The organism is Salimicrobium jeotgali (assembly GCF_001685435.2).
GTDB lineage: Bacteria > Bacillota > Bacilli > Bacillales > Halobacillaceae > Salimicrobium > Salimicrobium album.
Genome location: NZ_CP011361.2, coordinates 919,016 through 976,686 on the forward strand (window position 1 = coordinate 919,016; position 57,671 = coordinate 976,686).

Sequence of the window (57,671 nt, forward strand, 5' to 3'; positions counted from 1 at the left end):
ACAAAGTGAAACGGCTCAACTTGTCGGGAGAGACAGAAGAGCGTTTTGAATCATGGCGGGAGATATGGGAAAGTATACTGACCCGGACGCTTCCCGAAATCGAGGATGACCTCTTTAAGATGGAAGAAGCCGTGGACAAATTCCACTTTCAGAAACTGAAAAAACAGAAAACCGCGACGGAAGATAAACTGGATAAAGTAGAAAACGAAATAAAAGAAATGATGGAAGAACTGAACAGCCTTCTTACTTCCGAAGAGAGCGCCAGGCAGGAAGCGGAGGAACTGCAGCCGGAACTCGATGCTTTGAAAAAGAGACTGATCAAGGACCGTTACGGTTACGGAGAGGCAGTGCACGTTTTCGAAGGCCGCATCGATAATACTCAGGAAAAGATACATCAGTTTGAGAAACTTTCCGAGGAAGGCAATTATCTGGAAGCCGAAGAACTGATAAGATCTGTCCGGACAGATGTAGACCAGCTGAAAGAGGAGACAGCCTCCTTCCCTGATGCGCTGAGGAAGTGCAAGAAAGAACTTCCGAAGCAATGTGAAGAACTACAGCAGGGAATACTTGAAATGAAGGATCAGGGGTACAGAATAGACCACTTGGGATTTGAGGAAGAATTACATAGATTCCAGGAAGACCTCCGATACTATGAAGAGAAAATGGAAGCCGGAGAGAGCATTGACTACAGTGACGTTTATACGATGGAAGCACGTATCACTGAAATGTATAACCAGCTGGAGGAAGAGGCGCTGGCTGTCCAGACGTTCGCGGAAAGATATGAAGCCTTCTCCGAGAGGTTAAGACAGATGACGTTCGGCATGCGTGAAGTTGAGGAAGAAGCGGAAATAGTGAAGCAGGCTTACCAATTCAGTGAAGAAGATATGGAAGCTCTCCAACAGGCCAAAAGTACGTTCTACACTATCGTTCAGGCGGATGACGAGATGAGAATCCAGATGGACGACGGGGAGACCCCTTTCACGAGACTGCTTTCTCAATTGAACCAGGAAGAGGATAGACTGAATCTTCTTGATAAGGAAAAGGCTCACGTAGAAACAAGGCTGGAAGATCTGAGAGAGGAAGAATGGAAAGCTAATGAAAGAATTGTCCTGATTGAACAGGATCTGAAAGAAATCAACAGAAAGCTCAGACGGAGCAATCTGCCCGGACTTCCCCGGGAAGTCGTCGACATTATCGAGAAGGCCCGTCTTGCCGTAGATGAGGCGTTCGGTACTCTCGAAGAGGTGCCGCTTGAGATGGACAGGGTTCACGAAAAGATAGATGAAGCCGAAGACGCGCTGCAGGTAGCTCATGAGAGATCCCGCGAAATTATGGAGCTCTCGCGACTGACAGAACGCCTGATTCAATACGGCAACAAATATCGTACTTCCCGTCCACTTGTAGCTGCGGAGCTAACGGAAGCAGAAAAAGAGTTCCGCATGACAGAGTACTCCCGGGCTTTTGAACGGACTTCCAAAGTCCTTGAAAAGATAGAACCCGGAGTAGTGGATCGCTTCCGTGAACAGGAAGAGGTAACGGTATAACAGAAAGCGTATAGAACGATCGATTTGAAAAAGAGCCTGTCGGTAATTTGCCGGCAGGCTCTTTCAATGAGTAATAGCAAAGGAAAGCACGTGTCGTTTGAAGTGGAATTACTGAACGAGTTGTGTTAATATAACTCATTGCATTTATAGAGCGAAAGAAGGGAAACTACCGTGATTTATTTAGATAATAGTGCCACTACGCGTCCTTACGAAGGGGTTCTTGATACTTTCACCAGAACGGCTGAGCGATTTTATGCAAATTCTTCTTCCATTCATGCTTTAGGGGGAGAGGCTGAAAGACTGCTTGAGTCCTCGAGAGAACGGGTCCTTTCCTGGTTGGGAGTAAAGGAAGGGTCGGTCATTTTTACATCCGGGGGCACGGAGAGTAATAACCTCGCCGTCAAAGGCACCGCCCTCATGCATATGTCCCGCGGGAAGCACCTGGTGACGACAAGGGTGGAACATCCTTCCATCCTTGAAACGTTCCAATCTCTTGAATCTTTCGGTTTTGACGTCACTTATCTTGAAGTGGATGCCTATGGACGGGTGGATCCGGAAGATGTTCAGAAAGCAGTCAGGCAAGACACGATTCTTGTTAGTGTGATGTCCGTAAATAATGAAATGGGAACCGTGCAGCCTATAGAAGAAATAGCGGCATTCTTGAGCAGCTGGCCTAAAGTGTATTTTCATGTGGACCATGTGCAGGGCTTCGGAAAAGTCGATCTTCCTTTCCATGAAGCGGCAGTAGATATGTGTTCGCTCTCCGGTCACAAAATCCATGGCATGAAAGGAACCGGAGCGCTTTATAAAAAAGATCATGTACGTCTGTTTCCTCTTCAGCATGGCGGGGGTCAGGAAGACGGGGGACGGGCCGGTACGGAAAACCTGCCCGGAATCGTCGCTTTTACGAAAGCGATGCGTCTCATAAAAGAAGAACAGCAGGAAAAAGCACAGGAGCTGCAGAGACTTCGTAACTATGCGTATGAGGAATTGGAGAAAATGGCCGGGGCTGTAGTCAACTCACCGAAACGTGGGGCTCCGCACATTCTCAATTTCTCACTTCCCGGTTATAAACCTGAAACGGTTATCCACTCTCTCGGCGAGCGGGGCATATATATTTCGACGAAGTCGGCCTGTTCTTCGAAGGAACCGGATAAGAGTTCAGTTCTTGACGCTTGCGGGGTGAGCGAGGAAGCAGCATCTTCCGCCCTGCGGATCAGTTTGTCCTACAGTACGACGGAAACAGAAGTCAGGCAATTCATTACTGCGTTGAGCGAAGTGAAAGCCTCATTAATAAAAACGATGGAGGTATAAAAATGGAATTTGATCATATATTGATCCGTTTCGGTGAAATGGCTCTGAAAGGGAAAAATCGGAAACATTTTGAGCGCCAGCTGCTCGAAAACGTTCAGTTCCGTCTGGGGGAATTCCGGCGGGCGAAGGTAAAGAAAACGAGAGGGCGTATGTACGTACTGCTGAACGGAGAAGATGCAGAAGAAGTCATGAAAGCCTGCCAGCAGGTATTCGGTATTTACAGTCTCAGTTTCGCCATTCATACGGAAAACGAGCTGGAAAAATTGAAAGAAGCTGTACTTTCCGCAGTACAGGCGGAAAACGGGGCCCGGACGTTCAAAATTTCTGCCAAGCGGGCGGATAAATCCTTCCCTCTTACTTCGGAAGATCTCAACCCGGCACTTGGGGGGCATATCCTTAAAAATACGGAAGGATTGAGTGTGGATGTCCACCATCCGGACGTCGAATTGAAAGTGGAGATCCGCCACGAAGGGGCTTATGTAACTTCGAAGGATTACCCGGGTGCAGGCGGTTTTCCGGTCGGTACTACAGGAAAAGCGATGATCATGCTTTCGGGAGGCATTGATTCCCCGGTAGCCGGCTATCTTACGATGAAACGGGGAGTGGAAATAGAGGCCGTCCACTTTTATTCCCCTCCTTACACGAACGAGCGTGCCAAGCAGAAGGTTCTGGATATCGCTCAGGAGCTTTCCCGGTACGGAAAACGTATTAAAGTGCACATCGTGCCGTTTACAGCCATCCAGCAGAAAATTCATAAAGATATCCCCGACAGCTACGGGATGACTATTACGCGCAGAATGATGCTGAAGATTACGGAAAAGGTAGCCAGACAGCAGGGGGCGCTGGCGATTACCACAGGCGAAAGCCTCGGCCAGGTAGCAAGCCAGACGATGGAAAGCATGAACACGATAAACGAAGTGACTGATTATCCGGTGATCAGACCTCTCGTGACGATGGACAAGCTTGAAATCATAAATATTGCGGAGAAGATCGATACGTATGATATCTCGATCCGTCCTTATGAAGACTGCTGTACTATTTTCGTTCCGAAAGAGCCGAAAACGAAACCGAATAGGGAAAAGACAGTAGCTATCGAACAGTCGGTAGATTTTTCCGGTTATATAGAAGAAGCAGTAGGGAATATAGAGACCATTCATATTAATGGAAAATCAGAGGGTCGGAAACAGGAAAGTTTTGCCGACTTATTTTAACGAGTGTCTGCCTGTCGGTTTTTCTGTTGTGAGGTACAGCGGGTGAAAAAGCCGGCAGGTGTTTTTTGGGGGAAAAAGAAAACGGTTGCAGGAGGGGAAAGTGGTGGAACTTTGGTTCGGGGGAAAAATTTATACAATGATAAACGAAGGAGACTGGGTGGAAGCTGTAGTTGTGAGTGAAGGGCGGGTGATGGACACCGGGAGCACCAGTGAACTGTATGATAAGTATGGGGGAATGTTGAATGAACAGCATAATCTGAATGGCGGCATTATGTATCCCGGTTTTACGGACAGCCATTTACATATGATGATGCACGGGGAACGGCTTCTCAGGCTGGACCTGTCATTTATGAAATCAAAGGAAGAGGTTCTCCGTGCTCTGAAACAGTATGCGGATAATACGTCTCCGGGAGAGTGGATCGTAGGAGAAGGATTCAATGAAAATCAGTGGGAGGAAAACGGACTCATCCATAAGTCTGAACTGGATGAAGTGACCGGAGAACATCCGGCCATCATTACGAGAGTCTGCCGCCATGCGCTGGTTGCGAATTCCGAAGCTGTCAGACTCGCAGGAGTAACGAAAGAGTCTCCTGACCCGCAGGGAGGGAGAATCGGGAAGGACGAGCGCGGAGTAACTGGTGTTTTTCATGACGAGGCTCAGGAACTCATTAAGCGACAGATGCCGGGCGTATCATCGGACTATCTCGAAAAGGCGCTTACGGCAGCGATAGAAGATATGTATGCCCGCGGTCTTACAGGCGGACATACAGAGGATCTATATTATTATGGAGGTTTTCTTAAAACATACCGCGTTTTCCGCAAGGTCATACATGAAAGAGGAAAGAAGTTCCGCACTAATCTTCTCGTCCACCATAAAGCAGCAGACGAAATGGAAGAAGCGGGGCTTGCTTTCGGGGACGGGGCGCCCTTTACAGAACTTGGAGCTATGAAAATATTTTCTGACGGGGCTTTAGGGGGCCGTACCGCTCTTCTGAATGCTCCATATGAAGATGACCCGTCGAACCGGGGCGTGGCTATCCACAGCGATGAAGATCTCGATGATCTTTTCAAAAAAGCAAGAGCAAAGGCGATGCCCGTGGCTGTTCATGCTATCGGAGACGGGGCGGTAAAAGCCGTACTTGAAAGAATGGAACGGTTTCCACTGAAAAACGGGCACAGAGACCGGATTATCCATGCGCAGATTCTGGACGGGGAGCTGATTGCCCGTCTGCAGAAATTACCTGTAGTGCTCGACATACAGCCTTCTTTTGTTGCTTCCGATTTTCCGTGGGTGATAGAGAGAATCGGCGAAAAAAGGATGGAGTATGCCTATGCCTGGAAAACTCTTTACGATAAAAGCGTCCTCCTTGCAGGAGGGTCCGATGCTCCCATCGAGGAAGTGAATCCGCTGCTTGGTATCCGGGCGGCTGTAGACAGGAGGGCGACCCTCGATTTTCAGGTGTACGGGGAAGAAGAAAAACTGTCGATGTACGAAGCGATATCTCTGTATACGAAGGGAAGTGCCCATGCAGTCAGCAGAGAAGAGGAGCAGGGAATGATCCGTGCGGGGTATGTGGCTGATTTTACCGTGCTGGACCGTGATCTCTTCTCATCAGCCGGCCACGAGGTCGCCGATGCGGTCGTTATGATGACGGTAGTCGACGGAGAGATTATGTACGAAAAATAATGAAAAGAGATCGAGCAAAACAAAGAGCCGGTCAACACTGACCGGCTCTTTGTATTATATCTTCGTTCCGGGCGTTTTCAGTAATGTTACAGAAAAGTGCGCTGCACCCGGTGCCAGAAGGAGTTGCTTTTCAATTTGACAGTTTTCACCAGTTTATCACTCAAAGAAATATCGATATACCGGATGTTTCTGATAGAGTAGGCTTCGTTGTCCATCCCGATAATAGGGAAGTCATTCCCGTCCTGACGTACGTCAAGACGCAGCTTACGCTCTTTACCGAGAATGAAGGAAGAATCCAGAGTACGAAAGCGGTTGTTGTTAAGCGAGGCCAGCTCACTCACCTGCATAGAAGGGAGGAGAGGATCCACGACAGCCCCTTTGGTTGATTTGTTGTAGCCTGTACTGCCAGTCGGGGTAGAGACGATCAGTCCGTCCCCGCGGAAGTGTTCAAAGTGAAGGTCATCAATGTGTACGTCGATGTCGATCGTTTTTATTAACGAGGAACGAACGCTGCATTCGTTCAGACAGAGAAAGGTCGATTCATTATTCACTTTAGCTTCGATCAGAGGGAATCTCCTTACTTCAATTTCATCGTTCATCATGTAGGTGACCATCTGTTCGTAATTATCCAGGCTGAAGTCACAATAGAGACCGGCTTCGTCACTCTCTTTAACTCCGAGGTAAAGACAGTCCTGTCGGAACCCGGTTTTCCGGACGGATTGAAGGAAAGCCCCGTCTCCTCCTACAGAAATAATGATATTCGCATCGTTGTAATCTTCCACAATAGTGAAATTATTATCAACAGCCAGCTGTTTCAAAGGTTGTACTTTCTCATCCTTTTCTTTGCTCGGCGTATAATAGAAATATAGATTTCTTCTTTGATTTGACATAAAACCACCTCTTTTGAATTTATCCATCCCCATTTTACCACAGTTATTTCAGTTTATACTTCTTTGAAAGGTCCGCATTTGAAAAGATAGTGCACTTTCGATATTGTATATGAAGGTAGCTAATGAAGCCTCAATTGTTTAGGAGGAACGACATATGGATCAGCAAAACGTAGAGAAACTGTTTACTCAGATAGATGAAATGGCCACTGCTATTTCGGAGGGTCTGAACATTACGTACCTGGAAGGCGTTACCGAGGCGCTCGATATTTTATACCAGGGTCAGGTCTTCGAAGATTATCCTGAGAAGCTCCAGGTAGACATTCGGAACAAGTGGCTCGGTTTCAATAAGAACCATTATGAAAACGAAGAGATCAGAAAAGCCATACAGCTGGCTACTCTCAAAGGGATGAAAGGCGTCACGCAGCAGCAGCACCTTCTTACCCCGGACGCAGTAGCCACTTTCATCGGTTTTTTGACAGGGAAACTTACGGAGTTTCATGAGGGAAGTATCAGACTTTTTGATCCGGTCTGTGGCAGTGGCAACTTGCTGACCGCCATTTTGAACGGTACGGATAAAGATATCGTCCCATACGGCAGTGAAGTGGATGATTCTCTCATTCAGCTCGCCGTCGTCCAGGCGAATCTTCAAAAGCATAATATCGAATTTTTTCATCAGGACAGTCTTCAGCCCTTCCTGCTCGAACCTGTCGATGTCGTAACGGCAGACCTTCCGGTAGGATATTACCCGGACGACGCCCAGGCGGAAAAATACGAACTGAAAGCCGGGGAAGGGCACTCGTACGCTCATCACCTGCTGATTGAACAGAGCCTCACGTATTTGAAAGAGGGAGGATACGGCATCTTCGTCGTACCGAACTTCCTGTTTGAAAGTGATCAGGCACAGCAGCTGCAAATGTATTTGCGCGATCACGCACATATCATCGGAATGCTGCAGCTGCCGGAAGATCTGTTCAAGAAAGAAAAATTCGCCAGGAGTGTGTTTATCGTCCAGAAGAAACAAGAAGGCACAAAACCGCCGAAGCAGGCTCTTCTCGTTAAACTCCCATCTTTTTCGAGCCCGGAGAAAACATCGAATGTCATCTCCCAGGTAAACGACTGGTTCAGTGATTATCACAGCGGGAAATTGTAAGAAAATATAGAATATAACACGAAAACGTTCCCATTGATTGTTATACTTGAAAACAGGAATGACGGGTGGTTAAATGTATTTGTTATAAGTATAGAACCTATATTTAAGGGGATGAACAACGTTGAATAAAGTTTTAGCTATAAACGCCGGGAGTTCTTCATTGAAGTTCCAGCTTATTGAAATGCCGGAGGAGAAAGTCAATGCAAAAGGTGTCATGGAACGGATCGGATTAAATGACTCCATCTTTAATATCGAGACTGTGGACGGAGAAGATAAAAAGGTGGAGGAAATCCCCGATCACCAGCAGGCAGTGGATCTGCTTTTAAGTACATTGACCTCAAAAGGCATCATAGATTCTCTGGATGATATCGATGGAGTCGGTCACCGGGTAGTGCACGGAGGGGAGAAATTCAGCGATTCGGCTCTCGTAACGGAGGAAGTAATAGAGGCCATCGAAGAAGTGTCTGAACTTGCACCTCTTCATAACCCGGCCAACCTGACCGGAATACGGGCTTTCCGTAAAGTGATGCCGAACGTGCCTCACGTGGCAGTGTTCGACACAGCTTTCCACCAGTCGATGCCGGAAGAGTCCTACCTGTACAGCCTGCCTTATGAGTATTATGAGAATTACGGGATAAGGAAATACGGTTTCCACGGGACTTCCCATAAATATGTATCCCAGCATGCGGCGCAGATGCTCGGCCGTCCTGTTGAGCAGCTTCGACTCATCTCCTGCCACCTCGGGAACGGAGCGAGTATTGCGGCAATCGAAGGCGGGAAATCGATTGATACTTCCATGGGTTTCACTCCGCTTGCCGGTGTCACTATGGGGACGAGGTCCGGAAACATCGACCCGGCTCTCATACCTTTCATTATGGAAAAAACAGGGAAAACAGCTGATGAAGTAATGAGCGTCCTCAACAAGGAAAGCGGGATGCTGGCCCTTTCAGGTTTTTCCAGTGACCTCAGGGATATTGAACAGAAAGCGGGAGAAGGAGACGAACGGGCCCAGCTGGCTCTTCAGGTTTTCGCTGACCGTATTCACAAATATATAGGTTCCTACGCATCCCGGATGCACGGTGTGGACGGTATTATTTTTACTGCCGGTGTCGGGGAAAACAGTATTTCAATACGGGAACGTATATTGAAAGGCCTTGAATTTATGGGGGTATACTGGGATCCTTCCCTTAATAACGTCCGCGGGAAAGATGCTTTCGTAAACTATCCTCATTCTCCCGTAAAAGTTATGGTCGTTCCTACGAACGAAGAAGTCATGATAGCGAGAGATACGGTCGAAAAAGGGTTGAAAGACTGAATCACCCTTCTTTCCGTCTCCTTTCCAAAAAAATATAATTCAAAAAAGAGTGATGTCCTTCAATTTATAAAAGGACATCACTCTTTTTTTCAACGGGGAATTAACTTCATGAATCGGCCTGGGCACTGTCGCGTACTACAAGAACATCGCATTTCGCAGTTCTCGTAATGTGCTCGGACACGCTTCCGATAAAGAAACGTTCCATGGCGTTTAAGCCGGTAGCACCGCAGATGATCAGGTCGGCATTATATTTAGGAGCGATTTCTTTGGTGAGTTTCACTTTTGGAGAGCCGTATTCAATCTCGATTTCGATGCTGTCGAGTCCTGCATCCTGGGCCTGCTTTTTGTAGTCTTCCAGAATCTCATAAGCATGTTTCTCCGCTCTCATAGCCAGCGAACGGTCGTACGCTTCCACCGTGGCAAAAGCTCTGGTATCCACGATGTGAGACAGAATGATAGTGGCATTATTCCTGTTGGCGATGTCCACCGCTTTATGAAACGCTTTTTCTGCTGTCTCCGAACCATCTACCGCTACTACAATGTTTTTGTATTCAAAAGTCATACTATCCACTCCTTTCTCCTTCTATTATACATATACCACGCGGATCTGTATATTAGACGTGAAACCGTTTCAATTATGTGAAAAAGCGGTGAACTTTTGTGTTGCGCGTAAAAAGGGTATACTTGAAGAAGAAAAATATTATTTTTTGAAACCTTTGCCGGGGCAATTCGTAAATAAAGGGTACAAGGTCATGAAAAAGGAGAGAGCTGTGTGGGTTTTTTAAAACGATTATTTTCGAAAACGAAAAAAACACCTGAAGCGGTAGAGGAGCGTAATACTTTGAACCTCGAGGTAGGGGACATCGTTACGTATGACCTTGCGGATTACGAAGTGGTCGGTAAACTGACATACCGTGACGGCAGTTATGAATGGTACAGTTATCAACTTCTCGAAGGCAGAAATACAAAGTGGTTATCCTCCGAGATGGACGAGGAACTCGAACTGGGAATGTTTGAGAAAGTTCATTTGCCCGTGGATACCCCCTACCCTGCTAAACTGGAATATGATGGTCTTACCTATCATAAGAAGGAAGAAGGGGTGGCGAAAGTCATCGGAGAGGGAAGAAGCAGCAACCTTCAGGGAGAATCCGTCCGTTACGGGGATTATCTTGCCGATGACGAAGAGCATATGCTCAGTCTGGAAGCGTGGGGTACGGAAGTTGAAGTAAGTGTTGGAACACCCCTGCAGGAGTATGAATTGAATATTATAGCAGGATCAAAATAAGGAGGAGATTTATATGTTTAAATTTTTTAATCGCGTAAAGACGGTAGTAGGTTCCGAACTGAACTCCATGCTTGATAAAGCGGAAGACCCGGTGAAAATGCTCGATCAGTTTATGCGGGATATGGATAATGATATCCGGGATGCTGAAAGTGCAGTAGCTAAACAGATTGCCAACGAAAAAATGCTTAAGCGCAAGTATGACGATGCTCAGGCTATGGTAGACAAGCGTATGCAGCAGGCCGAAAAGGCGCTGGAAGCTGACAATGAAGACCTGGCCCGTCGTGCCATCGAAGACAAGAACAGTCATCAGGAACAGGCGGATCAGCTGAAACAATCATATGACCGCGCGAAGAAGGATTCCGAACAGCTTCGTACGAAACTGGATGAAATGAAGAAAGAGTATCAGGAAATGAAACTCAAAAAAGACTCTCTTCAGGCAAGAGCGGAGTCTGCGAAAACCCGTACGAAGATGAACCGCACTATGTCTGATATCGGTAATGATGAATCCAAACAGGGATTCGAACGGATGGAAGAGAAAGTTATGCAGCATGAAGCGGAAGCGGAAACGAGCGAAGACCTCCGTTCCGAAAGCCGTTCTCTTGATGATGAATTCGAGGATCTCGGAAAAGACGATAAAGTCGACGACGAGCTGGCTGCCATGAAGAAAAAAATGAACAAAGAATAATAAAGGTTTCTTACAAGCCTGGCGCTGCCGGGCTTGTAGTTTTACTTTCCAGGGGAAGGAGGAACATCCGTGAGAGACATAGGGAGCGTCGTGTTATTTTCGATTTTTGCAGCTTTTATCGCCTTTTTTATTTTTGACAGTGGAGACAGTGCCGACAACGGCATGTCCGGTACATATAACGAACAGTCCTATGAGTCATTACCCGAAGAACCGACGCGTGGAGAAATTGAAGACCGTCTGGATGAAGAGTCCTATACCTCCGTCGAAACGATGATCGAAGAAACGTTTCCTCAGCTTGATACGGTCCAGACAGACCGGGGGCGTTCAGAAATTTACATGACGAGTGAGTATAATCTCCAGGAAGTGGAAGAATTGATCGTCGGAGAAGTGAAGCCTCGGGAGACCGGAGAAAGACAGGGAGATAAACAGGCGTTGATTTATCCCGATAATTTTGTCATATTGAAAGAGAGTGAAGAGGAAGCGGGACTGGTTCTGATTGAACTGGCCGAGAAAGAGTTTGTACGGAATAATTATTCCCCTTCCTTTTTCGAGGGGATGCTTGCGTACGCTTTGCTGAACCAGGCTTTTGGTACGAATGACTGGAGGAGTACGCAGAGGAACAGGTGCGACAATGGTGGCTGCTACGGCGGTTATTCCATGTATGGCGGTAACAGCGGATCTTTCAGAGGATCTTCCACGAGAGGTGGAGGACCGAGCGTAGGAAAATAAAAGGAGGGAAAGTATGGAACCATTTCTTGCAACATTAGGGTATTTCCTTATTGCGGTTGCAGTTGTACTTGCAGGCCTCGCAATATTCGAAGTATTAACGAAAAAATATAAAGACTGGGACGAAGTAAGTTCCGGAAACCAGGCGGTGGCGATGTCCATCTCAGGTAAAATCATCGGTATCTGTATCGTGCTTTCGTTTGCCATTTACCACAGTTTCACAGTCGTGGACACATTAATATGGGGAGGAGTGGGCGTACTTCTGCAGATGGTAGCCTATCTTCTGTTTGAACTGCTCACCCGTAAGTTTTCTGTGGAGGACAAACTGAAGGAGAATAACACAGCCGTCGGTATTATTTCGATGGGTGTATCGATAGGTCTCGCTTTCGTCATCGGAGCTTCGATTACATAAGGTGGAAAGCACTCTCCGTGGGGAGGGTGCTTTTTTCTGACAGGGAGTAGTATGAATGAATGAAAAAGGATTGAAACAAAGCAAACTTATTTATTGGGCGTCCGGTATCGTTTCTATTTGCGGCCTTATTTTCGAAGTGTTATTCGGAGCCCTCGGTTCCTATATTCTCGGGGACGGGGTGAAACAGTACACGCTTACGATCAGCCTGTTCCTGACAGGAATGGGAGTGGGAGCAAGCATCAGCGAACGAGTGACGAAGGATCTTGTCGTCGCTTTTATCTGGACGGAGTTTCTCGTGGCGGTCGTTGGAGGTTTTTCCAGCTTTCTTATGTTCGGTATGACCGCTTTTGCTCCGGCGGGGTCCGACGCGCTTTTTCTTTACACTGTAACATTTACGATCGGGGCTCTTACGGGTGTGGAGCTGCCGGTTCTTATACGTAAAGCGAATGATATCGGGGTCGAACTTAATAAAAGTACCGCCCGCGTACTCTTTTCCGACTATGCCGGAGGGCTGGTCGGAGGATTGCTGTTCGCTTTCTATCTGCGCCCGGAAATGGGCATGGTAAAGACTGCGTTTTTCGTCGGGGTCATTAACCTGTCGGTCGCCGTTCTCGTATTATTTTATTTCAGGGAAGAAATTAAAAAGTTCTCTTTTCATCTGGGCAGTGCAATCTTTATCGGTATTCTTCTCATCAGCGGTCTGTTCTTCGGGGAGGAGCTCGCTTTCTCTTTTGAGCAGAAACTTTACAAAGATCCGATTCTTCATATGGAAAACACCTCTTATCAGAAGATGGTCCTTACAAAAGACGACGAAGACACCCGACTTTTTCTGGACGGAGCCCTGCAGTTCAGTTCCACTGATGAATACCGGTATCATGAGACGCTCGTACATCTTCCCATGGCCTACAAAGAGAACGTCCGGGACGTACTCGTGCTGGGAGGGGGAGACGGCATTGCCGTGAATGAACTGCTGAAGTACGAAGGGCTGGAATCGATCACTCTTGTGGACCTCGACCCTGCTGTCGTCGATTTCGCTAAAGAAAACCCGCACCTCCGTGAGCTGAATGATGGTGCGCTTGACGATCCACTGGTCGATATTCAGCATAAAGACGCCTTCAAGTATCTGAAAGCGACAGACAAACGTTTTGATACGGTGCTGATCGACCTGCCGGACCCCAACAATGAAAGTCTTAATAAGCTGTATACGAAAGAGTTCTATTCACTCGTAAGGAATCATCTGAGAGCCGACGGCGTGATGATGGCCCAGGCCACAAGCCCCGTCTTCGCTCCGGAGGTGTACTGGACCATCAACGAAACGGTGGAAGCGACGGATATGAATACGTACAACTTCCACGTCGACATACCGAGTTTCGGAAACTGGGGTTTCGTAATGGCTTCAAGAAAAGATGTGGATATCGAAAATATTTCAATAGATGTACCGACGGAATTCCTGAATGAGGAAATTGTTCCTGCGCTTACCGTGTTTGGAAAAGACGAAGACCGGGAAATCCTAGATAGTGACGGTCAGGTTAAGAACCTGGAACCTAATACATTAATCCACCCGAATCTTATTCAGAAATATGAGCAAGCGTGGAAAGATTACTAAAGGAGGATGCTGAACATGAAAGTATTTTATCATGGACACGCAGTAGTGAAAGTCGAAACGGAGAAACATACCATTTTGATTGATCCTTACATTTCCGAAAACGGCAATACCGATCTGAAAGCGGATGAAGCAAAAGCGGACGTTATTCTTCTGACTCACGGCCACAATGACCACGTCGGTGACACGTTTGAGATTGCTAAAAGAAATGACGCCCAGATAGTTGCTCCTTTTGAATTGGCCACGTATCTCGGCAATAAAGGTCTGGACGCCCATCCTATGTACATTGGTGGGGCTCACGAGTTTGATTTCGGTACAGTGAAACTTACTCAGGCTTTTCACGGTTCTTCCTATACAGAGGATGACGGCACTATCGTATATACTGGTATGCCTACCGGTATTCTGCTGACGATTGACGGAAAAACTGTATATCACATGGGAGATACAGGTCTTTTCTCCGACATGAAGATGATCGGGGAAAGAAACGATATTGACCTGGCATTCGTTCCGATCGGCGATAATTTCACCATGGGACCTGAGGATGCACTTACGGCAGCTGAATGGATCGGAGCTAAACAGGTAGTGCCGGTTCACTACAATACTTTTGATCTGATTAATCAGGACGGAGAAGCTTTTGCTTCTAAAGTCAAACCCGGAAAAGGTAAGGCTCTCAAACCTGGAGAATATATCGAACTGTAATATCACCACAACCCGGTCGCTTCTGAAGAAAGCGGCCGGGTTTTTTTAAACTCGGTGCAGCTGTGATTTACTGAAAATACATAATAATTCTTTTGATAAGGGGAGCGGGCGGGACCTGTTCGAAATTGAACTATAACTGTATCACTAGTATAATAACAATTATACTTGTAAATACTAGTACAGTTAGGGAGAAGGTGAGCGTTTGACTACGAAACATGAGCAGATTTTAAATCACATAGATTCTTTGAGCATAGGGAGTAAAATTTCCGTACGCCGTATTGCCAAGGAAATGCAGGTGAGTGAAGGTACGGCTTATCGTGCAATCAAGGAAGCGGAAAATCAGAAACTTGTCAGTACGATTGAACGGGTCGGTACGATCAGAATAGAACAGAAGAAAAAAGAGAACATCGAACGCCTGACTTTTGCAGAGATTGTGAATATCGTAGACGGCCAGGTAATGGGCGGAAGAAAAGGCCTGTATAAAACGCTCAATAAGTTCGTCATAGGTGCTATGAAACTCGATGCTATGATGAGGTACACGGAAGCGGGCTCTCTGCTTATCGTAGGGAATCGTACGAACGCTCATGAATTAGCAGTTCAGGAAGGTGCGGCCGTTCTTGTGACGGGAGGGTTTGACACCTCGGATGAAGTGAAGCAGCTGGCGGATGAGAAAGAATTACCGGTCATTTCCACCAGTTATGACACATTTACGGTAGCCGCCATGATCAACAGAGCGATTTACGACCAGATGATCAAGAAAGAAATTGTTCTGGTAGAGGATATATATACTCCACTGGAGGATTCGAAATTTTTATCATCGAACGACAGCACTTCCAAGTGGCATTCCCTGAACAGGGAAACGGGACACAGCCGGTATCCGGTAGTCGATATGCAGAACAGAGTAGTCGGTATCGTGACATCTAAAGATATTGTGGGAGAAGATGAAAATACTCTCGTGGAAAAGGTGATGACGAGGAACCCGATGACAGTCACTGTGAACACTTCTCTCGCGAATGCCGCCCACATGATGGTGTGGGAAGGAATCGAATTGATGCCCGTCGTCGATTCGCTGAGGGAAATTCAGGGCATCATCTCCAGACAGGACGTACTTAAAGCGCTTCAAAATATCCAGAGACAGCCTCAGGTGGGTGAAACGATCGATGACCTGATTACCAGTCAGCTGACACATATTACCGACGAAGAGGGCACGTACACGCTGAAAACGAAAGTTACCCCGCAGATGACGAACCAGCTCGGTACGATGTCGTATGGTGTATTCACCGCTTTGATAACGGAGGCTTCCAGCCATCTTCTGACACGGCAGAAGAAAGGGGATCTGGTTGTCGAAAACATTTCCGTCTACTTCATAAAGCCGGTGCAGCTCGAGAGTGAAGTGGAGATTCATCCCCGGGTGCTTGAAGCCGGGAGGAAACTCGCCAAGCTGGATGTAGAAGTCTATCATGAAGGCAGCCTTGTCGGAAAAGCGCTGCTGATGGCCCAGCTGATCGATAAATAAACACAAAAAAAGCCGCTTTGAAAGCGGCTTTAAGTTTCTTCGACCCGTTTATATTCATTTTTGTAGTGACGTGCTGCCCTCCAGCCGTGCATGAGCTGCAAAACGCCGAGGACGATAAATAATATACCGATGAACAGCGACAGCCTCGTCTCATAATACAGGTACTGGGCCGCTCCGAAACTTACGACGAAGATGCCGAGAAAGAATTTTGCGATACTGTTATAATACTGCTGGGTGACCGGATGTTCCGTGCGTGTAATCATTACTTTGTTATAAATGTATAGTACAATGGAGGTAATGACGAAAGCGATAAGAAGAAACATGAACATGAACATCATCCTTAAATAATTTTTTTCTATCGCCTATTTTAGCTTGTTTCTTTTTAAAATGCCAACATCTTTATCAGAAGGAGCCTTTTTATGCATAAACAGATTAAAGATAAAATAGAATCATATCCGAAGATTATCATACACCGTCACGTCCGCCCCGATCCCGATGCTCTCGGTTCACAGCTCGGCCTCAAAAAAATACTGCAGGATACATACCCGGAGAAAACGGTGCTGGCTGCCGGCGATGATGACGAAGCATTCCGTTTTCTGGGAACTATGGATGACGTGGACGACGATGATTACAGAGGCGCCCTGGTAATCATTAACGACACGGCAAACCTTGAAAGAGTCGACGACGAAAGATATGAAAAAGGCGGGGCTCTCATTAAAATCGATCATCACCCGGTCGTGGACGAGTATGGAGATATTCAGTGGGTGGAGACCCATTCCAGTTCCACGAGCGAAATGATTTACGTGCTTGCTGCTCAAAACGCCGGATGGAAACTCTCAGAAGAAGCCGCCCGGCTGCTGTATGCGGGCATAATCGGAGATACCGGGAGATTTCTTTTCCCGAGTACGACAGAACGGACGTTTGAAGCGGCTTCCGCACTGATTAAATATGACTTCGACCGTTCTGCTATGTACGATGAACTTTATAAGACTTCTTTGAAGCTTGCAAGACTGAAAGGGTATATTCTGCAGAATGTCACTGTGTCGGACGAAGGACATGCAGCCATTCCGCTTTCAAAAGAAGTGCTGGAGCGTTTTGAAGTGGACCCTTCAGAAACCAGCCAGTTCGTGGGGATGCTCGGAGATATTGAGGGAATCCTTTCCTGGGTGTTCTTTCTAGAGGAAGAATCCGAAATAAGAGTCAGGTTCCGATCCAAAGGTCCTGTCATCAATAAACTCGCCGGGGAGTACCGGGGAGGAGGACATCCGATGGCTGCCGGTGCCAGAGCGGAGAGCTGGGAAGAGACGAAAAGGATAGAAGAGCAGTTGCAATCAATCTGCCGGGAATACCGGAAAGAAAATGGGTGAACACACCCATTTTCTTTTTCGATACATAAAACCTTACAGCTGTCTCTTTTAAATAGTCCCGGGCCCTTTGTCGCCTTCCGGTAATATCCGGTCATTCTGCATACGGAGTGTATATGACGACAGTGATCGAAATCGTTAGTATAATTCAGTTAGAAGGAGGTGGGAGTAATGGGGTTTACTCACATAGGTATAAAAAGCGGGTACAGTCTTATGAACAGTACCATTGATATACATGAACTCATAGACGAAGCTTACGGCCGGGGGATAAAAGCGCTCGGTCTGGTCGATGAAAAAAATATCAGTGCCTGGCTGTCGTTTTATAATGCCTGTATAGAAAAAAACATAACTCCTATCCTCGGCGTCGAACTCCCGGTGATACATAAAGGAGAGGAGTATCCGACTTTTCTGCTTGCCACCTCGGAACAGGGGGCAGGAAACGTAATCGAAATCACAAGCAGGTACCATCTGGACGGTCGAGTGGAACTGAACGGTATCGAAGAACTTGGGAACGATGTAATCGCGATATGGAAAACGGGAGACACCCCTGTAGCGCAACAGGTTACGGAAAACAGAAAAGAAGAAGTCATCCCCGTATATCGGGAGTTCGAATCCGTCTTTTCTTTAATGTTCGCAGGCGTCCGTGCTGCAGAACTGCGACAGGAACAGATGCTTCATGACCCTCTGAAGGCGTGGGCGCAGGCAGGACTGATCAGCTGTACAGCCATCAGTGACGTACATTTTCTGAAAGAAGAGGATAGAACAGCCTATGAAGTTATGCAGGCGATGGAGGCAGGCGAAGCTTTTAAAGCAGGGACTTCTTCCCCTGGAGTAACTTGTCTCGAAGATCCTTCCCGGACAGAGTCATATTTCAGTGAATGGCCCGAGGTCATCAGGAATAACGAAACAATAGTAGACAAAAGTTCTGTTTCTCTAACCCGCTCCCGTTCTCTTCTCCCTTCCTACCCCCTGGAGGATGGGGACAGTAATGAATATTTAAGGGAATTGTGTGAGCAGGCGTTGCCGGAGAAGTACGGCGCTGATACCGGGGAAGCAAAGAAACGGCTGGAACATGAGCTTGAAGTGATTACCTCCCGTAAATTCAGCGACTACTTCCTTATTGTGTGGGACTTCGTCAAATATGCGAAGGACAAGGGGATTAAAGTCGGTCCCGGCCGTGGTTCCGCTGCCGGGTCGATCGTAGCATATCTGTTGAATATAACGACTGTGGACCCTTTGAAATACGGTCTCCTTTTTGAAAGGTTTCTCAATCCGGAACGTCAGACCATGCCCGATATCGACATTGACTTTTCCGATCACCGGCGTGATGAAGTGATTACATATGTACGGGAAAAATACGGAAAAGAAAGAGTGGCCCAAATTTGTACTTTCGGTACATTCGCAGCGAGGAGTACGATACGGGAGGTAGGAAAAGCGCTGAAAGTGGAAGAAGAGGATATTGCGTATATACTGAAGCAGTTTCCCGGAAACCGTTCGCTCAACCTGGAACAGATTGTAAAACAGTCGGAACCTCTTAAGGAGTTTATAAGAAGTTCCGGTCAACTTCAGTCTCTGTTCAGAATCGGCACCAGAATCGAAGGACTGCCAAGACACGTCTCCACTCACGCGGCTGGTGTAGTTATCAGCGACTATCCTCTCGGTAGATATACCGGGATGATGGATCACGATGGTCCGGCACTGCTTACTCAGATGGCTATGGAGGACGTGGAGGCTTCCGGTCTTCTCAAAATGGATTTTCTCGGACTCAGGAATCTGTCTTTTCTTGAAAACATGGAAAAGAACATCAGAAAATACGCCGATTCCGCATTTTCAATCCAGAGCATTCCAGAGGATGATGAAACTACCTACAGACAATTGTCGGAAGGAAAGACGAACGGGATTTTCCAGCTGGAGTCCAGAGGAATGAGGAAAGTACTGCAACAGTTGAAGCCTGAACGTTTTGAAGATATCGTCGCCGTCAATGCCCTTTATCGTCCCGGACCGATGGATTTCATTCCGGATTATGTGGAGCGAAAACACGGCAGGACCCCTGTCACTTATTTACACGCGGACATTGAACCGATTCTCGAGGAGACATACGGGGTGCTTTTGTACCAGGAACAAATAATGAAGGTCGCTCAGATTGTTGCCGGGTATTCTCTCGGGGAAGCGGATCTTTTCAGAAGGGCAGTGAGCAAAAAACAGGAAAGTATTCTCAAAAATGAGGAGAGCCGATTTCTGAAAGGCGCTGAACAGGCTGGTTATAAGGAAGAAGTGGCGCGGGAGCTGTTCAGATGGATTGTGAAATTCTCCAATTATGGATTCAACAAAAGCCACGCAGTAGCCTACAGCATCATTTCGTATAAACTTGCTTATATTAAAACGCATTTTCCGGAATACTTCCTTTCCGAACTGATCAACAGCGCCGTAGGAGATAAAGAGAAAATAGCGAATTACGTACGTGAAGCAAAGCAGGAAGGTATACCCGTACATCCCCCGTTCGTAAATGAGGCTTTTCCTCATACATCTGTCCGAAAAGGAAATATCATCCTCGGCTTCATGATGATAAAAGGTATCGGTTTCAAGATGGGCCGTTCCATTACGGAAGAGAGGCAGCGGGGACGCTTTACGAATTTTTTCGAGTTCACGATGAGGGGGTCTTCCTACCTGGATCGGAACTCGATGGAAAACCTCATTAAGGCCGGCTGTTTTGACCGTCTTCACTCCAACCGCGCAAGTTTACTTGCGAGTATCGATCAGGCGCTGGAACAAAGTGAACTGTTCAGGGAATTTCAGGAAGATATAGGGTTCATTACGGAATGGAGCGGAGGTCTCGTCCACAAAGACCCGCTTCCAGCCCTCACACGGCTGAATTTGGAAAAAGAGGTGCTCGGAGCTGTCCTTTCTTCCCATCCTCTGGAAGGGGCGGGCAAAAGTCTGAAAAGAAACAATATAGAATTACTCAGCGCGGCCCTGATGAAAGAAAAAGGGTTCATTACCGTAGCCGCCGTCGTAGATAACGTCAGAGAGATACGGACGAAACGGGGAGAGAAAATGGCTTTTCTTTCATTGAGTGACGATAAAGAAGAGATGGACGCAGTGGTGTTTCCCGAAACGTACCGTACCTGCAGCTCCTGGCTGGACGAGGACATGATTGTAGTAATCGGCGGGAAAATACAGGAACGGCGGGGAGAGAAACAGCTTCAGGCACAAAGTATACGTCCTGTGCAGGAGACGAGTGAAATCTTCATTAAGACAGAAAAAAAGCGGTATACGGAAGTTCTCGAATTTATGAAAACCCTGGCCCGTGATCATCCGGGAGAACAGGAAATATTTCTCTATATCGAAGAAGTGAAGAAAGTCTATAAAATGCCTTCCGGCTACGGGATTGATGTGAGTGAAGAAGTACGGAAGCGTTTGGAAAAGAATATCGGAAATGAAAAATATGCTATAAGGCACAGATGGCTCTGAAATGGAGATGGATGCCTTTACACGATTTGACGATTTGTTATAATTAAGAAGTCGAAATCCGGTGGTCAGACCACTTCAAATACACCTGCTTTACCTGTAGGAAAGTAGAAAAATCCGTACCAATCCATTGAATCGAAGGAGCGTGGTCTTTTGTCAAATTTACGGGATGAAGCATTGCATATTCATAGAGTGAACCAGGGAAAACTGGAAACTACCTCGAAAGTCCCTGTCCGTAATTCCAGGGATTTAAGCTTAGCTTATTCTCCCGGGGTAGCGGAACCTTGTAAAGAAATTTACGATCACAAGGAAACAGTTTTCGATTACACAATGAAAGGGAATATGGTGGCAGTCGTCAGTGACGGTTCGGCAGTGCTCGGACTTGGCAACATCGGTGCGGAAGCCTCCCTCCCTGTTATGGAAGGGAAAGCCGCTCTTTTCAAAAGTTTTGCCGGCGTCGACGCTTTCCCCATCTGCCTGAACACAAACAACATCGATGAAATAGTTCAGACCGTTAAGCTGATGGAGCCTACGTTCGGAGGTGTGAACCTCGAGGACATAGCTGCCCCCAACTGTTTTATCATCGAAGACCGCCTGAAAAAAGAAACGGATATTCCGATTTTCCATGATGATCAGCACGGAACGGCTATCGTTACCGTGGCAGGGCTGATGAACGCCCTGAAACTTACCGGCCGCTCTTTTTCCGATATTAAAGTGGTAGCGAACGGAGCAGGGGCTGCAGGGATCGCCATCATTAAACTGCTTTACCATTTCGGAGTAAGAGATATCATCATGTGTGATTCCCGGGGTGCGATTTACGAAGGGCGCACAGAAGGAATGAACGAAGTGAAAGATGAAATAGCCAAAATCACGAATAAAGAGAAAGTTTCAGGGAAACTTGAAGACGTAATAGAAGATGCGGACGTTTTCGTCGGAGTCTCCGTAGGAGGCAGTTTATCCAGCGAGATGGTGTCGAAAATGAAAGAGGAGTCGATTATTTTCGCTATGGCAAACCCGGAACCGGAAATTATGCCGGATGCTGCAAAAGAGGCCGGTGCCCGTGTAATCGGTACAGGCAGATCCGATTTTCCGAATCAGGTGAATAACGTCCTTGCTTTTCCTGGGATTTTCAGAGGAGCTCTTGACGTGAGGGCGACGAGGATCAATGAAAGGATGAAAATAGCAGCAGCCGAAGCTATTGCCGAACTCGTAAGTGACGGGGAACTTGGGGAAGATTATGTAATACCTGCTCCGTTCGACCCGAGAGTCGCTCCGGCTGTTGCGGCCAGTGTCGCTAAAGCTGCTATGGAATCCGGCGTTGCGAGGAAGCATGTGGACCCTGAACAGGTAAGCGAAAGAACCCGCCAGCTGACGTTAATTGATGAAGATTGAGGAGAAGGGACTGCCTTCTCCTTCGTTTTCGAACGAGCCAGTGAATTTACATAGAAAGGGGAGATGTGCACATTGTCCCCGAATGAGCCCGAAAAGACGAAAGTATATGAAGGGGTGCTCCACCGGCTGAAGGAATTCATAGAGGAAGAAGATGTCCGTCCCGGAGATAAGCTTCCTTCCGAAAGGGAACTGAGTGATCAGCTTAGTGTGGGGCGTTCCTCGATCAGGGAGGCCCTGCGTGCGCTGGAGCTGCTCGGACTTATTGAAACGAAAAGAGGGGAAGGCACGTTTCTAAAAGAATACAAGGATTATCATATGATCAATCTGCTTTCGACCTTTATACTGAACAGAAACAGGACACGGGAAGAACTGCATATTGCCAAAAACATGGTGGAGAAAGAAATCATTTTTTTGTCGATAGGCAGATTGTCCGTTCCGGAAATCGAACAGCTCGAAGCACACCTCGTTCCATTCAACGGGGAAAGTCATAACGATTTATTCAAAGCACTGTTTATGGCGCAGAATCAGGAACTGCTTCTTTCTATATGGCAGCTTCTCACTACGTATCTGGAGTCGGTTGAGAAGATCCATTATACGAAAGAATGGCACGAGGACCTTTGTGATGCACTGCGACGCGCAAACAAGGAAGATATTTTCGGATTATATGAAAACAGTATTTAATCCAGCAATTCGAATACGAAAAGAAAAAGGAGGGTGACGGAATGTTCCGAGATATGTTTGGAAAAAAGAAAAGATATAACTCCGTACCGAGTAAAAAAAGCCGGAAGAACGTACCGGAAGGTTTGATGCAGAAATGTCCGAGCTGTAAGAAGATTTTTTACAGGAAGGAACTGAACAGGAATTTATTTGTATGTCCTCACTGTGATTATCATGTAAATCTTACTGCGTATGAACGCATTGAACAGCTCTCGGACGCCGGGTCGTTCGAAGAGTGGGATGAAAATCTGGAAACCACAAATATACTGGGATTCCCCGAATACGAAGAGAAGCTGGAGAAAGACAAGGACAAAACGGACCTTAAAGAGGCGATTGTGACCGGAAAACTGACGATTGGTGACGCCCCTGCAGCTGTAGCCGTGATGGATTCACGTTTCAGGATGGGAAGTATGGGGGCTGTCGTCGGGGAGAAAATTGCAAGAGCCGTGGAAAGAGCCCGGAAAGAATCTCTCCCGTTCATCATTTTCACTGCTTCCGGAGGAGCAAGAATGCAGGAGGGAGTCGTAAGTTTAATGCAGATGGGTAAAACGGCGATAGCTCTCGAACGTCACAGCCGAGCAGGCCTGCTGTTCATTTCGGTTATGACTCATCCTACTACCGGCGGGGTGACGGCAAGTTTCGCCTCCCTCGGGGACTATAACTTCGCAGAACCCCGTGCGCTGATCGGGTTTGCGGGAAGAAGAATTATAGAACAGACGATCAGGGAGAAGCTGCCCAAAGATTTTCAGACTTCCGAATTTTTACTCGAACACGGACAGTTGGATCGGATTATACATCGTCATGAATTAAAAAGTATTCTTGGAAATGTACTGGACATGCACCGGACAGGAGGGGAATCCAATGAAACACGTGCTTGATTTTGAAAGACCGGTTATCGACCTTCGTGAGAAAATTTCAGAACTGAAAAAGCTGACGGAAGAGAAAGATATAGATCTGGCGGAGGAAATCAGCACTCTTGAAGAAAGACTTGAGAAACTGGAGCATGATGTATATACCAATCTGAAGCCGTGGGACAGGGTTCAGATGGCCCGGCACCCGGAACGACCGACGACTCTCGACTACGTTAATCATCTTTTTGACGGTTTTTTGGAAATGTATGGAGATCGTCATTTCGGTGATGACCCTGCCATCATCGGTGGAATAGCCAAATTCGAAGGTGCACCGGTTACAGTGATCGGCCATCAGCGTGGTAAACATACGAAAGAGAACATATACAGAAATTTCGGCATGCCTCATCCGGAAGGGTACAGAAAGGCCTTGAGACTGATGAAGCAGGCCGAAAAATTCGGGCGTCCTGTAATAACGTTCATAGATACGAAGGGGGCCTATCCCGGGAAAGCAGCTGAAGAAAGAGGACAAAGTGAAGCGATAGCAAGGAATTTAATGGAAATGGCCGGGCTTGATGTCCCTGTCATATGCGTCGTTATCGGTGAAGGAGGAAGCGGGGGAGCGCTCGGTATCGGAATAGGGGACAGGATTCTGATGCTTGAGAACGCTACATATTCCGTTATATCACCGGAAGGAGCGGCTTCTATTCTATGGAAGGATGCTGCTTATGCCAAACAGGCGGCAGAATCAATGAAAATCACTTCGTATGATCTGGAACAGCTGCACATCATCGATGAACTGATACCGGAAATTATGGGAGGCGCTCATAAAGAAATCGAAAATCAGGCTGAAATTCTGAAACCATACCTCCGTTCTTCGCTTGAAGAATTGTCTGCTATGGATAATGAACAACGTCTGGAGAAAAGATATGAGAAGTACAAAAATATTGGCGCGTATGCAGCAATTGAGATATAATTAAGACAGTTGAATCAGGAGAGGGAAGTCCGTAGTCGCACTATTTTTGTGCGACTTTTCCCGTCTTTAGGGTGTGATAACGTTATCATTTTAAGAATCGGGGTTGGCCGATTACTTTCCTCTGATATTTAAATTGTTTAGAACCTCCTGATGAAAGGGAAAAGATAGAGAGATAATTAAACGAGGTGAAAGGTTATGAAAAGAATAGGCGTCCTTACAAGTGGAGGAGATGCTCCGGGCATGAATGCTGCCATCCGATCGGTCGTACGGAAGGCGATTTATCATGGTATTGAAGTATACGGAATCAACTACGGGTTCCAGGGACTGATAGACGGAGATATCCGGAAAATGGAGCTCGGTTCTGTCGGAGATATCATACAGCGCGGAGGGACGATGCTTTACTCTGCACGCTGTGAAGACTTCAAAACGGAAGAAGGTCAGCTTAAGGGTATCGAAACACTTGAACATTATGGAATAGAAGGTCTTGTCGTTATCGGCGGGGACGGCTCTTTCAGAGGAGCCGAGAAATTGACCGAGAGGGGATATCCCTGCATCGGGGTGCCGGGCACGATAGATAATGATATTCCGGGGACGGACTTTACCATCGGTTTTGATACGGCATTGAATACCATCTCGGAGGCTATCGATAAAATAAGGGACACGGCTACTTCCCATGAAAGAACATATATTATAGAAGTGATGGGCAGAGACGCCGGAGACCTGGCTTTATGGGCAGGCCTTGCCGATGGTGCCGAAAGCGTTCTGATTCCGGAAGCGGAGGACACTATAGAAGATGTAATCGATCGTCTGAAACGCGGAAACGAACGCGGGAAACGTCACAGCATCATCATTATAGCCGAAGGGTACGGAAGCGGAGTCGATTTCGCCAGAGAAATAGAGGAAAAAGCGAAACTGGAAACGAGGGTTACGGTACTTGGTCACACGCAGCGCGGAGGCTCTCCCTCAGCGTCGGACCGTGTACTTGGAAGCCGTCTTGGAGCTGCAGCAGTCGATATCCTCAGAAAAGGATCCGCAGGCAGAATGGTAGGTATTCAGAACAATGAAATTGTAGATCATGATATAGTCGAAGTCCTGAGTCAAAAGCACCACATCGATCTGGATATGTATCGATTGTCCAAAGAACTATCGATTTAACGTTACACGGTTTCATTAAGAGGAGGAATTAGCAATGCTCAGAAAAACTAAAATTGTAAGTACTATCGGACCTGCATCCGAAAAACCCGAAATTTTAAAAGAGCTTATTGATGCGGGGATGGATGTGGCCCGGCTCAACTTTTCGCATGGAGACTTTGAAGAACACGGAAGCCGGATTGAGAATATAAGAAAAGCCTCGAAGGAAGCTGGAAAAACGGTAGCTATCCTTCTGGATACGAAGGGTCCGGAAATCCGCACGGGTGATATGGCGGAGAAAGAGGTTTATCTGAAAAGAGACTCTACCCTTTACGTTTCCATGACTCCGGTTGCAGGAAATGAAGAGAGGATTTCCGTGACGTACCCCGGACTCATAGACGACGTTCATAAGGGTTCCAAAATCCTTCTGGATGACGGCCTTATCGAACTGCTCGTCGAGGAAATTGATAAAGAGAACAATGAAATTAAAACGACGGTCCTGAACAACGGCCCTATCAAAAGTAAAAAAGGGGTCAACGTTCCGAACGTAAGTGTCAATCTTCCCGGGATGACCGATAAAGATGCGAAAGATATTGAGTTCGGTGTGGAGCAGGGAGTCGACTTTATAGCTGCCTCTTTCGTGCGCCGGGCTTCCGACGTACTGGAAATCAAGGAGCTTCTGGAAAGAAAGAACGCAAGTGATGTACAGATCATTCCTAAAATCGAAAACCAGGAAGGCGTGGACAACATAGAGGCCATCCTTAAAGTGAGTGATGGTCTGATGGTAGCGCGTGGAGATCTCGGGGTGGAAATACCTGCAGAAGACGTGCCGCTTGTCCAGAAACAACTTATCCGAAAATGTAACCAGGCCGGAAAACCTGTAATTACTGCTACTCAGATGCTCGATTCCATGCAGCACAACCCACGCCCGACGCGTGCGGAAGCATCAGACGTGGCGAATGCGATATTCGATGGCACCGATGCCATTATGCTTTCCGGAGAGACGGCTGCGGGAGATTACCCTGTAGCTTCTGTTCAGACGATGGCCAATATAGCCAAAAAGACGGAGACCGGACTCGATTACGCCTCTATCCTGAGTGAGCGGTCAAAACACACGACGATGACGATAACGGATGCAATCAGTCAATCTGTCACTCATACGGCTATCAATCTGGACGTAAATGCTATCATCACCCCGACGGAAAGTGGCCATACTGCTCGCATGGTATCCAAATACCGCTCCCAGTCGCCGATTCTTGCGGTAACTTCAAGTGAAAAAGTGAACCGCAAACTTTCTCTCGTCTGGGGCGTTCACGCGCTTATGGGAGAAAGAGCTGCTTCCACGGACGAAATGCTTGAAACGGCCATTGAGAAAGGAATCGATTCAGGTCTCGTAGAGCACGGAGACAGAGTCATCATTACAGCCGGAGTACCGGTAGGTGAAAGTGGTACGACCAATCTGATGAAAGTGCACGTAATCGGTAATGTACTCACGAACGGACAGGGCATCGGTCAGGTAAGTGCCTCGGGCCGGGCAGTGGTAGCTGAAAACGCAAAGGATGCCAATGCCCGTGTTGAAGAGGGGGATATCCTCGTCACGTTCGGTACGGACAAAGAGATGATGCCGGCTATCGAGAAAGCCAAAGGTCTCGTAACAGTCGAAGGGGGACTTACATCTCACGCGGCTGTAGTAGGGTTGAGTCTCGGTATCCCGGTGATCGTCGGTACCGATGAAGCGCTCGAGAAAATTGAAGATTACACAGACATCACCATTGACGGAGCTCAGGGGAAAATCTATAAAGGGCATACCGGAATACTTTAACAAAGACGGGGGAAACCCCGTCTTCAGCTTGTAGAGAAACCCCGTGTTTTTCTGCAAGCTTTTTTTGTGCAGTTCGTGCGGGCGAATACCACTCGCTTTCCGCGGACGAACGCCCGAGCCTCCCTCGTGAAAACCCACACTGCGGGGTCTCGGGTCGCCCGTTTTTCCGCAGGAGTCTCCTGGTATTCGCCCTCCCCTCACCGAAAAAGACTCTCCTTCACCTATCTCACCCTGGATAGGTGGAGGGCAATCTTTTTCATGTTTTGGCAGGCCGCCGTCAGTAACGCTTGTTCGCGTACATTCTCTTTTCCGCGCAAGCGACAATAACGCAGCCCGTGCAGTTCTTTTGAATCTGCGAAGCTACGTTCAACTTTCTCTTTTCTCATGCGATAGATCCACTTGCCTTCATTAGAAAGCCGGTTCAACCGAACCTTCTCCTTCGAGCTTTCCCATACATGGCGAGTGATCGTTTTTTGATACTTCTTATTTTGGGTACACTTCGCTAGAAGAGGGCAATCTGCACAATTTTCAGGGTTTGATTTGTAATGCCGATACCCCTCACGATCGGTGGTCGAATAGCTTAAAACTTCACCCTGGGGGCACACATATTCATCCCGCTCTTCATCATATGCATATTTCCATTTCGGAAGAAGCCCTTTCTTTGACTGGTACCTTCGATGAGCAATAACTCCAAATATTCCTCTTTCCATTATAAGCCCATGACATATAGGGTTCGTCAGATAGCCGGCATCTAGACCTACAGCTTCCACCTCAAAGCCAAATCGTTCGATTTGGCGGTCCAAACGTTGTAAGTAAGGTCTGGAATCATGAATATTTCCTGGCGTTACATGAACATCAGTAATGATGTTATGTTTTAAATCTGTGGTACGGTGATCAAGATAAAAGAAGCCTTCCGGCTTATTCTCCCGGTAAAGATAACCACTCTCGCTATCCGTGTCGCTAACCTTAATTTCCTTTGTCTTTTTTACCCCCTCCTTTTCCTTCAGAGGCTTTTTTTCATGATCTTCACGATCTTTTCTTACGGCTTCTTCCAAATCTTTGAGGTAGTCTACCGTTTCTACTTCAACTTCTTGTTTTGAGAATTTCTTCTTATTAGCGTTGGCTTTCAAGTGCGTGGAATCTGTGAATAATACACGGCCGGAGACCATACGGTGGTTCATCGCTTGGAGCACGATTTCATCAAAAACTTCTTGAAAGATATCCGTGTCTTTGAAACGAGTGCGGCGGTTCCAACTAATAGTGGAATGATGGGGGACTTTGTCTGTAAGATTCAACCCTAAGAACCAACGATAAGCAACATTCGTTTGAATTTGTCGCTCCAATTCGCGTTCGGAACGAACGCCATAGATATAACCAATGAACATCATTTTGAATAAAACAAGAGGATCCAAAGAGGGACGACCATTATCTTCTGAATAGTAAGGACGGACTTTTTCAGGAATGAAAGAAAAATCTATGTATTGGTCAATTTTGCGTAGGAGATGATCTTCAGGGACAAGCTCTTCAATGGTAACCATTTCGATTTCATTTTGTCGTTCAGTTTTAGATTGAAACATCCAATCACCTTTCGTTGATAAGTTACAGCTATTATAACAAATTAACGAAGTGATCTATTAAAAAACAGAAAACAAATAAAAGCTGCCGAGACTTTCTCGACAGCCTGAAGACGGGGGAAACCCCGTCTTTTTATTAGGTCAGCGTAAGAGACACGTGATAAACTGAAGTCACAGAAAGACTTTATCTGCACTTCGGTACGGAAAGGAGTGATGACATGTTTAAATGGCTGTTTTTAATCATCCTCATTATACCGGCTCTGGAGATCGGTATTTTGATATGGAGTGGAAACATCATAGGACCTCTCTGGGTAATACTTCTTATAATTACCACCGGGGCAATCGGTGCCTGGCTGGCAAAAAGAGAAGGGATGGAAACGATCAGGGATTTCCAGGACTCCTTACAGAGGGGCAACCCGCCGAGGCATACTCTGCTTGACGGCGCCTGTATTCTCGTTGGTGGAGCTGTTTTGCTGACGCCCGGATTCATTACGGATGCAATAGGTTTTCTGCTTCTTTTCCCTGTGACGAGACATCCGATCAAAAAAGTAGTTATGAAAGCCATTGAGAAGGGTATGAGTAATGGAACGATCACTATTCACAGAAGATGAGCCGCGTCTCTTTTTCTGTGAATTAATGGTGTTTTAAAAGAAATCAAACGGTTTCAATTCACATTCTTTTCGAAATAATTTATAATTGTGGTTGGGGAATTTCCCGATAAGTTATAATAAGTAATCTGAAACACGTTTTTTAGAAACGGAAAGTGATTTTAATTTTTAAAAGGGGGAAAGTTCTATGGCATCTACTAAAGGATTGGAAGGAATTACAGCTACGGAGTCATCAATCAGTTCAATCATTGATGATAAACTGACATATGCAGGTTACGACATCGATGATCTTGCTACAAACTCAAGTTTCGAAGAGGTAATCTATCTGCTTTGGAACCAGAAGCTTCCGAACAAAGCACAGCTGGAGGAACTGAAAAGTGCGCTAGCCAATGAAATGGAAGTGCCTGAAGGTATCATCGATCATCTGAAATCTTATGATTTGAAAACGGTTAATCCTATGGCTGCTCTCAGAACTTCCATCTCCATGCTCGGCGTTCTGGACAGTGAAGCCGAAGAAATGGATGAAGAGATGAACAAGCGTAAAGCAGTTCGTATCCAGTCTAAAATACCGACGATAGTTACTGCTTTTGGCCGCATCCGTAAGGGAGAAGAACCGGTGAAACCGAAAAAAGACCTCAGCTTTGCAGCTAACTTCCTTTATATGTTGAATGGCAAAGAGCCTGAGGATCTGGAAGTGGAAGCGTTCAATAAAGCGCTTGTGCTGCACGCTGATCATGAACTGAATGCCTCTACGTTCACTGCACGTGTATGTGTAGCTACCATGAGTGACATTTACTCCGGTGTTACAGCTGCCATCAGTGCTTTGAAAGGACCGCTTCACGGTGGAGCAAACGAACGTGTCATGGCTATGCTCACTGAAATAGGGGAAGTGGATAACGCCATTCCGCATATTGAGAAGAAACTTGAAAATAAAGAGAAAATTATGGGGATGGGCCACCGCGTTTATAAAAACGGAGATCCGCGCGCGAAGCACCTGAAAGAAATGTCCCGCGAACTGACAGGCCTGACAGGACATTCGAAATTCTACGATATGTCCGAAAAAATCGAAGAGTATATCAAGGAAAATAAAGGACTGCCGGCAAACGTGGATTTCTATTCCGCATCCGTCTATCACAGTCTTGGCATCGACCATGACCTGTTCACGCCTATTTTTGCCGTGAGTCGTACGTCCGGCTGGCTTGCCCATATTCTTGAACAGTACAACGACAACCGTCTGATCCGTCCTCGTGCCGAGTATGTAGGACCGAAAAACCAGACGTATAAGCCGGTGGAGGAGCGTTCCTGACCATCAGGCTTTTCCTTTTACTAAACATCACGTATGATAGGTAATGAATCATTTAACAGGAGGGAACATCATGTCAGAAGCAAAGAAAATCACTGTAGAAGAAAATGGAGAATTAAACGTACCTAACTACGCAGTTATTCCTTATATCGAAGGCGACGGAACCGGACCCGATATCTGGGCAGCCGCGAGCCGTGTCATAGAAGCAGCTGTAGATAAAGCATATAACGGTGAGAAAGCAATCGAATGGAAAGAAGTGTATGCCGGTCAGAAATCATACGACAGAACCGAAGAATGGCTGCCGGAGGAAACTCTTAACACGATCCGTGATTACAAAATCGCTATTAAAGGCCCGTTGACGACTCCTATCGGTGGAGGTATCCGTTCTCTTAACGTGGCTCTGCGTCAGGAACTCGATTTGTTCACCTGCCTTCGTCCTGTCCGTTACGTTGAAGGTGTACCGTCCCCGGTGAAACGTCCGGAAGACACGGACATGGTTATTTTCCGCGAGAACACGGAAGATATTTATGCCGGAATCGAATGGCAGAAAGGTTCTGATGAAGTCAAGAAAGTCATCGATTTCTTCCAGAACGAAATGGGTGTACATAACATCCGCTTCCCGGAAACTTCCGGAATCGGTGTAAAACCTGTCTCCGAAGAAGGGACGAAACGTCTTGTACGTGCGGCTATCGACTACGCATTCAATGAAGGCCGTCGTAACGTGACCCTCGTACACAAAGGGAACATTATGAAGTTCACCGAAGGTTCCTTCAAAGCATGGGGATACGAAGTAGCCGAAGAAGAATACGGGGACAAAGTGTTCACATGGGCCGAATACGACCGTATCGTTGAAAAAGAAGGAAAAGAAGCGGCGAACAAAGCACAGGATGAAGCAGAAAAAGCAGGTAAAATGATTGTGAAAGATGCAATTGCAGACATCTTCCTTCAGCAGATTTTGACTCGTCCGAGTGAATTCGACGTCGTCGCAACTATGAACCTGAATGGCGACTATATCTCTGACGCACTTGCAGCCCAGGTAGGCGGTATCGGTATTGCGCCGGGTGCGAACATCAACTACAACACCGGACACGCTATTTTCGAAGCTACTCATGGTACTGCTCCGAAGTATGCCGGTATGGACAAAGTTAACCCGTCTTCCCTTATCCTTTCCGGTGTACTTATGCTTGAACACCTTGGATGGAGAGAAGCTGCAGAGCTCATTTCCAAATCGATGGATAAAACGATCGGAAGTAAAGTAGTGACGTATGATTTTGCCCGTATGATGGAAGGTGCGACAGAAGTTAAAACATCTCAGTTCGGTGATGAACTGATCAAGAACATGGACTGATTGAAGGAGGCGCGAAGGATGGGAATGAAGCGACCGAAAGTCTCGGTGATCGGTGCCGGTTTTACCGGTGCCACCACCGCTCTGATGACAGCCCAGAAAGAGCTGGCTGACGTTGTGCTTGTGGATGTTCCTGATCAGGAGGACCCTGCGAAAGGGAAAGCTCTTGATATGTTTGAAGCAAGCCCTGTACAGGGGTTTGATGCAAAAATCAAAGGCACTTCTGATTATGCAGACACGAAGGGTTCGGATGTAGTCGTCATTACGGCCGGTATAGCCCGAAAACCGGGAATGAGCCGTGATGATCTCGTTAATACGAACGCCGGTATTATGCAAAAAGTGACGAAAGAGGTCGTGAAGCATTCACCTGAGTGCTATATTATTGTATTGACGAACCCTGTTGATGCAATGACTTACAGTGTTTTCCGGGAGTCCGGATTTCCGAAACACCGGATACTCGGACAGTCGGGTGTGCTTGATACCGCCAGGTTCCGGAGCTTCATCGCCGAGGAATTGAACGTCTCCGTCAAGGACGTAACGGGATTCGTTCTCGGCGGTCACGGAGACGACATGGTTCCGATGATCCGTTATTCCAGTGTCGGTGGTGTTCCGCTTCATAAACTGATTTCTTCCGAGAGAATCGAAGAAATAATTGAACGGACCCGTAAAGGCGGAGGAGAGATCGTTGGTCTGCTGGGGAACGGAAGTGCTTATTATGCCCCGGCCGCCTCCATTGTACAGATGGTGGAAGCGATTATTAAAGATCAGCGGCGTCTCTTGCCTGCAATTGCCTACCTGGAAGGGGAATACGGCTATGATGGCATTTATCTCGGCGTCCCTGTCATTATAGGGGGCGACGGTGTAGAAGAGATTATTGAGCTTGATCTGACCGGTGAAGAAAAAGACCAGCTGGATAAATCGGCTGACTCTGTCAGAAAAGTACTCGATATACTGAAATAGTTAAGAGAAGGCTCGAGGAATTTCCTCGGGTCTTTTTTTAAAAAGGAGGAAAACAATGCTTGATAAAAAACGTAAACTCGGTAAAAAAATCGATGAATTAAAAGTTGACGAGGTGTATGAAAAGGTCTGTGAAGTGAATGATAAAGACCTGCTGATTTACATGGGCTTAACCGACGACGCCAATCCCCTTTATCTTCAACATGATTATGCCTCACAGACTCCTTTTCAACGTCCTGTCGTGCCGCCTGTTATGCTCCAGGGAATGATTTCCCAAGCTGTATCCATGCACCTGCCCGGCCCCGGCAGCCACCTTACCTATCAGGAAATCACCTACCCTAAACATGTCCATCATTATGAAACAGTCACCTTCACCTATAAAATCGAAAAAATCTTGGACGAGGAGCACTTGATCTATATAAGTGTACAGGGTGAGGACAGTTCGGGTGACGTGGTAGTTCATGGAACGCTTCACGTGGTACCGCCCTATGAGCCTGATTCTTTGAACTCTATATCCCTTGAGAACTTTTATTAATATTTTGTAAAATTTGTTCACTAATGAAGAAATGTACAGGGGATACAAGGTATGATAGAGAAAAGTCAGAAATAGGGGGCAGGGGGAATGAAGAAAAAGATTTTGATAGTGGATGATGAAGAATCGATCGTCACCCTTCTCAAATACAATATAGAACAGGCCGGATATGAAACGGAAGTGGCGTACAACGGAGCTGAAGCGCTCGAAAAAGCTGCAGCCCAGACGTTCGATCTGATTGTACTTGATCTGATGTTACCCGAAGTGGAAGGGGTTGAAGTATGCAAGCGATTGAGGCAGAGACGTATCGAAACGCCGATTCTGATGCTGACGGCAAAAGATGAAGAGTTCGATAAAGTTTTTGGTCTGGAAATCGGAGCAGACGATTATATGACGAAACCTTTCAGTCCGAGAGAAGTGACAGCAAGAATTAAAGCTATTTTAAGACGTATCGATAAAAAAGAGAGCAGTGGAAAAGAGGAGCTGCTTACAGTCAAAGATCTTGAAATTTATCCTGCTCAGTATGAGGCTGCTATAAAAGGGGAATGGCTGACCCTCACTCCGAAAGAGTTCGAACTGCTATTGTATCTGGCCAGAAATCTCGGTCGGGTCCTGTCAAGAAATCAGTTGCTTCAGTACGTGTGGAATTATGACTTTGCCGGAGATACGAGAATCGTCGATGTACATGTAAGTCACTTGCGGGAGAAAATCGAACCGGTAACAAAAAAGCCCGCCTACATCAAAACGGTGCGCGGATTGGGTTACAAAATGGAGGATCCTTCCAAATATGAATAATAATGGACGAATACTACTTGTTTATGCTCTTATCATTCTAATACTTATGCTTTCTTTCGGTCTCGTCCTTGCCCAATACGCTCAGCAGTCTATCATAGAGGTAGTCGGCGAGAACGGAATGGAACGCGCGGAGGAAGCGTCCAGAAATATATGGTTTATGACGTTCATAATGATTTCTGTGATTGCTATGGCATTGATAACTATATGCTATCAGATATTCATCAAATACGTCGATCCTATGCGTAAAGCCACAGATACTGCGGAAGAGCTCTCCCATGGAAATTACAGGGCCCGGGCGGACTCGGGGGTATTCGGAGACGCCGGAAGACTCGGAGCAGTCATAAACGAACTGGGTAGACATCTGAAAGAACTGACGAGCGTCCAGGGAATGCAGGAAACGCGCTTAAGTGCTGTCATTAATCATATGAGCAGCGGTCTCGTCCTTATCGATGAAAAAGGTTATATTCAGCTGGTCAATGAATCTTTCATCCGCACTTTTAAAGAAGACAAAGCTTATTATCTTGATTACCTCTATCATGAAGTGGTTCCCCACGAGGAAGTTCAGAGTGTAGTGGAAAACGTTTATATGTTCGAAGAGCCGGACAGTCAGATGCTTACAATACAGCGGGGACTCGAAAGAAAATTTATACAGGTGAACGGCGCGCCTATTTTCAAAGAGAATAAACGGTGGCAGGGGGTCGTACTCGTATTTCATGACATTACGGAACTGAAGAAGCTGGAACAGATGCGAAAAGATTTTGTAGCCAATGTCTCCCATGAGCTCAAAACCCCGATAACATCGATAAGAGGTTTTGCTGAGACCCTTCTGGAAGGAGCTGCGGAAGACAAAGAAAAGAATGAACAGTTTTTGGGAATTATGCTGAAAGAAAGCACGAGACTGGAAACGCTCATTCATGACCTGCTTGAATTAACGAAAATAGAACGTGAAGATTTTCAACTGTCCCTCCAGCAGGTGAACATAACCGACCTGGTGATGGAGACGAAGAAACTCGTCCAGACTCAGGCAGACAGGAAGGGTATCCGTATTTCGGAACATCTGGATACAGATGCTGTCTGTGAAGGGGACTCTACCAGGATTAGGCAGGTGCTGATCAACATATTATCGAATGCGATTACTTACACACCGGACCGCGGCGAAATTAACGTGAGACTGCACGATGAAAAAGACCGGATCACTGTTTCCGTTTCCGACTCAGGGATAGGAATTCCTCCGGAAGAAATACCGCGACTATTCGAACGTTTTTATCGGGTGGACCGGGCCAGAAGCAGGAACTCGGGCGGAACCGGCCTTGGCCTTGCTATCGTTAAGCACATTATGGAGGCGCACCGGGGAGAAGTTTACGTACAGAGTGTGCCGGGAGAGGGTTCTGAGTTTACCCTCGTTTTTCACAAGGTAACAGGAGAAAAAATCTTTCCGGCCGAAGAGTAGTCCTGAAAAATAGTACTGCGGACAGAAGCGAATTGCTTCTGTCTTTTTTATCTTGAAGTCGGGACGTGGTAAAATGAGTATAGCAAAAAAGGTAGGAGTGACGTTATGGGAAATAAACTGGTTCTGATTGATGGTAACAGTATCGCTTATCGGGCGTTTTTCGCTTTACCCCTGTTGAACAATGACAAAGGGGTGTATACGAATGCGGTTTACGGTTTTACGACTATGCTGCTCAAAATTCTTGAGGAGGAATCCCCCGATCACATGTTAGTAGCATTTGACGCCGGGAAAACGACTTTTCGCCACAAAACTTACGAAGAATACAAAGGGGGCAGGCAAAAGACGCCTCCGGAACTCTCGGAACAGTTCCCTTTACTGCAGGAGCTGCTTGATTCTTTCGGTATAAGACATTACCAGCTTCCCCAGTACGAAGCGGATGATATTATCGGTACGCTTGCAAGAGAAGCGGAGAACCGGGGGGACGAAGTGACAGTCATTTCGGGAGATAAAGATCTGCTCCAGCTCGTCTCCGGAAATGTAACTGTCCGTCTTACGAAAAAAGGGATTACAAACGTGGAGACATATACACCCGGATTCCTTAAAGAGAAAATGGAGATAGATCCTGAGCAGGTCATTCATCTGAAAGCTCTGATGGGAGACAGTTCCGACAACATTCCGGGCGTCCCGGGCGTCGGTGAAAAGACAGCCGTCAAGTTGCTGAAACAATTCGGTACGCTTGAGAATCTGTATGATAATCTCGGGGAAGTAAGCGGAAAGAAACTGAAAGAAAAACTTGAAACGAACAAAAATGAAGCTTATATGAGTAAAAAGCTTGTAACTATCGAACTGGAAGCTCCGTTGGAAATAGCCTTAACGGATACGGCTTACACGGGCTATGAACCGTCTGCTGTCCGGAAGCAGTTCCAGGACCTCGGATTTGAATCTCTTATTAATCGCATCGGAAGTGATGAGGAAGAAAGCAAAGCGGAGATGATTTCCGTAGAGGTAGAAAAAGAAAAACCGCTGACTGAAGATATTCTCCTGGATGAAACTGCGCTTATTGTCGAAATTCTTGAAGATAATTACCACACTTCACCTGTAGAAGCGATCGTTCTTTCCAATGAGAAGGGTGTCTTCGCTTTTTCACCGGAACAGCTCATGGAGTCTGACACATTCAAAACGTGGGCGGCCGACAGCTCCAGGCATAAATGGGTGTTTGACGCCAAACGTACGCTGGTTGCTTTTAAACGTTACGGTATTCCGGTAGAAGGCATTACGTTCGATGTATTGCTGGCCTCCTATCTTGTGAATCCTGCCGTAAACAACCATGATATACCAGCCATCAGTCATCGTCTCGGCGAAACAGGCATCCCGACGGACGAGGAGGTATACGGCAAAGGGGCTAAGCGGAAAAGGCCGGAAGATGATGTGCTTTATGAACACGCCGGTCGTAAGGCTCTCATGCTGTACCGGTTGAAGTCCAACCTGGAAGAGCAGCTTAAGCAGAATAAGCAGGAAGAACTGTTCCACAATTTAGAAATGCCTCTGGCTTTGATACTTGGTGAAATGGAATACACAGGGGTGCGCGTCGATGTGGACCGGTTGAAGGAAATGGGAGAAGAGCTTGAAAGAAGACTTGAAGAAATCAAAAAAAGGATTTATGAACATGCCGGAGAGGAGTTCAATATCAACTCTCCTAAACAGCTTGGCCCTGTTCTTTTCGAGAAATTAGGATTGCCGCCGCTTAAGAAAACGAAGACGGGGTATTCGACAGCTGCAGATGTACTGGAGCAATTATCTTCCCAGCATGAAATCATCGATGAGATTCTTCTGTACCGGCAGCTGGGCAAACTTCAATCCACTTACATCGAAGGTTTGTTGAAGGTGGTGCACAAGGAGACCGGCAAAGTTCATACAAGGTTCAACCAGGCACTTACCCAGACAGGGAGATTGAGTTCCGCGGATCCGAACCTGCAGAATATCCCTATCCGGCTCGAAGAAGGAAGAAAAATCCGGCAGGCGTTCATTCCTTCCAGACAGGGGTGGGTCATGTTTGCCAGTGATTATTCACAAATCGAGCTGCGTGTTCTGGCACACATGTCCGGAGACGAAAAACTGATTCAATCGTTTAAAGAGGGAGAAGACGTACACACCAAAACGGCGAGTGAAGTGTTCGGCGTAGCACCGGAAGAAGTTGATTCGGATATGCGGAGAAAAGCGAAAGCCGTAAACTTCGGTATCGTTTACGGGATTAGTGACTACGGCCTTTCCCAGAGTCTCGGAGTAAGCCGGAAAGACGCTCAGATTTATATCGATGCATATTTCAAAAGTTACCCGAAAGTAAAAGAGTATATGGAGGATACGGTCCGGCAGGCCAGGGAAGAAGGGTACGTGGAGACCCTCATGAACAGACGCAGATACCTTCCCGACATGAACAGTCGTAACTTCAACCGCAGGAATGCCGCTGAAAGAACGGCTATGAATACGCCGATCCAGGGGACCGCTGCCGATATAATCAAAAAAGCGATGATCGATATGGCAGCCCGTCTTAAGGAAGAGGAACTTGAAGCTACTATGCTTATGCAGGTGCATGACGAACTGATTCTTGAGGTGCCTGAGCAGGAAGTGGAGAAGGTTACGGAAGCAGTCAGAGAAGTGATGGAAGGAACGGTGGAACTTACGGTTCCTCTCGAAGTGGACCATTCTTACGGCAAGACCTGGTTCGACGCAAAATAGAAAGTGATGAAGGAGGGGGAAAAATGCCGGAACTGCCTGAAGTTGATGCAGTGAAACAGTCTTTGCTGAAACAGGTTACGGGGAAACGGATCAGTCGGGTGGAAGTTTTCTGGCCCTCTATAGTAAAAGTACCTGAAGACAGAAAACAATTTGAAGAAATGCTCCAGGGACAGGAACTGCAAAGTGTGGACAGAAAGGGGAAATTTCTAATTCTTCATCTGGACGACTATTCGCTTGTTTCTCACTTGCGAATGGAGGGCAAGTATTTCATAAGAAACGGGGAAGAACCGAAAGACAAGCATACTCACATCATTTTCACATTCGAGGACGGATCGAGTCTTCACTATAATGATGTAAGGAAATTTGGAACGATGCATCTGTTTGATAAAGGGGAAGAATATAATAACAAACCTCTTAATACGCTGGGGCCGGACCCAATCGAGGGACGGTTCACTACGGAGTATATGTATGAACAGCTTCAAAGAACGACCAGAAGAATCAAAACAATACTACTTGATCAGAGTGTAGTGGCGGGATTCGGGAACATCTATGTGGACGAAACACTTTTCAGAGCAGGTGTCCATCCGGAACGGCTTGGAAGTTCTCTTGACAGGGAAACAGTGAAAAGAATCGTGGAGGAAGGAGAAAAAGTTATCCGGGAAGCGATGGAAGCAGGCGGCTCCACTATCCGCTCCTACAGCAGAAGTGACGGGAGCCGGGGAGAGTATCAGACCAAGTTGTTCGTGTACGGAAAAGAAGGAGAACCCTGTCCCGCCTGCCGGAGACCGATTACGAAAACAAAGGTAGGCGGACGCGGAACACACGTATGCTATTATTGTCAGGAATGAAAAATTATGAGTATGTCATGAAACAGCTGAAGAATAAAAGAAGACCTGTTTTCCGGTCCGGCACTCCCCGGGCCGGAAACCGGTACGCAGGAGGATCTTAAATGACTGTTGTGATAGGACTTACAGGAAGTATCGCCACCGGAAAAAGCACGGTTTCGCGTATGTTTGCAGAGTGGGATATACCTGTGATTGATGCGGACAAGCTTTCCAGGGAAGTGGTGGAACCAGGCGAAGCGGCTTATGAAAAAATTGTTGACTTTTTTGGTGATGAAGTATTGTTACATACTGGTGAAATAGACAGACCGGCTCTTGGGAAGATTATTTTCGGTGATGAAGAAAAGAGAAAGCGGCTGAATGCTATTGTACATCCCGAAGTGCGCAAAAGAATGATAGAAAAAAGGGAGTATTACAAGGAACGAGGGGAAAACGCGGTTGTACTGGACATACCTCTTCTGTATGAAAGCGGACTGACGGACTACGTCAACAGAACGATGGTGGTGTTCGTCGATGAGGAGATACAACTGCAGAGACTTATGGACAGGGATGGTTCTGCAAGGGAAGACGCGAATGAAAGGATAGCTTCACAAATAAGTATTAAAGAAAAAGCGCGTATGGCAGATGCAGTGATTGATAACAATGGGAGTGTGGAAGAAACGAAGATCCAGGTAAGAAAACAGCTGGAAGAATGGGGGGTCCTGAAAAATCCTGAAAAATAACAGGATTTTTAATTATCCACTAACAAAAACGATTACAATATGATATACTATTTTTAAATTATGATGACACAATGGAGGGGTACTTATGGGTAAAGCAAAAGTAGCAATCAACGGTCTTGGAAGAATCGGGCGGATGGTCCTCAGACAGTTGATTGACGATGATACAGTGGAATTGGCAGCTGTAAATGCCAGCTATCCACCGGAAACGCTGGCTCATATGATTAAATATGACAGCGTACACGGGAAACTGAATGCTGACATCGATCACACGGAAGAGGCACTGTACATCAACAATCATAAGATAGCTCTTTGCCAGGAACGGGACCCTGCTCAGTTACCGTGGGGACAAATGGGCATTGATGTAGTTATAGAAGCCACCGGTAAGTTCAGAGAAAGAGATGCTGCTGCAAAACATTTAAGTGCCGGTGCTGAAAAAGTCATTATTACAGCTCCCGGAAAACAGGCTGACGCTACGATTGTAATGGGTGTTAACAATGAAGCGTACGACCATCACAATCATCACGTAATTTCCAACGCTTCCTGCACGACAAACTGCCTTGCTCCGGTAGTGAAAATTCTCGAAGATGAGTTCGGCATCGTTGACGGTCTTATGACCACCGTGCACTCGTTCACCAACGACCAGCAGAATCTGGACAATCCGCATAAAGATTTACGGCGTGCCCGGGGATGCACCCAGTCGATCATTCCTACTTCCACCGGGGCAGCCAGAGCTATCTCGGAAGTTGTGCCCGAACTTGAAGGGAAACTTAACGGTATGGCCTTACGCGTGCCGACGCCTAACGTTTCTCTTATCGATCTCGTGGTCGATTTGAAAGAAGATGTCACTAAGGAAGATGTAAATGAAACATTCAAAAGAGCGAGTGAAGACGGAATGAAAAATATTCTGTCCTATTCCGATGAGCCCCTCGTTTCGATCGACTATACCTCTTCACCTTACTCTTCCATCATCGATGGTCTGACTACACAGGTGGTAGGGGACAGAAAAGTGAAGGTGCTTGCCTGGTACGACAACGAGTGGGGGTACTCCGCACGCACTGTCGATTTGACGAAAATGGTAGCAGAACAACTGATGAGCGAAAAAAAACAAAAAGTGTCGTGACCTCAAAGCTAATGCTTTGAGGTTTCCTTTTTTTACGGGGGGATGTTACGATTTCAAAAAGGCAGTGGACCTGCTGAGTTCACGCAGCCGGGGAGGCTGTAACGGGAATGTTCAGTTCGACCTGGACATGGTTACGTATGAAAGGGAGAAGAGGTCTGTCATGAATACATTGGGAAGACACATACTTGGGGACTTATGGAACTGTGATGTTTCCTGTCTCGAAGATATCGATTACGTTGAGAAATTGTTTGTAAGGGCAGCTTTGAAAGCCGGTGCTGAAGTAAGGGAAGTTGCGTTTCATAAATTTGCTCCACAGGGAGTGAGCGGAGTCGTGCTGATTTCTGAGTCGCATCTGACTATTCACAGTTTCCCGGAACACGGGTATGCAAGTATAGATATTTATACGTGTGGGGACCACCTGCAGCCGGAGGAAGCTTTCCATACTATCGTCGAAGGACTGAAGTGCCGTAAGTATGACATAAATGAAATTCGTCGGGGGGCCGTTTTTAATACCTGAGCGTATAGTCAGTTTCCGTACGGAAGGAATCATGTTAAAATGAGATATGTATAAAAACCCAGTGATGAGGAGAAGACTCAGTGAAAAATTTTATGTCAAAATATTTTTCCGATCACGCCGAGACGAGAGATCATCATCCGGATTCATCGTTACAGACGAAATACTATAAAGCGAATAAAGATGAAATTTTCAGTATTGTTGAAGAGATGTTCCAGCCGCCATCAATAATAAAAGGTTCTTCCAGAGAACGCGGCGAACTTACGGTGGAATACAGGGATGGAAGGAAAGCTTTTGTGGTTGTAACGATTATCATGGTCCGCCCCTACAGGAGCGCTGTCGATTTTTCAGTGACTACAGAATCAGCTCTTCCTTTTGATTTCGGATACAGTCATAAACTGGTGAGTCGGTTTTACGAAAAGCTGGAAGATAAATTACCAGTGGTGGAAAAAACTTAGATACATATACTTCTGAATAGTGGAGATGATGAATGGTGATATGCCCGAACTGTGGTGACAAAAATACGAGAGTGCTGGATTCCCGTCCCATAGAAGACGGGCATGCGATCAGAAGACGCCGGGAATGTGATAATTGCGATTTCCGCTTTACTACATTTGAACGAGTGGAAGAAGTGCCACTGATAGTAGTCAAAAAAGAGGGGACGCGAGAGGAATTCAGCCGTGAGAAACTGATGAGAGGGTTGATAAGGGCTTGTGAGAAGCGTCCGGTAGCTGTTGAAGACCTGGAAGCAGTGACTCATGACATCGAAAAGGAACTCCGTAATCGCGGAGTGTCTGAAGTGAACAGTAAAGAAATCGGAGAGATGGTTATGAAGAATCTTTCCGAAATCGATGAAGTAGCATATGTACGCTTTGCCTCTGTTTATCGTCAATTCAAGGATATCAACGTTTTCATTGATGAATTGAAAGATCTGATTAAACATGAAGAGAAAGAATGAGCCGCATCAGGCTCATTCTTTTTCAGCAGGGGGCAGCTTCACATGTGTAACTTCCGGAATATCAGACCACAGGTGAAATTTCAGTTTCCTCAGGCAGAAAGAAGTGAGCTCAATGAATAAAGGAATCGGAAAACTGAACCCGAAAGATTGTTATATTTCCTTAAGTGCGCCTAGTCTTGAAGACAGAACGACGGTGCTGACTCATTTGTATCAGCCCGTTATAGGGCGTGAGGCTGTAACGTTGTTTCAATTTTTGGAAGGAGAAGCCAGGCTGTATGAAGGGGAACGGACCCATCATGCGCTGATGACCTATACAGGGCTGACGCTCGACAGGATCTACGAAGCCAGAATTCAGCTTGAAGCGATCGGTCTTCTGAAATCGTTCAGGAAGGAAGAGGAAAATCGCATCAGTTATGCGTACCATCTCATCCCTCCTTTCTCCGCTTTCCAGTTTTTTAATGACCATATGCTCTCCCTCCTGCTTCTTCACAGAATAGGCGAGGAGAAATTCAATATGCTGAAGCAGGCTTTTTCGTTCTCTTCTGTGCAGCTGGACGAGTATACGGAAGTCACCGCTTCGTTCAGTGACGTTTTTTCTCCGGCAGCCACTCTTCCGGAGGGTATAGATACAGGGAAAGAGACCGTACAGCAGCAGGGAGTGGCTCTCCAGGAGAGTGCCGTAGACCTTGAGTGGATCGAGAAAGCCCTTCAGGAACGTATGCTTCCTGCCGGGAAAATTTTAGGAAAAGAAAACAGCCGGCTCGTACATCAGCTGGCGGTGCTCTATAATATAAGTACGACGGATATGGAAAAGGCGGTTCTGTGGTCGGTTACGGAGGAGAATGAGCTGGATACAGAAGAGTTGAAAGCTTCCTGTCACGATCTCGGCCAGCGTGACGTTCCATCAGGACCGGCTACTGAAAAGTCTGAAGAGAAAAAAGAAGAACAGGTGAAAGAGAAAACCGCCCCTGTTTCAAAAAACGAGAAATTCATCAGTATGCTTGAAAACATTACTCCAAAAGAACTGCTCGAGGACATGTCGAATGGCAACAAAGCAACGGACCAGGACGTGAAACTGATCAGGAACGTTATGACAGAACAGGGTCTTCCAAAAGGCGTAATGAACGTACTGATCCACTACGTACTGCTTAAGACGGATATGAAACTCTCAAAACCTTATCTCGAAAAAATCGCGAGTCATTGGGCACGAAAAAACGTGAAAACGGTAGAACAGGCTATGAATATGGCCAGAGCCGAACACAAAAAGTATCAGGAGTGGAGTAAAGACAAAGGGATGAAGAAAAAGCGCAGTTCCGAAGTTCTCCCTGCCTGGTACAAGCAGGAAAAACACAAGGAAGAGCCCCGTCCGAGTCACGAGGAAAAGGAAGAGCAGGGAGCTTCCGGCGAAGAAATCGCCCAGCGTATTCAACGCATCACCGAGAAACGGAAAGGCAGGTGAACCACGTGGAGCCGATTCAGGAATCTTTGAAGAAATGGATGCGAGATAACGAATCGTTCAAAAACCGCATGAATCAGGCAAGGCAGCAGGTGCTCGAAGCCCCTGAAGTCAAAAAACTGATTGAAGAAACAGAGGGGCTGACGAGAACGGTGGCTGAGAAGAATCTGATTAAACTTCACGAATATCAGAACCAGTCGCTGGCCTGTGAGAAGTGTCCTTCCCGCGCGGAGTGCATTAACATCTTGCCCGGCTACGTGCCCCGTGCGGAAGTTCACGGACAGGAAGTGAAAATCGCTTACGACAAATGCCCGAGACAGGTAAAAAAAGAAAGAGAAGAAAAACAGCGTTCCCTCGTCAAAAGTTTGTACATGCCTAAAGAACTGCATGAAGCGACGTTGGAAAAACTGGATTTCACCGGCAGCGAAGAGAGAAACGAAGCAGTAATGAAAACTGTAGCCTACGTGGACCAGCTCGGGGAAAAACTTCCACAAAAAGGACTGTATTTCCATGGACTGTTCGGTGTAGGAAAAACATACTTTCTCGGAGTTCTTGCGAATGAACTCAGTAACCACAACATCGAGACTATGGTGATTTACATGCCGGAATTCGTGAGGGAAATGAAAGCTTCGATTAAAGATGATTCTATTGCAAGTAAAGTGGATGCTTTCAAAAAAGTACCCGTTCTAATGCTGGATGATATCGGGGCGGAATCACAATCCGCCTGGTTCCGCGATGAAATACTCGGCTCTATTCTTCAGCACAGGATGATGGAAGGACTTCCCGTCTTCTTCACTTCCAATTACTCCCTTAAAGAACTGGAACAGGTAATGGGTCATACGAACAGAGGAGAAGTGGGTGCTTTGAAAGCGACGAGGATCATTGAAAGGATCCGTCAATTGAGCGACCCGGTGGAAGTGAGCGGTCCAAACCGGAGAAATCGGTAGGAAAGCTTGATTTAACCGTGGGAGAGGGCTATAATAACGACATAATGATAAATGAAAGCTTGGAAGAGGACATGATTGGTAAAGTACCTGTGGTTCAGAGAGAGAAGTCGCGGCTGGAAGCTTCTCCCGGAAGGATTATCAATTACCACCTCGGAGCTCCGGCTGTGAACTGTGAGTAGCGGTCGGCGTATATCTGCGTTAAGGATAATGAAGACGCCTCAATAAGGCGTGAATGATGGGTGGAACCGCGAGTCGATAACTCGCCCCTTTTGCGAAAGCAATTGTGGGCGGGTTATTTTATTTATGGGAAAATTATTATACAGAAGGAGTGGCAGTGATGGCAGAATCGATAAGTATCCAGTTTCCGGATGGCAACGAGAAAACTTTCGACCGGGGTGTAACAGGTGAGGAGATAGCTCACTCTATTTCTCCCGGATTGAAAAAACAGGCGCTTGCTGTAAAACTTGACGGCGAAATGTACGATTTGCGGCGCCCGATCGAAAAGGACGCCTCCATCGAAATCGTAACGTATAAAAATCCGGAGGGGGTGGAAGTATTAAGACACTCGACCGCCCACCTTATGGCTCAGGCAGTGAAGAGGGTGTTTGACGAGGATATTAATCTCGGGGTAGGTCCTGTGATCGAAGATGGTTTCTACTATGATATGGATCTGAATACATCCATCACTCCCGAGGATCTTCCGGTAATTGAAAAAGAAATGCAGAAAATCGTTGATGAGAATCTGGAAGTGAAGCGATTTGAACTCAGCCGGGAAGAAGCGATACAGAAGTATAAAGAACTTGGGGACGACCTTAAAGTAGAACTTATAGAAGATATTCCTGAAGGAGAGACGATCAGTTTCTATCAGCAGGGTGAGTTCGTCGATCTCTGTCGCGGTGTGCACGTTCCGCAGACAAGCAAAATTAAAATCTTTAAACTGCTCAACATCTCAGGTGCATACTGGCGGGGAGATAGTGATAATAAAATGCTTCAGCGTATTTACGGTACAGCTTTTGAGAAACAGGAGGAGCTTGACGAATATCTTCGTTTAAGAGAAGAGGCAAAAGAGAGGGACCACCGCAAACTAGGTAAGGAACTCGGCATTTTCACGGTCAGTCAGGAAGTCGGACAGGGGCTGCCACTCTGGCTTCCAAACGGCGCCACGATCCGCCGTACAATTGAGCGCTACATCGTGGACCTGGAGGAAAGACTGGGGTACAATCACGTTTATACTCCCGTTCTTGGAAGCGTGGATCTGTACAAAAAGAGTGGACACTGGGATCACTACAAAGAGGATATGTTCCCTACGATGGAGATGGACAACGAGGATCTCGTGCTGCGGCCGATGAACTGCCCGCATCATATGATGGTTTATAAAAATGAATACTACAGCTATCGTAACCTGCCTGTCCGTATCGCGGAACTGGGTACGATGCACCGGCACGAAATGTCCGGCGCCCTTGCAGGTCTGCAGCGCGTCCGTGCTATGACGCTTAATGACGCTCACATTTTCGCCCGCCCCGATCAGCTGAAAGATGAATTTAAACGCGTCGTCAGACTTGTCAGCGAGGTATATCACGATTTCGGCCTGAACGACTATTATTTCCGTCTATCCTATCGTGATCCCGAGGACAAGGAAAAATACGTAGATAACGATGAGATGTGGAATAAATCCCAGGCTATGCTGAAGGAAACGATGGATGAAATGGAGCTTGATTACGTGGAAGCGGACGGGGAAGCAGCTTTTTACGGTCCGAAACTGGATGTTCAGGTGAAAACGGCTCTCGGAAAAGACGAGACGCTCTCCACGGTCCAGCTTGATTTCCACCTGCCGGAACGGTTCGATCTCACGTACGTCGGAGAAGATGGCAAAGACCACCGTCCTGTCGTTATCCACCGCGGTGTCGTCTCCACGATGGAGAGGTTCGTAGCTTTCCTCATCGAGGAATATAAGGGGGCGTTCCCGACGTGGCTCGCCCCTGAACAGGCGCGGATCATTCCGGTCTCTGCGGACGTCCATCTGGATTACGCCAAACAGCTCGAAGATCGTCTGCGCCAGTCAGGAATCCGGGTGAGCGTAGATGAACGTAACGAAAAAATCGGATATAAAATCCGTGAGGCCCAGACAGGAAAGATACCGTTCCAGCTCGTCGTAGGCGATAAAGAAATAGAAGCCGATGCTGTGAACGTACGCAGGTACGGAGAACAGAATTCGGAAACGAAAGAGGTATCCACTTTTATCGAAGAAGTGCGAAACGAAATAGACCAGAAATTATTGCGGAAATAATGAGAGGGAGGGGCAGGTATTCCTGCTCCTTCAAAATGAAATAAAGGTTTGACAAGGGAAGAACTCGGTGATAATATATATTAGGTAAATGAATGAACGGATCTGAGACAAGAAGAAGCACCCGCTTCTCACCTGATCGACGCTCAATGAGCAGTTGGCAGGTTCAATTTCCCTGCTTTTCAGTAGGGCTACGTGTGGGTGCAGTTATGTACCCGCACTTTTTTGTGTAATCAACAACTTGTCGATGACAGATCTTGTTATGATTTTCCGAATATAATTTGGAGGTGGCTAGATATTAGCAAAAACGATAAGACGTTAATTAATGAGAAGATTCGTGCCAAAGAAGTTCGTCTCATAGACGTAAATGGCGATCAGCTTGGTGTCAAATCTCGTAATGAAGCGTTGGACATTGCTGCGAATGCAGAACTCGATCTCGTTATGGTTGCACCTAACGCGAAACCACCGGTATGCCGGATCATGGATTACGGGAAATACCACTTTGAACAGCAGAAGAAAGAAAAAGAAGCCCGTAAGAAACAGACGACTATCAAACTGAAAGAAGTACGTCTGAGCCCGGGTATCGAAGAACACGATTTCAACACGAAATTACGTAACGCGCGTAAGTTCCTTTCCAAAGGGGACAAAGTGAAAGCTTCCATCCGTTTCCGCGGTCGTGCCATCACACACAAAGAGCTTGGTCAAAAAGTACTTGACCGTATGGCTGATGAGTGTAAAGATATAGCGCAGGTAGAAACGAAGCCGAAGATGGAAGGCAGAAATATGTTTATGATGCTTGCTCCACTTAACGAGAACAAGTAACCGACATCTAGTTAAAGGAGGAAATGGATATGCCAAAAATGAGAACTCATAAAGGCTCCCAGAAACGCTTTAAGAAAACAGGTAACGGGAAGGTTAAACGCTCCCACGCGTATACGAGCCACCTGTTTGCCAATAAGTCTCAAAAGCAGAAGCGTAAATTGCGCAAAGATGCACTCGTATCTAACGGAGACTATCGTCGTATCAAGAACATGCTTCCGAAAAAATAATTTAAGTATCACAATCAGGAGGGATTATTATGCCACGCGTTAAAGGTGGAACAGTGACACGTCAACGTCGTAAACGTGTCTTAAAGCTAGCTAAAGGTTATTATGGTTCGAAACACGCCCTATTTAAAACAGCAAAACAACAGGTAATGAAGTCAGGTCAGTATGCGTATCGTGACCGTCGTCAGCGTAAACGTGACTTCCGTAAACTGTGGATTGCACGTATCAACGCTGCAGCACGCATGAACGACATTTCTTACAGTCGTCTTATGCACGGTTTGAAACTCGCAGGAGTAGAAGTGAACCGTAAAATGCTTGCCGATCTTGCAGTTAACGATGAAGCAGCCTTCACTTCTCTTGTAGATCAGGCTAAAACAGCTCTTAAATAAACGCGTTTTGAACGTAAGAAAGCCATCTTCCTGGTTTGGGAGATGGCTTTCTGTTTAGATAGAGTTTTACAAGTGTTATTTCTTCAGAACGGGTGGACGGGTACGAAAAAAGATAAAGTAAGAGCATATCTTCCTGCAGGTTTTTCTATTGTTTTTCAAACGGCCGTTGCAACAATGTTTTCATCGGATATTTCCATTCGATGGAGGCGTGAGGATAACGGATCAGAATTTCTTTTTCCAGAAAATAAAGATCTTCCCGTTCCATCCCCGTCAGCCTGTCCGGTTCTTTTGCGGAAACTGTAATGGAAACCACTTCGAAAGACTCTTCCGTAGCCCCGACATATTTCTCACCCTCAAAGATAGCTCCTTTGTAAGTGATAAAGAAATTGCGCTTCGGATTGTCTTCGTTATCTTCGAAATAAAAACTGCGGTGTTCCACAGCCGTATTAAATTGCCGTTTCGGATCTTTGGCCAGCTGCACCATTGTATAGACGAGAAACAGGAGTGCAGCCAATAAAAGTATTCTGAATAAAATGACCATCATAGTAATCGTCCCCTTGTAGGCTTATAATAGAGATACGGGAGAACAGGGGCAGAAGTTTCAACTATTTCTTAAAATGATAGCGCTGTTTTCACCCGACGTAACGATAAGGAGGAGAAAAATGCACTGGGCAGAACTTTATGAATACCAGCGGCAGCTGGATAAGTACATCGAGCAGCATAAAAATGTAGAAAAAGAGTCGGTCGTCGATCATAAGACTCTGGCTTTTTACGTGGAACTTGGGGAACTGGCAAACGAGACGAGATGTTTCAAATTCTGGAGTAATAAACCTGAAAGTGATCATGAAACCATCAAGGAAGAGTACGTGGACGGGCTTCATTTTCTGCTCTCCCTTGGAATAGAGTTGAACAGTTATGTCGAGTCAGCGGAAATTTCCGATGTCACCTCCCGGACGGAGGCCTTTCTAACGGTATACCAACGTTTGGGAGAATGGAAACGTAAAAAAACGAAGCAGGCTTATCAAAATCTTTTTGATGCGTACGTAACTCTTGCTGCTGCGCTGAACATTTCTGAAGAAGATATGAAGCAGGCCTATCTCGAAAAAAATGATGAAAATTACGATCGTCAGGACCGTGGGTATTGAGTTATTTTTGTGATTTTTTCGACTTCGGTTTATAATGTACAGGGAGTAATTCAAAGGAGGTAATAAGATGGCGAAGAAAGACGAAACGCTTACGATGCTTAAAGATCTTACGAATGCAAGAGGAGTCCCGGGTAATGAGAGAGAAGCCCGCGACGTGATGGAGCAGTACATAAAGCCTTACGCGGACAGCGTATACACAGACAACCTCGGAAGTCTGATTGCTGAGAAACGCGGAGATAAGAAAGGCCCTAAAGTGATGGTGGCCGGTCACCTCGATGAAGTAGGGTTTATGGTAACACGTGTAGACGAGAACGGGTTCGTCTACTTCCAGACAGTAGGAGGCTGGTGGAGTCAGGTGATGCTGGCCCAGCGCGTTACAATCATGACCGGAAAAGGCGATGTTACAGGTGTCATCGGTTCGAAACCCCCGCATATCCTTTCAGCAGAACAGCGTAAAAAACCTGTGGATATCAAAGATATGTTTATCGATATCGGTGCGGGCTCCAGGGAAGAAGCGGCTGAATTCGGAGTGAAACCTGGAGATTCCGTTGTCCCGTATTTTGAATTCACTCAGATGAACAACGAAAAAATGCTGCTTGCCAAAGCATGGGACAACCGGATCGGCTGTGCAATAGCCATCGAAGTATTGAAGCGCCTGAAAAAAGAAAAACACCCGAATATCGTTTACGGTGTAGGGACAGTCCAGGAAGAAGTAGGCTTGAGAGGGGCGAAGACAGCTGCCAATATGATCCAGCCTGACATTGCTTTCGGTGTGGACGTCGGCATCGCCGGTGATACTCCTGGCGTTACGGACAAAGATGCCCAGGCTTCAATGGGAGAAGGACCTCAAATCATTCTTTACGACGCGTCCATGATTTCGCATAAAGGGCTGCGGGATTTTGTGACTGATACGGCAGATAAGAATAATATCCCTTATCAGTTCGATTCCATGGCTGCAGGCGGTACGGACTCAGGTTCCATTCATTTGAGTCATAATGGGGTACCGGCGCTCTCCATTACAGTACCGACCCGTTATATCCATTCCCATGCTGCAATGCTGCACCGGGATGATTTCGAAAACGCAGTAAGTATTATTGTAGAAGTGATCAAAAACCTTGATAATAAAACTGTCGAGAATATTACGTTCAACTGATCATACTGAACAGGACCCGCTCCATTTCCAAGGGGCAGGTCCTGTTACTTTTGCGGTGAGGATTAAGACTATCGGCCGGTGAACGATGGCCGGTAAGAGTAAGGAAAGAGTGAGGAATAACCAATGATAACATCCGTCAAAAATCAAAAAGTGAAAGAGTGGAAGAAACTCCATAAGAAGAAATACAGAGATCAGTATGGACTTTTTCTCGTGGAAGGCTATCACCTTGTGGAAGAAGTAGTTAATAGTGACTGGGAAGTGAAGGAACTTATAGTTCAGGAAGAGTCCCGCGTGCCGTTTTCTTATGAAGGGAATAAGGAACTTGTAAGTGAAGCGGTAATGAAGGAGATTACGGAAACAGAGACACCGCAGGGGATTATGGCAGTCGTGTATAAAAAAGAAGAGGGAGTGGAAACGGGATCACGTTTTCTTCTCCTTGACACTATCCAGGACCCCGGAAATCTCGGAACGCTCATACGGACGGCAGATGCTGCGGGATTTGATGCAGTACTCATCGGCAGGGGGAGCGCAGATCGCTTTAACGATAAAGTCGTACGTGCGACCCAGGGCTCGATGTTTCATAACATGAAGGTGATGGAAGTTTCACTGGAAGATGAGATTCCCGTACTTAAAAGCAGAGGTGTTACCGTTTGGGGGACTGCCTTGCAGGGAGCCAGCAATTACACGGAATTGAAGCGGCCGTATAAAGTAGCGATTCTTCTCGGTAATGAAGGGAATGGAGTTGGGGAAGGGCTTCTCGGGCTTTCTGACGAAAGAGTGAAAATCCCGATATTCGGAGAAGCGGAATCGCTCAATGTCGCTGTGGCCGGGGGAATATTAATGTTTGCGGTGAATCAGTAGTTGCATTTACTTTACAATTTTCCTATAATTATTTATTAGTTATACAGGTAAAAGCTTTGACGGAGCAAAGTAGACAGTCGCAATATCGGTTACAGGGAGGCAGCGTCTCAGACTGGAAACGCTGCTGCCGCAGCGACTGCTGAAATTTCACTCTTGAGCTGACACAGCCGTGTCCGGATGACGATCCGTTAACTTACGCAAAGTGGGCACAACTGTGTCAACAAGGGTGGTACCGCGACCATGAACCTCGTCCCTTCTTCAGGGGGCGGGGTTTTTGTATTTATAAGGAGGTATGGATAATGAAGGAACGTTTGCAGGAACTCGAACATGAGGCACTGCTGAAAGTAGAGCAGGCGGAAACAGTCGACGAATTAAAGAATATTCGCGTAGAATATTTAGGAAAAAAAGGGCCGATAACGGAAGTGCTCAGGGGGATGGGCAAACTGCCTAAAGAAGAACGTCCGGTAATAGGTCAGCTAGCAAATGAAGTAAGAGAAAGAATTGCCGATGCCATTGAGGAAAAACAGTCCAGACTTGAAGACGAAGCCCTTGAGGAACAGCTGAAAAATGAAGACATTGACGTTACCCTCCCCGGTCGTCCGGTCCAGGTAGGCGGGCCGCACCTTCTCACTTCAATTATTGAGGAGATTGAAGATCTGTTTATCGGGATGGGCTTTGAAATCAAAGAAGGTCCGGAAGTGGAAACGGATTACTACAATTTCGAAGCATTAAATCTGCCTAAGGGCCATCCTGCCCGCGATATGCAGGATACGTTCTATATTACCGAAGAGTTGCTGATGCGTACGCATACGTCTCCGGTACAGGCAAGAACGATGAATGCCAAAAACGGAAAAGAACCTGTAAAAATGATATGTCCGGGGAAAGTGTACCGGAGAGATAACGACGATGCCACGCATTCCCACCAGTTTACCCAGATCGAGGGGCTGCTTGTCGACGAAAACGTTCGGATGAGCGATCTGAAAGGGGTATTGCAGGAATTTGCGGCTAAAATGTTCGGAAGAGAACGGAGAATCCGTCTGCGCCCGAGTTTCTTCCCTTTTACGGAACCTTCCGTAGAGATGGATATTTCCTGTAAAGTTTGCGGAGGAGAAGGGTGTTCCGTCTGTAAAGGAACCGGTTGGATAGAAATTCTCGGAGCAGGTATGGTGCATCCGAACGTTCTTGAAATGGCCGGGTACGATTCCGAAAAATATTCCGGATTCGCTTTCGGGATGGGCCCTGAACGGATTGCAATGCTGAAGCACGGAATTGACGACATACGCCATTTTTATACGAACGACGTACGTTTTCTCAAACAATATCATAACGCGTAAGGAGGAATTAATATGCTTATTTCATTGAACTGGCTGAAAGAGCTCGTAGATATCAGCGGCTATACGACAGAGGAACTGTCGGAAATTATAACAAAAACCGGGATTGAAGTGGACGGCATCTCGGAGCCGGAAGAGCTGCCGCAGGGGGTGGTTGTCGGGAATATCATCAGCTGTGAGCAGCATCCCGATGCGGACAAACTCTCTTTGTGTCAGGTGGACACCGGAGAAGAGACCCTTCAGATCGCCTGCGGTGCCCCTAACGTAAAAGCAGGACAGAAAGTGGCTGTAGCTAAGCCTGGAGCCGTGCTCCCGGGCAACTTCAAAATCAAAAAGACGAAATTGCGCGGGGAAGAATCAAATGGAATGATCTGTTCCCTTCAGGAACTCGGAGTGAACGAAGAGGATGTGCCGGAAGCTTTCAAAGACGGCATCTTCGTTTTTCCTGAGGATACAGAAACGGGAGAAGATGCAGTGAAACTTCTGAACCTGGATGATTCTGTACTTGAACTTGACGTGACACCGAACCGTGCCGATGTCCTGAGCATGGTGGGGATGGCTTACGAAACGGCGGCTGCACTTGATCGGAATTATACGCTCGAGCGTCCTTCCTATGAGGAAGCGAAAGATAAAGCGGACTCTGACGTAGCGGTGAAGATTGTAGATAAAGAAGCGAATCCGTATTACGGAGCTTTCGTTGTGCAGGATGTTGAAGTGAAAGAGTCGCCGCTGTGGTTGAAAAATCGTCTCATGGCTGCCGGAACAAGACCCGTCAATAACGTAGTGGATATCACGAACTACGTTCTCCTTGAGTATGGGCAGCCACTTCACGCTTTCGACCGTGACCGTTTCAACAGTGATATGATTGTTACCCGCTACGCCGAGGAGGGGGAGATTCTGGAGACCCTGGACGGCAAGATGCGGACGCTTTCCCCTCATCACCTTGTCATCACCAATGGAGAGAAAGCCCACGCACTAGCCGGGGTTATGGGAGGTAAAGAATCCGAAGTGCACGAAGGTACTACTGATTTACTTCTCGAAGCTGCATACTTCGCCCCTCAGGTAGTGAGACAAAGTGCGAATGACCACGAGTTACGCAGTGAATCCAGCGTACGTTTTGAAAAGGGACTGGACGTTAACCGCGTTGCTCAGGCCGGGGAAAGAGCGTGTGAATTGCTGCAGAAATACGCCGGGGCGACAATATTGAAAGGCATAGCTGAAGAAGACCACTTGAGTCGCAAAGAAACAGTCATCCGTATGGAGACGTCCAGGCTGAATGATCGGCTCGGCACGAAAATGGAAGTACAGGATGTGAAGAACGTTCTGCGACGCCTGCAGTTCGAGTATGAAGAAAAGAAAGGCGTCTTTGATGTGCAGATTCCGTCCCGCCGTTTTGATATCTCGATATTTGAAGATATGCTGGAAGAGACGGCACGTATTTACGGGTACGATCATATACCTTACACTCTCCCGGAAGATTCCGGCCAGGCAGGCGGTCTTACAGAAGAACAGCGACTGAAAAGAAACGTTAAAACGTTTCTTGAAGGGGCCGGGTTAAGTGAAACGATCACTTATTCACTGACAGATGAAAAATCGGCTGAAGAAATGATCAGTCCTGAGTTGAAAGATGAACAGCACGGGGCGATACGTCTGGCCATGCCGATGAGTGAAGACCACAGTCACTTACGTCTGAGTATTCTCCCGGAGCTTTTAAGGACTCACAGTTATAATACTGCAAGACAGCAGCAGAATCTTGCGTACTACGAACTCGGGAAAGTGTTTATAAGCAGAGAAGACGAGCACGTGCAGCAGCCGAAAGAAGTTCTTCGTGCAGCGGGGGCTGTTTCCGGCGAATGGGTTGCGAATCCGTGGCAGCAGGAGAAGAAAGAGGCAGACTTTTTCGTAGTCAAAGGTATCGTGGAAGAGATGGCGGGCCGTCTTGGTCTTTCTTTCACTTATGTGAAAGGAGAAGTCCAGGGGATGCATCCGGGCCGGACTGCTCTCGTAATCTGTAACGGAAAGACGATAGGTTTCATGGGGCAGGTGCACCCCCGCTACCAGAAAACACATGACCTGAAAGAAACGTATGTTTTCGATCTGAATATGGATCTGCTGCTGAATCTGTACGAAAGAGAGGAAACGTTTGTAAAAATCCCTAAATTCCCTTCCGTATCCAGGGATATTGCACTTGTAGTAGACGAAAAGACCTCGGCTGGTGAGATCGAAGAGACTATCCTCACAACCGGTGCTCCTCTCATTAAACAGGTGCGGGTATTTGACGTATATCAGGGGGAACACCTTGATCCCGGAGAGAAATCGATTGCTTTCCGACTGCTCTATCAAAATCCGGAACGAACATTAAAAGATAAAGAAGTGGAAGAAGCACACGGTGCAATATTGGAAGCCGTTGCCGAAAAACACGATGCAAGACTGAGGCAGTAAAAAACAGAATAAAAATAGCTCAGAGAAGGTTCATCCTTCCTGAGCTATTTTTTTCGCTTTTTCCGTGTTGGCGAAGTGCCACTTCACCACGTCTTTCAAAGTATCTTCTCCGTGAGATTTCAAAATCGCTGCTGCTGCCCGGTCGACTTTCGAAGAGGCTCCTTTTGGGATAGTTCTGCCGAAATGACGGCTCAGCTTATTCATTTCCTTCACGAATAAGGAGCGGGTGAGTATGGAAGCGGCAGCTACCGGAATCGAATAACTTTCCGCTTTTGTCATAAAATATGTGTTGCTCTCCATTGTTTTTCCTTCGGATCGCAGATGTTTTTTATAAATTTCCGGTCTGGCAAATTCGTCTATCAGAATTCCTTCAGGACGTATGGGAGACAGGTCCTCCCCAAGTTTCGTTACGGCCTGATGATGAAGCAGGGCTTTCATTTTGCCCTGGGACCACCCCTTTTCCCTCCATTCATTGTATCGACTGTTGGATAGACGCATGAGCCGGTAAGATACGTTCATTTCAACGATACGTTTCGCTATTACGGTTATTTTGTCATCTGTCAGATGTTTGGAATCTTTGACACCGATTTCTTTGAGCGTGCGTATCTGCTCTTCATCAGCGTAGAGAGCACAGACGGTGATAGGCCCGAAGTAATCTCCCGTACCTGCTTCATCCGAACCGATATGCGGACTGTGAAAAAGATCGGCCGGAGGATGGTATGCGTGAGTTTCTTTCTTTGAATTCCGTTCCTTGGGCGTGTGTGCCCCCTTTTCCCACTGCCCCGCTTCCTGTTCCGGTGTCTTTCCCTGAAAGACCACTTTTCCCGATTGGTAAGCTGTGATGGAGGCCAGGGGGGTATGAGCCTGGAACACGGCATGGGGAGGCGTTTTCATTAAATTTCGGCTATAATAGTTTTTCATTTCTTCTATTCTCTCAGGTGTAGCTTTCAATACATAAGTCGGCATAAATCATTGGTCCTTTCCTGCTCGTTATGGACTAATTATATCAGACTGTGCGTATCGCGGGTGGGATGCTTTTTATTGCTTTCCTATTTGTTTATCTTCGTGTTAAGATACTAGTTAGGATTGACAAGCAGGAGGGAATGGACGTGTCCCAATCGGATAAAGGAAAAGTAAAGACTACCGTTGAAATTTACAACCGTTCCTATACTATAGTAGGAAATGAGGACGATCGTCACGTTCGTGAAGTAGCAGGCAGAGTAGATGGCACAATGAGAGGGATCATAGAGAATAACCCTCGGCTTGATACCGCTAAACTGGCCGTGCTTACAGCTGTCAACACGATGAGTGATTATATTAAACTGAAAAAAGATTACGATGAACTTATGAGCTATATTCAAAAGTTGGAGAAAGAGGCCGGAGACTGATATGATTATTGATTTATT

General features: G+C 46.6%; 54 protein-coding genes and 3 other annotated features (2 of these 57 running past the window's edge). Of the genes, 48 read left to right on the forward strand and 6 right to left on the reverse strand.

Annotated elements, in window-relative coordinates; genetic code table 11:
• From AAV35_RS04600 to AAV35_RS04615, 4 genes are all read left to right on the forward strand, one after another.
• Positions 1-1,544: the 3' portion of a septation ring formation regulator EzrA gene (locus AAV35_RS04600; RefSeq protein ID WP_008591472.1), read on the forward strand. Its footprint begins 145 nt before the window's first position; 1,544 of the gene's 1,689 nt are visible here — the last part of the coding sequence; the start codon falls outside the window, past its left edge; the stop codon is at positions 1,542-1,544.
• Between the two features lie 171 nt (positions 1,545-1,715).
• The gene (locus AAV35_RS04605; RefSeq protein WP_008591471.1) at positions 1,716-2,858 is read left to right on the forward strand and encodes a cysteine desulfurase family protein; all 1,143 of its coding nucleotides are present in this window, start codon (positions 1,716-1,718) and stop codon (positions 2,856-2,858) included.
• A 2-nt stretch (positions 2,859-2,860) separates the two neighbouring features.
• Positions 2,861-4,069, forward strand: a complete 1,209-nt coding sequence (thiI, locus tag AAV35_RS04610) for a tRNA uracil 4-sulfurtransferase ThiI (protein WP_008591469.1) — start codon at positions 2,861-2,863, stop codon at positions 4,067-4,069.
• A 103-nt stretch (positions 4,070-4,172) separates the two neighbouring features.
• On the forward strand, positions 4,173-5,756 hold the full coding sequence (locus AAV35_RS04615; RefSeq protein ID WP_008591467.1) for an amidohydrolase: 1,584 nt from the start codon (positions 4,173-4,175) through the stop codon (positions 5,754-5,756).
• A gap of 86 nt (positions 5,757-5,842) precedes the next feature.
• Here AAV35_RS04615 and AAV35_RS04620 read toward each other — a convergent pair whose 3' ends face one another.
• Positions 5,843-6,646 (reverse strand): NAD kinase, encoded by an 804-nt coding sequence (locus AAV35_RS04620; protein WP_008591465.1) that lies wholly within the window; start codon positions 6,644-6,646, stop codon positions 5,843-5,845.
• A gap of 154 nt (positions 6,647-6,800) precedes the next feature.
• On the opposite strand from AAV35_RS04620, the gene AAV35_RS04625 reads away from it, so the two are divergent.
• Complete coding sequence (locus AAV35_RS04625; protein ID WP_008591464.1) at positions 6,801-7,796, forward strand: class I SAM-dependent methyltransferase; 996 nt, start codon at positions 6,801-6,803, stop codon at positions 7,794-7,796.
• 121 nt (positions 7,797-7,917) lie between these two features.
• On the forward strand, positions 7,918-9,111 hold the full coding sequence (locus tag AAV35_RS04630; protein ID WP_008591462.1) for an acetate kinase: 1,194 nt from the start codon (positions 7,918-7,920) through the stop codon (positions 9,109-9,111).
• Between the two features lie 106 nt (positions 9,112-9,217).
• On the opposite strand, the gene AAV35_RS04635 is transcribed toward AAV35_RS04630, so the two are convergent.
• Positions 9,218-9,673 (reverse strand): universal stress protein, encoded by a 456-nt coding sequence (locus AAV35_RS04635; RefSeq protein ID WP_008591460.1) that lies wholly within the window; start codon positions 9,671-9,673, stop codon positions 9,218-9,220.
• 210 nt (positions 9,674-9,883) lie between these two features.
• Here AAV35_RS04635 and AAV35_RS04640 point away from each other — a divergent pair, with 210 nt between their 5' ends.
• The 7 genes from AAV35_RS04640 to AAV35_RS04670 all read left to right on the forward strand — a co-directional run bounded on the left by AAV35_RS04640 (position 9,884) and on the right by AAV35_RS04670 (position 16,037).
• Complete coding sequence (locus AAV35_RS04640; RefSeq protein WP_008591458.1) at positions 9,884-10,396, forward strand: DUF4178 domain-containing protein; 513 nt, start codon at positions 9,884-9,886, stop codon at positions 10,394-10,396.
• A gap of 13 nt (positions 10,397-10,409) precedes the next feature.
• The gene (locus tag AAV35_RS04645) at positions 10,410-11,081 is read left to right on the forward strand and encodes a PspA/IM30 family protein (protein WP_008591456.1); all 672 of its coding nucleotides are present in this window, start codon (positions 10,410-10,412) and stop codon (positions 11,079-11,081) included.
• A gap of 69 nt (positions 11,082-11,150) precedes the next feature.
• Positions 11,151-11,810, forward strand: coding sequence for a DUF4247 domain-containing protein (locus AAV35_RS04650; RefSeq protein WP_008591454.1), 660 nt, complete (start codon positions 11,151-11,153; stop codon positions 11,808-11,810).
• A gap of 13 nt (positions 11,811-11,823) precedes the next feature.
• A complete protein-coding gene (locus AAV35_RS04655; RefSeq protein ID WP_008591452.1) occupies positions 11,824-12,219 on the forward strand; it encodes a DUF350 domain-containing protein in 396 nt (131 codons plus the stop codon).
• Between the two features lie 55 nt (positions 12,220-12,274).
• Complete coding sequence (locus AAV35_RS04660) at positions 12,275-13,825, forward strand: polyamine aminopropyltransferase (RefSeq protein WP_008591450.1); 1,551 nt, start codon at positions 12,275-12,277, stop codon at positions 13,823-13,825.
• Positions 13,826-13,840: 15 nt separating this feature from the next.
• Complete coding sequence (locus tag AAV35_RS04665; protein ID WP_008591448.1) at positions 13,841-14,521, forward strand: metal-dependent hydrolase; 681 nt, start codon at positions 13,841-13,843, stop codon at positions 14,519-14,521.
• 202 nt (positions 14,522-14,723) lie between these two features.
• Positions 14,724-16,037 (forward strand): DRTGG domain-containing protein, encoded by a 1,314-nt coding sequence (locus AAV35_RS04670; RefSeq protein WP_008591446.1) that lies wholly within the window; start codon positions 14,724-14,726, stop codon positions 16,035-16,037.
• A gap of 29 nt (positions 16,038-16,066) precedes the next feature.
• Here AAV35_RS04670 and AAV35_RS04675 read toward each other — a convergent pair whose 3' ends face one another.
• Positions 16,067-16,366 (reverse strand): YtpI family protein, encoded by a 300-nt coding sequence (locus AAV35_RS04675; protein ID WP_008591444.1) that lies wholly within the window; start codon positions 16,364-16,366, stop codon positions 16,067-16,069.
• Positions 16,367-16,456: 90 nt separating this feature from the next.
• Between AAV35_RS04675 and AAV35_RS04680 the strand changes: the two genes are divergently transcribed.
• The 8 genes from AAV35_RS04680 (at position 16,457) to pyk (ending at position 27,755) form a co-directional block, all read left to right on the forward strand.
• Entirely contained in the window at positions 16,457-17,404 is a 948-nt protein-coding gene (locus tag AAV35_RS04680; protein ID WP_008591442.1) for a DHH family phosphoesterase, read from the forward strand.
• A gap of 168 nt (positions 17,405-17,572) precedes the next feature.
• Positions 17,573-20,872, forward strand: a complete 3,300-nt coding sequence (dnaE, locus tag AAV35_RS04685) for a DNA polymerase III subunit alpha (RefSeq protein ID WP_008591440.1) — start codon at positions 17,573-17,575, stop codon at positions 20,870-20,872.
• A 150-nt stretch (positions 20,873-21,022) separates the two neighbouring features.
• On the forward strand, positions 21,023-22,261 hold the full coding sequence (ystJ, locus tag AAV35_RS04690) for an NADP-dependent malic enzyme (protein WP_008591439.1): 1,239 nt from the start codon (positions 21,023-21,025) through the stop codon (positions 22,259-22,261).
• A gap of 63 nt (positions 22,262-22,324) precedes the next feature.
• A complete protein-coding gene (locus tag AAV35_RS04695) occupies positions 22,325-22,942 on the forward strand; it encodes a FadR/GntR family transcriptional regulator (protein ID WP_040609651.1) in 618 nt (205 codons plus the stop codon).
• Between the two features lie 41 nt (positions 22,943-22,983).
• Positions 22,984-23,856 (forward strand): acetyl-CoA carboxylase, carboxyltransferase subunit beta, encoded by an 873-nt coding sequence (gene accD / locus AAV35_RS04700; protein ID WP_008591435.1) that lies wholly within the window; start codon positions 22,984-22,986, stop codon positions 23,854-23,856.
• The gene (gene accA / locus AAV35_RS04705) at positions 23,840-24,802 is read left to right on the forward strand and encodes an acetyl-CoA carboxylase carboxyl transferase subunit alpha (protein WP_008591433.1); all 963 of its coding nucleotides are present in this window, start codon (positions 23,840-23,842) and stop codon (positions 24,800-24,802) included. The genes accD and accA overlap by 17 nt, the downstream gene beginning before the upstream one ends.
• A 195-nt stretch (positions 24,803-24,997) precedes the next feature.
• Positions 24,998-25,957: a 6-phosphofructokinase gene (pfkA, locus tag AAV35_RS04710; protein ID WP_008591432.1), complete on the forward strand. Its 960-nt coding sequence runs from the start codon at positions 24,998-25,000 to the stop codon at positions 25,955-25,957.
• A gap of 34 nt (positions 25,958-25,991) precedes the next feature.
• A complete protein-coding gene (gene pyk, locus AAV35_RS04715) occupies positions 25,992-27,755 on the forward strand; it encodes a pyruvate kinase (RefSeq protein ID WP_008591430.1) in 1,764 nt (587 codons plus the stop codon).
• Positions 27,756-27,976: 221 nt separating this feature from the next.
• Here pyk and AAV35_RS04720 read toward each other — a convergent pair whose 3' ends face one another.
• The gene (locus AAV35_RS04720) at positions 27,977-29,332 is read right to left on the reverse strand and encodes an IS1182 family transposase (RefSeq protein ID WP_065757335.1); all 1,356 of its coding nucleotides are present in this window, start codon (positions 29,330-29,332) and stop codon (positions 27,977-27,979) included.
• 215 nt (positions 29,333-29,547) lie between these two features.
• Between AAV35_RS04720 and AAV35_RS04725 the strand changes: the two genes are divergently transcribed.
• From AAV35_RS04725 to rplT, 20 genes are all read left to right on the forward strand, one after another.
• Entirely contained in the window at positions 29,548-29,940 is a 393-nt protein-coding gene (locus tag AAV35_RS04725) for an FxsA family protein (RefSeq protein WP_008588562.1), read from the forward strand.
• 184 nt (positions 29,941-30,124) lie between these two features.
• Positions 30,125-31,243, forward strand: a complete 1,119-nt coding sequence (citZ, locus tag AAV35_RS04730) for a citrate synthase (protein WP_008588564.1) — start codon at positions 30,125-30,127, stop codon at positions 31,241-31,243.
• A gap of 70 nt (positions 31,244-31,313) precedes the next feature.
• Positions 31,314-32,588, forward strand: a complete 1,275-nt coding sequence (gene icd, locus AAV35_RS04735) for an NADP-dependent isocitrate dehydrogenase (RefSeq protein WP_008588566.1) — start codon at positions 31,314-31,316, stop codon at positions 32,586-32,588.
• Positions 32,589-32,606: 18 nt separating this feature from the next.
• Positions 32,607-33,545: a malate dehydrogenase gene (gene mdh / locus AAV35_RS04740; RefSeq protein ID WP_008588569.1), complete on the forward strand. Its 939-nt coding sequence runs from the start codon at positions 32,607-32,609 to the stop codon at positions 33,543-33,545.
• Positions 33,546-33,600: 55 nt separating this feature from the next.
• Positions 33,601-34,077, forward strand: a complete 477-nt coding sequence (locus AAV35_RS04745) for a MaoC family dehydratase (RefSeq protein ID WP_008588571.1) — start codon at positions 33,601-33,603, stop codon at positions 34,075-34,077.
• Positions 34,078-34,164: 87 nt separating this feature from the next.
• Positions 34,165-34,869: a response regulator transcription factor gene (locus tag AAV35_RS04750; RefSeq protein WP_008588572.1), complete on the forward strand. Its 705-nt coding sequence runs from the start codon at positions 34,165-34,167 to the stop codon at positions 34,867-34,869.
• The gene (pnpS, locus tag AAV35_RS04755) at positions 34,862-36,319 is read left to right on the forward strand and encodes a two-component system histidine kinase PnpS (protein ID WP_008588574.1); all 1,458 of its coding nucleotides are present in this window, start codon (positions 34,862-34,864) and stop codon (positions 36,317-36,319) included. Before AAV35_RS04750 ends, pnpS begins: the two co-directional genes overlap by 8 nt.
• A gap of 105 nt (positions 36,320-36,424) precedes the next feature.
• On the forward strand, positions 36,425-39,055 hold the full coding sequence (gene polA / locus AAV35_RS04760) for a DNA polymerase I (protein WP_008588577.1): 2,631 nt from the start codon (positions 36,425-36,427) through the stop codon (positions 39,053-39,055).
• Between the two features lie 23 nt (positions 39,056-39,078).
• A complete protein-coding gene (gene mutM / locus AAV35_RS04765) occupies positions 39,079-39,903 on the forward strand; it encodes a DNA-formamidopyrimidine glycosylase (protein ID WP_008588578.1) in 825 nt (274 codons plus the stop codon).
• A 101-nt stretch (positions 39,904-40,004) separates the two neighbouring features.
• Positions 40,005-40,619 carry a dephospho-CoA kinase gene (gene coaE / locus AAV35_RS04770; protein ID WP_008588580.1) on the forward strand — a complete coding sequence of 205 codons (615 nt, stop codon included), beginning with the start codon at positions 40,005-40,007 and terminating at the stop codon, positions 40,617-40,619.
• Between the two features lie 85 nt (positions 40,620-40,704).
• Positions 40,705-41,739, forward strand: coding sequence for a glyceraldehyde-3-phosphate dehydrogenase (locus tag AAV35_RS04775; protein WP_008588581.1), 1,035 nt, complete (start codon positions 40,705-40,707; stop codon positions 41,737-41,739).
• A gap of 160 nt (positions 41,740-41,899) precedes the next feature.
• Positions 41,900-42,256, forward strand: coding sequence for an adenosylmethionine decarboxylase (gene speD / locus AAV35_RS04780; RefSeq protein WP_040609201.1), 357 nt, complete (start codon positions 41,900-41,902; stop codon positions 42,254-42,256).
• A gap of 80 nt (positions 42,257-42,336) precedes the next feature.
• A complete protein-coding gene (locus tag AAV35_RS04785; protein ID WP_008588585.1) occupies positions 42,337-42,711 on the forward strand; it encodes a hypothetical protein in 375 nt (124 codons plus the stop codon).
• Between the two features lie 35 nt (positions 42,712-42,746).
• Positions 42,747-43,211: a transcriptional regulator NrdR gene (nrdR, locus tag AAV35_RS04790; RefSeq protein ID WP_040609205.1), complete on the forward strand. Its 465-nt coding sequence runs from the start codon at positions 42,747-42,749 to the stop codon at positions 43,209-43,211.
• 112 nt (positions 43,212-43,323) lie between these two features.
• Positions 43,324-44,670, forward strand: a complete 1,347-nt coding sequence (locus AAV35_RS04795) for a replication initiation and membrane attachment family protein (RefSeq protein WP_008588591.1) — start codon at positions 43,324-43,326, stop codon at positions 44,668-44,670.
• Between the two features lie 5 nt (positions 44,671-44,675).
• The gene (dnaI, locus tag AAV35_RS04800) at positions 44,676-45,614 is read left to right on the forward strand and encodes a primosomal protein DnaI (RefSeq protein WP_008588593.1); all 939 of its coding nucleotides are present in this window, start codon (positions 44,676-44,678) and stop codon (positions 45,612-45,614) included.
• Between the two features lie 51 nt (positions 45,615-45,665).
• Positions 45,666-45,885, forward strand: a binding site (T-box leader).
• A 66-nt stretch (positions 45,886-45,951) separates the two neighbouring features.
• The gene (thrS, locus tag AAV35_RS04805) at positions 45,952-47,901 is read left to right on the forward strand and encodes a threonine--tRNA ligase (protein ID WP_008588595.1); all 1,950 of its coding nucleotides are present in this window, start codon (positions 45,952-45,954) and stop codon (positions 47,899-47,901) included.
• A 103-nt stretch (positions 47,902-48,004) separates the two neighbouring features.
• Positions 48,005-48,131 (forward strand) — a sequence feature (ribosomal protein L20 leader region).
• A 43-nt stretch (positions 48,132-48,174) separates the two neighbouring features.
• Positions 48,175-48,720, forward strand: a complete 546-nt coding sequence (infC, locus tag AAV35_RS04810) for a translation initiation factor IF-3 (protein WP_179946310.1) — start codon at positions 48,175-48,177, stop codon at positions 48,718-48,720.
• 29 nt (positions 48,721-48,749) lie between these two features.
• Positions 48,750-48,947: a 50S ribosomal protein L35 gene (gene rpmI / locus AAV35_RS04815; protein ID WP_008588599.1), complete on the forward strand. Its 198-nt coding sequence runs from the start codon at positions 48,750-48,752 to the stop codon at positions 48,945-48,947.
• 29 nt (positions 48,948-48,976) lie between these two features.
• Positions 48,977-49,333: a 50S ribosomal protein L20 gene (gene rplT / locus AAV35_RS04820; protein WP_008588601.1), complete on the forward strand. Its 357-nt coding sequence runs from the start codon at positions 48,977-48,979 to the stop codon at positions 49,331-49,333.
• Between the two features lie 145 nt (positions 49,334-49,478).
• On the opposite strand, the gene AAV35_RS04825 is transcribed toward rplT, so the two are convergent.
• Positions 49,479-49,877 (reverse strand): hypothetical protein, encoded by a 399-nt coding sequence (locus tag AAV35_RS04825; RefSeq protein ID WP_008588602.1) that lies wholly within the window; start codon positions 49,875-49,877, stop codon positions 49,479-49,481.
• A gap of 118 nt (positions 49,878-49,995) precedes the next feature.
• On the opposite strand from AAV35_RS04825, the gene AAV35_RS04830 reads away from it, so the two are divergent.
• The 5 genes from AAV35_RS04830 (at position 49,996) to pheT (ending at position 56,265) form a co-directional block, all read left to right on the forward strand.
• Positions 49,996-50,478: a dUTP diphosphatase gene (locus AAV35_RS04830; RefSeq protein ID WP_008588603.1), complete on the forward strand. Its 483-nt coding sequence runs from the start codon at positions 49,996-49,998 to the stop codon at positions 50,476-50,478.
• A 67-nt stretch (positions 50,479-50,545) separates the two neighbouring features.
• Complete coding sequence (locus AAV35_RS04835) at positions 50,546-51,631, forward strand: M42 family metallopeptidase (RefSeq protein ID WP_008588605.1); 1,086 nt, start codon at positions 50,546-50,548, stop codon at positions 51,629-51,631.
• Between the two features lie 123 nt (positions 51,632-51,754).
• On the forward strand, positions 51,755-52,492 hold the full coding sequence (locus tag AAV35_RS04840) for a TrmH family RNA methyltransferase (RefSeq protein WP_008588607.1): 738 nt from the start codon (positions 51,755-51,757) through the stop codon (positions 52,490-52,492).
• Positions 52,493-52,539: 47 nt separating this feature from the next.
• Positions 52,540-52,750, forward strand: a binding site (T-box leader).
• 41 nt (positions 52,751-52,791) lie between these two features.
• Positions 52,792-53,826: a phenylalanine--tRNA ligase subunit alpha gene (gene pheS, locus AAV35_RS04845; RefSeq protein WP_008588608.1), complete on the forward strand. Its 1,035-nt coding sequence runs from the start codon at positions 52,792-52,794 to the stop codon at positions 53,824-53,826.
• A gap of 12 nt (positions 53,827-53,838) precedes the next feature.
• Positions 53,839-56,265 (forward strand): phenylalanine--tRNA ligase subunit beta, encoded by a 2,427-nt coding sequence (gene pheT / locus AAV35_RS04850; protein WP_008588609.1) that lies wholly within the window; start codon positions 53,839-53,841, stop codon positions 56,263-56,265.
• A gap of 30 nt (positions 56,266-56,295) precedes the next feature.
• Here pheT and rnhC read toward each other — a convergent pair whose 3' ends face one another.
• Positions 56,296-57,231, reverse strand: coding sequence for a ribonuclease HIII (gene rnhC, locus AAV35_RS04855; protein ID WP_008588610.1), 936 nt, complete (start codon positions 57,229-57,231; stop codon positions 56,296-56,298).
• Positions 57,232-57,374: 143 nt separating this feature from the next.
• Here rnhC and zapA point away from each other — a divergent pair, with 143 nt between their 5' ends.
• On the forward strand, positions 57,375-57,653 hold the full coding sequence (gene zapA / locus AAV35_RS04860; protein WP_008588611.1) for a cell division protein ZapA: 279 nt from the start codon (positions 57,375-57,377) through the stop codon (positions 57,651-57,653).
• Position 57,654: 1 nt separating this feature from the next.
• Positions 57,655-57,671, forward strand: partial view of a CvpA family protein gene (locus AAV35_RS04865; protein WP_008588612.1) — the beginning only. The gene runs 538 nt beyond the window's last position; only the first 17 of its 555 coding nucleotides appear in the window; its start codon is at positions 57,655-57,657; its stop codon lies off the right edge, out of view.

Bases quoted from the DNA above. Each gene is read 5' to 3' on its own strand.
- thiI (WP_008591469.1), top strand. From the start codon at position 2,861: ATGGAATTTGATCATATATTGATCCGTTTCGGTGAAATGGCTCTGAAA.
- AAV35_RS04620 (WP_008591465.1), bottom strand. From the start codon at position 6,646: ATGTCAAATCAAAGAAGAAATCTATATTTCTATTATACGCCGAGCAAA.
- AAV35_RS04625 (WP_008591464.1), top strand. From the start codon at position 6,801: ATGGATCAGCAAAACGTAGAGAAACTGTTTACTCAGATAGATGAAATG.
- AAV35_RS04635 (WP_008591460.1), bottom strand. From the start codon at position 9,673: ATGACTTTTGAATACAAAAACATTGTAGTAGCGGTAGATGGTTCGGAG.
- AAV35_RS04645 (WP_008591456.1), top strand. From the start codon at position 10,410: ATGTTTAAATTTTTTAATCGCGTAAAGACGGTAGTAGGTTCCGAACTG.
- AAV35_RS04655 (WP_008591452.1), top strand. From the start codon at position 11,824: ATGGAACCATTTCTTGCAACATTAGGGTATTTCCTTATTGCGGTTGCA.
- AAV35_RS04660 (WP_008591450.1), top strand. From the start codon at position 12,275: ATGAATGAAAAAGGATTGAAACAAAGCAAACTTATTTATTGGGCGTCC.
- AAV35_RS04665 (WP_008591448.1), top strand. From the start codon at position 13,841: ATGAAAGTATTTTATCATGGACACGCAGTAGTGAAAGTCGAAACGGAG.
- AAV35_RS04675 (WP_008591444.1), bottom strand. From the start codon at position 16,366: ATGTTCATGTTTCTTCTTATCGCTTTCGTCATTACCTCCATTGTACTA.
- AAV35_RS04680 (WP_008591442.1), top strand. From the start codon at position 16,457: ATGCATAAACAGATTAAAGATAAAATAGAATCATATCCGAAGATTATC.
- dnaE (WP_008591440.1), top strand. From the start codon at position 17,573: ATGGGGTTTACTCACATAGGTATAAAAAGCGGGTACAGTCTTATGAAC.
- AAV35_RS04695 (WP_040609651.1), top strand. From the start codon at position 22,325: ATGTGCACATTGTCCCCGAATGAGCCCGAAAAGACGAAAGTATATGAA.
- accD (WP_008591435.1), top strand. From the start codon at position 22,984: ATGTTCCGAGATATGTTTGGAAAAAAGAAAAGATATAACTCCGTACCG.
- accA (WP_008591433.1), top strand. From the start codon at position 23,840: ATGAAACACGTGCTTGATTTTGAAAGACCGGTTATCGACCTTCGTGAG.
- pfkA (WP_008591432.1), top strand. From the start codon at position 24,998: ATGAAAAGAATAGGCGTCCTTACAAGTGGAGGAGATGCTCCGGGCATG.
- pyk (WP_008591430.1), top strand. From the start codon at position 25,992: ATGCTCAGAAAAACTAAAATTGTAAGTACTATCGGACCTGCATCCGAA.
- AAV35_RS04720 (WP_065757335.1), bottom strand. From the start codon at position 29,332: ATGTTTCAATCTAAAACTGAACGACAAAATGAAATCGAAATGGTTACC.
- AAV35_RS04725 (WP_008588562.1), top strand. From the start codon at position 29,548: ATGTTTAAATGGCTGTTTTTAATCATCCTCATTATACCGGCTCTGGAG.
- citZ (WP_008588564.1), top strand. From the start codon at position 30,125: ATGGCATCTACTAAAGGATTGGAAGGAATTACAGCTACGGAGTCATCA.
- icd (WP_008588566.1), top strand. From the start codon at position 31,314: ATGTCAGAAGCAAAGAAAATCACTGTAGAAGAAAATGGAGAATTAAAC.
- mdh (WP_008588569.1), top strand. From the start codon at position 32,607: ATGGGAATGAAGCGACCGAAAGTCTCGGTGATCGGTGCCGGTTTTACC.
- AAV35_RS04745 (WP_008588571.1), top strand. From the start codon at position 33,601: ATGCTTGATAAAAAACGTAAACTCGGTAAAAAAATCGATGAATTAAAA.
- AAV35_RS04750 (WP_008588572.1), top strand. From the start codon at position 34,165: ATGAAGAAAAAGATTTTGATAGTGGATGATGAAGAATCGATCGTCACC.
- pnpS (WP_008588574.1), top strand. From the start codon at position 34,862: ATGAATAATAATGGACGAATACTACTTGTTTATGCTCTTATCATTCTA.
- polA (WP_008588577.1), top strand. From the start codon at position 36,425: ATGGGAAATAAACTGGTTCTGATTGATGGTAACAGTATCGCTTATCGG.
- mutM (WP_008588578.1), top strand. From the start codon at position 39,079: ATGCCGGAACTGCCTGAAGTTGATGCAGTGAAACAGTCTTTGCTGAAA.
- coaE (WP_008588580.1), top strand. From the start codon at position 40,005: ATGACTGTTGTGATAGGACTTACAGGAAGTATCGCCACCGGAAAAAGC.
- AAV35_RS04775 (WP_008588581.1), top strand. From the start codon at position 40,705: ATGGGTAAAGCAAAAGTAGCAATCAACGGTCTTGGAAGAATCGGGCGG.
- speD (WP_040609201.1), top strand. From the start codon at position 41,900: ATGAATACATTGGGAAGACACATACTTGGGGACTTATGGAACTGTGAT.
- AAV35_RS04795 (WP_008588591.1), top strand. From the start codon at position 43,324: ATGAATAAAGGAATCGGAAAACTGAACCCGAAAGATTGTTATATTTCC.
- thrS (WP_008588595.1), top strand. From the start codon at position 45,952: ATGGCAGAATCGATAAGTATCCAGTTTCCGGATGGCAACGAGAAAACT.
- rpmI (WP_008588599.1), top strand. From the start codon at position 48,750: ATGCCAAAAATGAGAACTCATAAAGGCTCCCAGAAACGCTTTAAGAAA.
- rplT (WP_008588601.1), top strand. From the start codon at position 48,977: ATGCCACGCGTTAAAGGTGGAACAGTGACACGTCAACGTCGTAAACGT.
- AAV35_RS04825 (WP_008588602.1), bottom strand. From the start codon at position 49,877: ATGATGGTCATTTTATTCAGAATACTTTTATTGGCTGCACTCCTGTTT.
- AAV35_RS04830 (WP_008588603.1), top strand. From the start codon at position 49,996: ATGCACTGGGCAGAACTTTATGAATACCAGCGGCAGCTGGATAAGTAC.
- AAV35_RS04835 (WP_008588605.1), top strand. From the start codon at position 50,546: ATGGCGAAGAAAGACGAAACGCTTACGATGCTTAAAGATCTTACGAAT.
- AAV35_RS04840 (WP_008588607.1), top strand. From the start codon at position 51,755: ATGATAACATCCGTCAAAAATCAAAAAGTGAAAGAGTGGAAGAAACTC.
- pheS (WP_008588608.1), top strand. From the start codon at position 52,792: ATGAAGGAACGTTTGCAGGAACTCGAACATGAGGCACTGCTGAAAGTA.
- pheT (WP_008588609.1), top strand. From the start codon at position 53,839: ATGCTTATTTCATTGAACTGGCTGAAAGAGCTCGTAGATATCAGCGGC.
- rnhC (WP_008588610.1), bottom strand. From the start codon at position 57,231: ATGCCGACTTATGTATTGAAAGCTACACCTGAGAGAATAGAAGAAATG.